This window comes from Ruegeria sp. K7, from assembly GCF_056531785.1.
Genome location: NZ_JBQFMJ010000009.1, coordinates 56,481 through 114,151, shown reverse-complemented (window position 1 = coordinate 114,151; position 57,671 = coordinate 56,481). Strand labels below are relative to the sequence as shown.

The following is a 57,671-nucleotide window of genomic DNA, read 5'->3' as shown; positions in this document are numbered from 1 at the left end:
ACAAGACGCGAGTTCTACAATGCACGATCTGGCTGGCGGACATGGCAGACTTTGCCGAGATGAACAAAGTCTGGGATGCCTGGGTGCCGGCGGGCCACGCTCCGGCCCGCGCGTGCGGCGAAGCCAAACTGGCGCGCGATGTTCTGAAGGTCGAGATGATCGTCACCGCTGCCTGCGACTGATTTATCAATCAAACCGCCTTGTCCAGACCACAAGGCATGAGGCGTTCGATTGCGTCTGCCGTTCTTCGAAAAAGTTCACCGCCTTGGTTCTGGTGAAATGCGTTGGCCGTCAACGGAATAGGCGCCGGTGGGTGAGTGGCTGTTTAATTAAAGATCAATTCGACTCGGTTCTCTGAATCCTGTATTTCGTCAAATGCGGGCAAAAACAGATCGTGGTCTTATGCAGCCAACCTTTCAAAGAATGTTGGAAAACTGAACCACTCTGCAGTGTATTTTCGTGTGTGTCGGCTAAATTACTCTGATTGACCAGTCCGGCGTGACTGAAACGCGACGCGCCATCCGAATAGGGTACCCTGAGATCATTCAGGTCGAAGTTCGTTTTGAGAATTAATTCACAAATGGCTTGGTTCCAAAATCTGAGTGACAAAAGGCAAGCATTCGAACCTCACGTTCGAGTTTAGAATGCCAAGGGAAGCGGCTGCACCGTGTCTCAAGTCGTCGATCATCCTTTGATCCGTCTCGCAAAAATTCAGTACCGGGATCCGCGTCAAACCCGGAATTTTCGGTGCAATAACTGACGCTGTGATGGCACCTGAATGCCAATGGCCTTCATTCGTTGAACCCGAGGTTCAAGCCATCGACGAAGGCGTGAAATAGCTGAGATTGAGTGCTGATCCCAAGCTTTGCATACGCATTTCGACGATGTGATTTCACGGTCGGCATCGCTATGCTCAGTGTCTTGCTGATCGAAAGACTTGAATGGCCTTTCAGGATCATCTGGACAACTTCAGCCTCTCGCGCGGTCAGAACGTCACGCCCAAAAGACTCCGGTGAAGGTGATGGACGACCCGACGCTTGCGTCTGCTCTCTGGACAGCCGTAGAAACGCCAGCCGGATCAATGGCAGGACGGATCGCAAAACTTCCAAATCCTGCTGAGGGATACCGTCAGGCGTGGCTTTGCGGGCCAGGCTTACCTCACCCATGATCCTCTGGGGCATGTCGACCAGGACTGAAACTTCCTGCAGACCGAAGGGCCAGCCGGGCGTCCTGAATTTGATCTCTTCGCTCTCATCCGAGATGACATCCGGCGTTGTCGCGACCCAGTTATCCGGTGCGAGATCGGCCATCCGGTATACCCCTGCGGCGATACCTGCCCGGATCGCATTGTGCACCGGGTTGAGCAGGTAGGTTCTGGAGACATACAGCTGAACCGCGGCCTTGGACGCTGGATTTGGGTAGCTATCCGCCAGATAAACCGGAGGCCCTGAGGGTCGGTTGAGCACTGCAAATGCCGCCTCGCACGGAAATAGGTATTCGACGGCCCGGATCAGGGCATCGCTTTTTGCATGCCCGTCGATCACTTCAGAAATGGATTGGCTGAACTCCTTTAACTGCAAATCCGGCCTTCTTCCTACCGTTGTCTCATCCCTTGGGACGATGGTTTTACCATAATGTTGCTGATACCGAACTCCGCAAAGGAGTATCAATATGCCGAACCCGCCGATTGTCCTTGATAATACAACGGTTTCAGAACACTTGGGCAAGCTGGATGTGGTCCAAGCGATACGCACGCTGTTCACCGAGCTTGGTGAACAGCGTGCGGTACAACCACCGCAGACCGTGACCGAGTTTCCGGGGGGTGGCGATTTCATAACCTATCTCGGTGCGCTCGAGGGGGCCGGTGTGTTCGGGGCCAAGTTGTCGCCTTACCTGCCGCGCGCCAATGGACCCATCATCACCGCCTGGACTGTTCTGATGTCCATCGAAGATGGTCGGCCATTGGCGTTGATCGACGCAGGCGTGCTGACCACCGAGCGCACGGCCGCCACGACCGCATTGGCGGTGGATGAGCTGGCTCCGACCGGCCGCCCGCTGACGCTGGCCATCATCGGAACAGGTCAGGTCGCACAGGCGCACATGCGCCATGTGGCCGGTCTGCGCGACTGGGCAGAGGTGCGCATCTACTCGCCCGGTTTGGGTGAAAACGCGGATATTCAGGCGACATGGAAAATGCTGTGCCCTGACGCCAAGTTGGCCACGAGTTCCAGGCAGGCTATTGCACAGGCCGATGTTGTCATGCTGTGCACGTCATCGGGTAGTCCGGTCATTTCCACGGAAGATGTAGCGGTCTATGCGCTGGTGACTTCGATCAGCACCAATGTTGCCCGCGCGCATGAAGTTGATCCGACCTTTTTGGCATCCGCGCAGGTCTATTGCGACTACCGGGAAACAACCCCTGATACAGCCGGCGAGATGCTGATTGCGGTGGAACGACACAACTGGAGCAAGACCGCGATCCTTGGCGATCTTGCGGAACTCTGTACCGGCAGATGCCAGCGACCTATTGCAGGAACTCCGGTCTTCTTCCGCTCCGTCGGGTTGGGGCTGGAGGACATCGCTGTGGCAAAAGCCTTTTTTGACCAGACTTCAGCCTGAGGAGAGCGCACATGTTCATCGAACCGTTCAAAGTCGAAATTTGGATGAATGAGTGGGAAACCCGCTGTACCTACAATCTTGCCGAAACCTGCGTGGCCAGCATCACGATCGATCAGCTGTTGCAACTGTCCGGACTTAATCAAAACGACTTGTCCGAACTGTTGCCAATGAAAATGACCTACGGTGCGATCGAAGGGTCAATCCGCCTGCGTCAGGCCATTTCAGATCTCTATGACGATCGGAACGTCGAAGATATCACCATTACCCACGGCACGATTGCGGCCAATATGCTGGTGCATAAGGCAGTGGTTTCGCGCGGGGACCGGGTGGTTTCGATTGTGCCGACCTATCAGCAACACTATTCGATCCCCGCCAGTATCGGAGCCGATGTTCAGATTCTGCCACTGCGCGCGGAAGACGCATTCCTGCCTGATCTGGACCGGTTACGTGAACTGGTGACACCGGAAACCAGACTGATTGCCCTGACAAACCCCAACAATCCGACGGGTGCGCTGATCGAACGGCCAATGTTGCAGGACATTGCCGAGATTGCCCGTTCTGTCGGCGCATATGTCCTGTGTGACGAAGTCTATCGCGGCACCGGGCAGGAGGGCGACGGCATGTCGCCTTCAATTGTTGACATCTACGAAAAGGGGATCAGCACGGCGAGTACATCGAAAGCGTTTTCGCTGGCCGGGTTGCGCGTCGGTTGGGTGGTGGCCCCGAAAGAGGTGACCGAGCAGATCCTGATCCACCGTGATTTCGATACGATCTCGGTCGGTATGATCAACGATCACTTTGCTGCCATCGCATTGGAGAACCAGCATAAGGTTCTGGCCCGCAGTCACCGGATCACGCGGGGGAATCTTGCTGTGCTGGACGCATGGATTGCCACGCAGCCGCGCGTTGATTGGGTCAAACCCCGCGCCGGGACAACCGCGATGTTGAAACTCAACATACCGATCAGCTCACGCGAATTCTGTGTCGACTTGGTGCAGACAACCGGAGTGATGCTGACCCCGGGTGACGCCTTTGACATGGAAGGCTATGTCCGTATCGGTTTTGCCAATGACCCCGATGTGCTGCGGGAGGGATTGGAAAAACTGTCAGAGTTTCTGATAAGCCGCTTCGGTCGCGCCGACGGTGGTTCCGTCGCAGACGTCTGGGAAGAATAAGGCCGGGCTTGGTGGTGCTGGTTTGACTATTTTTGTCCGGATGCAGCCTTTCGCACGATTGGTAACGCACCGGGTCAAAGCGCCGATCAGAAACGGCAGGCCGCTTTTGCGGTTTATTCCGAGTAGCGCATCTCCATCTCGTCGTAATGTGCTTTCTGAACTGCGTTCTGACGGATTTCGAAACTGGCGACGGGTCCGCTTTCGTCCATGCGGCCGTTGGCCTGAAGCATCGACAGCGCGTCGTTCATGCCCTTCAGTGCGCCCTGCAACGCGACATTGGCATATAGGACCAGGCCAAACCCCATTTCGTCCAGACCAGAGAATTCGATGATTGGAGTTTTGCCGCCTACAACCAGATTGATCAGCTGTGGCGTGCCTGCAAGCCGCTTGGGAATGCTGCGAATATCGTCAAGGCTGCGCGGTGCCTCGATAAATGTGATGTCAGCCCCGTCTTCGATGAAGGCTTCCGCGCGTTCAATGGCGGCGTCGAACCCTTGGGTCGCACAGGCATCGGTGCGCGCGACAATAAGGAAGTTTGGGTCGTGGCGGGCGTCTGCTGCGGCCTTGATACGGCTGCGCGCCTCTGTCAGATCGACCACATCCTTGCCGGAGAAATGACCGCAGCGTTTGGGATTAACCTGATCCTCAAGTTGAATGGCGCTGGCGCCGGCGCGTTCCAGCGTGCGCACGGTATGGTGGACGTTCAGGGCATTGCCGAAGCCGGTATCCGCATCAACCACAATGGGCAGTTCGGTGCTGTTGCGGATGGCCGATGTGTGCTGGGCGATCTCGGGCAGCGAGATGAAGCCCAGATCGGGCATGCCCAGATAGGTGTTGGTCAGCCCCGCACCCGAGATATAGACGGCCTCAAACCCCAACTGGTCGATCACGCGTGCCGCAAGAGCATTGGCTGCGCCGGGCATCAGAACGGCTTTGCCCGTGTTCAGGCGTTCACGGAATGCTTTGTTGATCTCATGGTTCATCATCGGCGCGCTCTCCGGTTCAATGGTCTGCCTGCCTGCCTAGCGAAGCCTGCGGTACGAGGCAAGTTGCTGTGAATTGCGTTCTGTCAGATGAAACAGTGCCGTCAGCGTGTGGTCAGACTGCGCGCAAGACTTTCCAGCAGCGGGACCGTATTTGCCCGCGCCTCGGTATCGAACCTGTTGGCCAGACCGGACACTGTCAGGGCGCCGATGAGATCGCCGTTTGCATCAAAAACAGGGGTCGCGACAGAGGAGATGTTGGGATTTGTCTGACCGACTGAACTGACCGTGCCGTTCTTGTTGAACTTGGCCAGGTCACCGACATCCTCGCCCGAGAAATGCCTCAAGACCAGCCCGGAGGCCCCAGTGGACAATTGCAGGCGCATACCTTCCTCAACATGGAATCGCAGCAGGTTGGGGGAATTTTCCCTGTATAAACAGATACGTTCATTGCCCGAGCGGACATAGAACGAGGCGGTTTCCCCAGTTGCCTCAGCCAGGATTTTTAGCGATGGCGCGACGTGTTCGCGCTTGGTGAAATCGCGCCGGAATATCAACCCCAGCCGCCAGACGCTGGGGCCGACACTGAACATGCCGTCACTATCGCGCTGAATGAAGCCATAGATCATCATCGAGTTGGTCAGCCGCAGGATCGTGCTCTTGTGCAGGCCTGTCTCTTCGGCCAACTCTGCCAGAGACATGATTGGGCGCTGTGTCGAAAAGGCACTGAGGATGGACATGGCACGTTCGACGGATTCGGTCCTGTTCGCGGGCATAGCATTCTGTCAGGTGAAATGGAGTCGGTTCGATCTTGCTGATATCCAGCCGCAATGTCTAGCTTGTCGGCAAATCAGGAGGCAACCGTGACAATCGCAACCTACAAACCTATCGCCAACACCTCTTTTCGGGCCGTGGACTATTGCGCCCTATTGGGCCCCGAATTTCGAAAGCTTCCTTATTCTCTAAGGGTTCTGGCGGAAAATGCTGCGCGTCATTCCGAAGGAGGCGCTGCGGCGCTGGATGTGCTCCGACGCTCTGGCGAGGCTGTACCGTTCCGTCCTGCACGGCTGTTGTTGCACGACATGCTGGGAATTCCGGCGCTGATCGACATCATGGCCATGCGCAACCGGCTGGAGGAGGTGGGCGGAAATCCGGACATGGTTGATATGAGCCTGCCGGTCGACCTGGTTATCGACCATTCCATGTCGATCAACCATTGGGCGGACAAGTTTGCGCTGGCCAAGAACATGGACCGAGAGTTTGAGGTCAACCGCGAGCGTTTCGCTTTTCTAAAAGCCTGTGAAGCACGGTTCCCCCGACTGCGGGTCATTCCGCCGGGGGGTGGGATTTGCCATCAGGTCAATCTGGAATATCTCGGGCAGACTGTTTTGCCATCCAACGAGACCCCCGATGTTCTGATCCCGGACTCCAGCCTTGGCACTGACAGCCACACGCCGATGATCAACGCGTTGGGGATCATGGGCTGGGGCATTGGGGGGCTAGAGGCCGAAGCGCTGCTGTTCGGTGAGACCACCCCGGTCAATGTGCCCCGCGTCATCGGGCTTGAGGTAACGGGCAACCCGTCTGATGACGTCACCGCCACCGATATTGCCCTGGTCGTCGCCGAAAAACTGCGCGCCATCGGCGTGGTCGACACCTTTGTTGAGCTGTTTGGCACCGGTTATTCCGCGCTAAGCGTCGCCGACCGAGCCACCATTGCAAACATGGCGCCGGAATATGGTTCCACTATGGTGTTCTGCCCGGTCGACGAGCGCACCATTGGGTACCTGCGCCAGACCGGCCGCAGTGAAAGCGCCACATTGGCCGAGAGCTACTGCAAGGCGCAAAACCTGTGGGTCGATGGTACGGATGCGGCCATTGAATACGAGCAGGTGATTGAATTGAACCTCGATAAGGTTGGCCGGTCCGTTTCGGGCCCGTCCCGGCCGGAACAGCGGATTGACCTGTCCGCCGCTGCTGAGCGTCTGACTTTTGAGGGCGAAACGGACCGTCGGGTTCCGGTCCCGAATGCCGATCACGACATCGGTGACGGCGATGTGATCATCGGTGCGATCACCAGCTGCACCAACACCGCCAACCCGCGCAACATGGTTCTAGCCGGGCTGGTGGCCCGAAACGCCGTGGCGCGCGGCCTGACTGTCAAGCCACATGTCAAAACTTCGCTGGCTCCGGGTTCGCGGGTCGTGGCTAAATACCTGGCGGAAAGCGGCCTGCAGGCGCCCTTGGACGCCCTCGGGTTCGAAGTTGCGGCATTTTCCTGTTCGACCTGCAACGGCATGTCGGGACCGCTGCATCCAGATCACGAAAAGGCGATCAAGGACAATGATGTCAAAGGGATCGCGGTCCTTTCCGGGAACCGGAACTTTGCCGGGCGCATTCACCCGCTGGCTTCGCGCAACATGATTGCCTCGCCGCCGCTGGTCGTGGCCTATGCGCTGATGGGTACGATCCATAAGGACATTACGACCGAGCCCCTGGGGGTGGACCGGGACGGCAAGCCGGTGATGCTGAATGATCTGTGGCCTTCGGCGGATGAGGTGGCGCGGATTGTCGAGACTTATGTCACACCTGACGAGTTTCGCGACAACTACGCTGCAATCGGAGATGTGAATTACCAGTGGAACGCGATGGAGGTTGGCACCGGAACATATGAATGGGTGCCTTCGACCTATGTCTCATTTCCACCCTTTGTGAAAGGCATTCGCCCCGAGAACGCCGGGATCGAACCGCTGCACGGCCTGCGTCCGCTGGCCATACTGGGCGACAGTGTCACGACCGACCATATATCGCCGTCTGGTATCATCACCACCGATTCTGAGGCCGGGCAGTTCCTTCAGGCAAAGGGTGTTACCCAACGCGACTTCAACTCGTTCGGGACCCGCCGTGGATGTTCGGATGTGGTCATACGTTCGACCTTTGCAAACTACCGTCTGCGCAACGAGATGACCCCGGACAAAGAAGGCTCGTGGACCCGGATCGAGCCCGAAGGTGAGGTTACATCGGTCTTCAAGGCGATTGAGACCTATCTGGACCGGGATCAGAAACTGGTGGTGATCGGCGGCAAAGAATATGGCTGCGGTTCTTCCCGGGACACGGCGGCAAAGGCCCCCTGGCTTGCCGGAATACGCGCCGTGATCTGTGAGAGCTTTGAGCGGATCCACCGCTCGAATCTTGTAAACATGGGGATTGCGCCGCTGTGTTTCCCGGAGGGCGTGAACCGCAGGACGCTGCAACTTGACGGGTCCGAGACTTTTGACATCGACTTCAGCGATGATCTGACCGAGGCCAAGCTGACCATCCACAGAAAGGATGGTCGCACGGATACCACGCCGCTGGATTTGCGTCTGTACAATGACGGTGAGCGTGCGACCTTTGCCGAGGGCGGTCTGCTGCCGCGTGCGTTCCGCGGATTTCTGGCGGGGGCGGCGTGATGGCGGAACGTTTACGGGCCGCGTTTTATCGCGGCGGTACATCCAAGGCTGTAGTGTTCAACGGTGCAGATCTGCCCAGGGACCGGGCCGCGCGCGATCGCATATTCCTGTATGTCCTGGGAAGCCCTGACCCCAACGGGCGCCAGCTGAACGGCATGGGCGGCGGGTTGTCGTCCTTGTCCAAGGTGGTCATCGTCGAGCCTTCGGATCGTGACGATGCGGACGTGGATTATACATTCGTGCAGATCGCCGTGGACGAACCGGTCGCCGATTACGGCTCGGCCTGCGGAAACATGTCCTCCTGCGTCGGCCCTTTCGCGGTTGAGGAAGGCATGGTGCAGGTTGCAGCGGATCAAAGTGAGGTGCTGGTCCGCATATTCAGCACCAATACCAATGGCGTTTATCACGCGCGCTTTCCGGTGCGGGACGGTCAGCCCGTCGAACAGGGCACGCTTGAAATTCCCGGTGTGGCGGGAACCGGGGCGAAAGTGACGATAGATTTCCTTGCACCCGGTGGGGCCGGAACCGGCAAGCTGCTGCCGACGGGCAATGCGCTGGATACGCTTCAGATCGAAGGGTTCGGAGCGCTGGAGGTCTCACTGATCGACGCGGCCAATCCGGTAGTGTTTTTCCGCGCTGCTGATCTGCACAAAACCGCCACCGAACGCCCCCAGGATCTGGATGGTGATCCGGACTTTATGGCTCTGGTCGAAGAAATTCGCGTTGTTGGTGCTGTTGCAATGGGAATGGCTCCGTCGCGCAAGGACGTAAAACGCTCCAGCCCGAAAGTGGCGATGCTCGGTGCGCCCGCTGAGTTCACGGCGCTGGATGGCAGCCTTCACAAAAAGGACAGCCATGACATCAATGTGCGGCTCGTGTCGATGGGCAACTTTCATCGCGCGATTACACTGACGGGGGCCATGTGCACCGCCGTTGCAGCCCAGATACCGGGCAGTCTGGTGCAAAGGATCGCGCAACCTGAGGGTCAGGAATTACGCATTGGAAACCCATCGGGTGACTTGCCAACCATCGCGGATGTCCGGCCAGGCCCGTCGGGACCCGAGGCAATATCGGCCGGTACTTTCCGCACACAGAGGCGAATTATGGAAGGGGCCGTCCTTTACCCATCCGAATTGATGGAGGAAGCGCATTGACCAGTTTCCAGACCAGCCGACCTACGACGGATCTGAGTGATGCCCATCCGGACAAGGTGCGCCCTGTACTGCAACGGTTCAACGATTACGGTGCAAAACGCAGCTTTTCGGGGCGTATTCATACTGCTGTGACAGCGGAAGATACCCGTCTGATTCAAGAGAAACTCTTTACTTTACAGGGAAATGGCGGTGTCATCGTAGTTGATGGCGGTGGGTCACTCCGAACAGCTATGTTGGGGGACATGATGGCGGAGAGGTTGATCGCCAACGGGTGGGCCGGGATCGTCATCAATGGTGCTGTCCGCGACAGCAAGCGTCTGGCGCAGCTCGACCTTGGCATCAAAGCGCTGGGCGTAACTCCGGTTCGGTCCGCCAAGACAGGGATCGGCGCAATAGACGTTCCGGTTGCCTTTGGCAGCGTGCTCTTCGAGCCCGGAAGTTACATCTACTGCGATGAAGACGGTATCCTGATTGCGGAGGAACCACTTTAAACAAAACAAGGAAATGCCAGCCAATGGGAGGAAATCATGGCAAAATTCAATCTAACCCGCAGGACATTTGCGGCTGCCGCCGTGGCGGCGGTTTCACTTGGCGCGCCGACACTGGCGCACGCGGAACAAGTCGTTGAAAGTATCCACTTTCTGATCCCCGGCGGTGCCGGCGGCGGCTGGGATGGTACCGCGCGTGGTACTGGCGAGGCACTGACGGAATCGGGGCTGGTCGGATCGGCCAGCTACGAGAACATGTCAGGCGGCGGCGGTGGCAAGGCCATCGGTTATCTGATCGAAAACGCCGACAGCAACCACGGCACGCTTATGGTCAACTCGACCCCAATCGTGATTCGGTCGTTAACGGGCATCTTCCCACAGAACTTCCGCGATCTGACCCTTGTGGCCGGGACCATCGGTGACTACGCGGCGCTTGTGGTCGCGGCAGACGGCCCGATTCAGGACCTGAACGGGTTGATCGAGGCCTTCAACGCCGACCCGAACGGCGTTGCCGTGGGTGGTGGTTCGGTGCCCGGCGGTATGGATCATCTGGTCGCCGCCATGGTTTTTCAGGCGGCTGGTGCTGACCCAGTGGCCATGAAATACGTCCCCTATGACGGCGGCGGTGCGACCATGGCCGGTTTGCTGTCGGGTGAGGTACAGGCCGTTTCGACGGGCTTCTCGGAAGCGGTGGAATTGGCCAAGGCCGGTGAGGTGCGCATAATCGGCGTGACCTCGGACGAGCGTGTGGACGCTTATCCCGATGCTCCGACCATGAAAGAGCAGGGCAACGACACCACGTTCGTCAACTGGCGCGGGTTCTTTGCCGCACCCGGACTGCCGGAAGACAAGCTGGCCATGTATCAGGATGCGTTGACCAAAATGTACGACACGCCGGAATGGGTGGCAGTCCGCGATCGTAACGGTTGGGTCGATATCCACAACAACGGTGATGATTTCCGTGCGTTCCTGGAGCAGCAGGAACAGGAAATCGGCGACCTGATGAAGAAGCTGGGCTTCCTCTGACGCGGTCTGCGATATCCTGAAAAACGGGTGCCCGGCTGTGTGCCGGACACCTCAAACAAAAAAAGGGGAGGGGATGGAAATGGCACTGGATCGCTGGATTGCACTTGTCATTCTTCTGATCTGTCTGGCCTATGGCTATACCGCCTATTTCACCATGGACGACCTGTTGCCGCCAATCATGCGGCGCAGCCCGATCTGGCCGTCGAGCTTTCCCAAGGTGTTGGCCATAGGTGCTATTCTGATGTCGGTGTCCATTATTCTGGGGTTGGAAAAAACACCTGAGAAACAAGATGCGGCGGACATCAATCTGGCGAAGCTGCATGAATACAAGTTGGGTCAGGCGTTTCTGCTGGTGGCCTTGATGGTCGGTTATGCGCTGCTGCTGCGTCCGCTTGGATTTCTGGTCTCGACCTTCCTCTTTCTCACGGTAGGAAGCTTCATTCTCGGCGAGCGCCGGTACGTGCTGATGGTCATTGTCAGTGCCATTGCCGCCGGGGTGGTCTGGTATCTGGTGGAAGTGATACTTGGCATTTTCCTCAGCCCGTTTCCCGGATTTCTGAACGCGATGGCAAACGGAGGCTGACATGCTTGAAGGACTCATGATGGGCCTCGCGACGGCCTTTACGTTCACAAACATTCTTATGGTGATCGGCGGCTGCCTGATCGGTACGTTCATTGGCATGCTGCCGGGTCTGGGGCCGATGTCGATCATTGCGATCATGATCCCGATCGCGATTACCATCGGCGACCCGTCGGCCGCATTGATCCTGCTGGCCGGTGTCTACTATGGCGCCGTCTTCGGAGGATCGACATCATCGATCCTGATCAACGCGCCAGGGGTGGCCTCGACAGTTGCAACCAGTTTCGACGGCTACCCGCTGGCCCGTTCGGGGCAGGCAGGCAAGGCGCTGACCGTCGCCGCAATCTCGTCCTTTGCCGGGGGCACGATCGGGGCGGTGCTGCTGATGGTCTTTGCGCCGGCTCTGGCCTCGGTGGCACTGCTGTTTCATTCCTCGGAGTATTTCGCGCTGATGGTCGTCGGTCTTTCGGCCATTGCCGCCTTTGCCGGAACGGGGCAGGTCAGCAAAGCGCTGTTGATGACCTTCCTGGGTCTGATCATGGCGACGGTGGGCGAAGGTGTGCTGTTCAACGCGCCGCGCTTCACCATGGGCATCATGGACCTGCAGTCCGGATTTGGTTTCATTACGCTGGCCATGGCAATGTTTGCTTTGCCGGAAGCGATCTACCTTGTTCTGGACCCCAACCGGTCGAAAACCGGGGGTGGCGATAGTGGTGAAATCACGAACCTGAGAATTGACCGCAGCGAGGCGAGAAAGATAGCCCCGGTCATCGGACGCCAGTCCATTCAAGGGTTCTTCATCGGCGTTTTGCCGGGGGCCGGGGCGACGATTGCCTCTTTCCTTGGCTATGCGGTGGAACGCAACATCGCGCCGAAGGAAGAACAGGAGCGCTTTGGCAAGGGCGAGATCAAAGGTATCGCCGCGCCGGAAAGCGCAAACAACGCCGCCTGTACCGGGTCGTTTGTACCGCTTCTGACGCTGGGCATTCCCGGGTCGGGTACCACTGCGATCCTTCTTGGGGCATTGATCGCGCTGAATGTCAGCCCCGGACCGCGCCTGATGATCGACGAGCCGCAGATTTTCTGGGCCGTCATCATTTCGATGTATCTTGGAAATCTGGTGCTGCTGATCCTGAACCTGCCGCTGATCCCTTATATCGCCAAGGTACTGGCCGTTCCGCGCAACTTCCTGATCCCGTTCATTTTGTTCTTCACGCTCATGGGGGCGTATATCGGGCAGAACAATGCGACCGAATTGCTGATTCTGGTCGGCTTTGGTGTTTGCGCGACGATCCTGCGCTTTGCCGATTATCCTCTGGCGCCACTGTTGATCGGGTTCATTCTTGGACCCTTGCTTGAGAACAACTTCTCGCGCGCGATGCAGCTTTATGATGGCATGAGTTTTATCTGGCAGCGGCCGATGACTTTGGGTCTTCTGGTTCTCGCCGTGCTTCTGGTGTTGCTGCCTAGCTTCCGCCGCCGCCGCGCGCGTGCCCGGGCCGAAGGGGTTGCGGATGGTGACTGAGTTTCAGGCGTTTGTTTGGCCTGCGGGCCAAACAATACGTCGTTGCTAGTTTGGATCACCGGCAGTGGACGACCGCATCTGGGTGGTTTGATTGAAGCGTTGCCGCGCCCACGTGATCAGGATCAGGCCCGTGTCAGCATCTGGACTGTAGTATTGCCACTGCGTCATCAAAGGTTTGCGGGCTTTCCTCGGCCCGCGCGGCCAGGTGGGCGCCTTCCAGCAAGGCCAATGCGGCACGCGCTTCCGCCCGAGGTTCACTAACGCCCGAGATCGACCCATCTGCCTTGCCCAAAGTAAAGACCCCTTCGATCCACGAAACCAACATGCTGCGGAATTCGCGAATTTTATCAGTGACTTCATGTGAAAGGCTTTCCCGGCTGCTGATCAACGAGACACACAGGCACAGGGTTTTCCCACCGTTCAATGCTGTGCGATAGAGCGCGATCAACGCGCTTATCCGCTCGCCCGCCGTGTCATACAGCCGCTCAATCTCGGCACAGCGGCCGGACAACTCGCTGTGGTAGCGGATCATCAACGAAATCGTCAGCGCGTCTTTGGTAGGGAAATGGTAATGGATCGAGGCTTTGCGGATGCCCACCTCTTTGGCAAGGTCGGCATAGCTGAACCCGTCAAACCCTTTGCTGCGGGCGGCACGCTCGGCAGAATTCAGCAGAGCCGTCTTTGTATCTGTTTCCATGGCGTCTAAACCCTTTCCCTACGCACCAAAGCCGCTGCGGTTTCTGCCGCTTCCAGCGCGCCTTCAAGATATCCCCCGAATTGCGCGGCTGTTTCCGTGCCGCTGAAAATGATCCGATCCCTCCAGACGCCCCGCATGGCTTGCGGCAATCCGTATCGCGGATGCGTGTACAGAGGTTGCAAGTCCAGGTCGGTAGAGGTGAAGGGGTCGAATGCCCAATCTTTGATGTAAAGCGCATTTGGATTTGCCGCCGCTGAGCCAAACAGGCGCACCAGTTGTGCAAGAACCTGCTGGCGCAACGTCTGTTCATACGCGCGCATGTGTGGTGGAACGCCAATAAAGCCAAACAGTGCATAAGTACGGCCTTCGGCGGGCGAAGCGTCGTGTATTTCCACCATCGGCCCGCGCCTGCTCATGGCGTCGCCCGACAGTCCGGCCTCGCGCCAAATGGGCGTGTCGTACACGGCAATCGCCTTTGCCTGTCCAGCCATCCAGGTCGCGACCTCGCGCATGGCGGAGCGAGCTTTCTCGGGTAAGGGTGGACTATAAGTCAGCTCAACCGCGACGCGCGGGGGCAACGCAAGCACCGCACGCCGTGCGCTGATCTGCTGACCCGATTGCGTTGTGGCCAACACTCCGTTTTCGGTTTGCGTCAGCGCGGTGATCCGGGTAGACAGGTGGATCATTCCGGCAGGCACTCGGGCTGCCAGTGCATCGATCAAGGCGGCAAGGCCGCCTTTCAGGCGAAATGACCCTTCCATCGATGAAAATCCCCGGCCGCGCTCGACACGGCCGTGCTCATCCTCGAAACTCAGCGCGCCGGTGCTGAATTGTTCGAACCGGTCCAATCCAAGCTGGTCGATCAGCGCGGCAATCCGGGGCTGACCCGGCCAGAACCAGGACGGGCCCAGGTCGAAATAGCCGTCGCCCTGCGTTTCGGTCAGGATGCGCCCGCCCAGACGGGCGCGTGCCTCGGCCACCAGAACGTCCTGCCCCTGATCCATCAGTTGTGTCGCCAGGCTGAGACCCGAAAGCCCTGCACCAATGATAAGCGTATCCGTGCGCATGCCTCAGAACGCCTCACTCAAGGGGCGCAGGTCCAGCTCATGGGTCCAGGTCGAACGCGGTTGCTGCGCCAGTTGCCAATAGGCCTGCGCAATGTCTTCAGGTTTCATCATCTTGGCCGGATCCAGGCTGTGGCGATCACGCGACCGGGCTGTATCAATGATGCCGTCCAGAAGGACATGCGCGACGTGAACACCCGCCGGATGGTATTCGCGCGCCAGCGATTGTGTCAGCCCGCGCAGGGCAAACTTGGCCGAGGCAAAGGCCGAAAAACGGGCCCCGCCGCGCCGCGAGGCGGTTGCCCCCGATACGATCAGGGCACCGCCGCCACCACGGACCATCGGCTGCATCACCGATTGCGCCAGCACGACCAGTGTTTGTACCATCGAGGTCCATGTGCGCTGAAAGTCATCCAGCGTCGTTGCTGCGAATGGCGCGACTACAAGCTCTGCGGTGTTGTGCACGACAATCTTTGGCGGCCCGTGTTCCGCGATCAGGTCTGCAATGATTGGTGCGGTCAGGTCCGGGTCGGACAGATCGACCTCGTGAAATGCGCCGACTTGGTTTTCCGGACGGCTACGGCCAAGACCAACCGCCTTCATGCCTTCAGCCTGAAAACGCGACACCAGGGATTGGCCAAGGCCAGCTCCCGCTCCGGCGACAAGCGCCAAGGGTTTTTGTTGGGTCATCGGTTACACCGCTGGTGGCCGGGCAAACGGCAAATGACCGGTCTTCATCCAGATTTTGGCGCCACTAGGCCCTGCAACGGCTGACAGGCTTTGACCCTCGGGCAGGCGCAGCCAGTCGTTCCTGACCAGTTCATCCTCGCTTTCTGTGACCGAGCCGTCGATGATCAGAACCTCGATGCCACCTGTGGCATCCGAGGTCAGCGTCGCGCCCGCATCCAGATGGCTATAGGTGACAAACTCGCGCTCGTCTTTGTGCAGGACCGCCGTGGCGACGCCGTTTTCCGGCGCGGCCAGCTCATCCGCCATTGTCTTGCGGAACTGGTTGCGGTCCTCCATGTCGAATTGCCAGAGTTTGACAAAGATGGTGCACCCGGGCTCCGACCCCGGCGTATGTTGCGTGGTCGGGGGGTTGCGAACGTAGGTGCCTTCGGGAAAGTCGCCGTGTTCGTCCTGAAACACGCCATCAAGAACGATGAACTCCTCGCCTCCTGTATGAGTGTGGGCGGAAAAATGACTGCCCGGCGCATAGCGCACGATTGTGGTGGCGCGTGCAACCTCGTCTCCGATCCGGTCCAGCATCCGGCGCTCTACACCCTTCATGGGCGAGGCTTGCCACGCAAGCTGGTCGGAGTGAACTACAACGCGATCTGAGAAGTCCGAGTTTATTTCCATTGGTCCGATTCCTTCTGCGATGTGTGATGCCGACGACCCGGGGATCAACCCGCTACAGGTGGGCGGTTCGAAAGTTTGGCGCGCCAAGACTGCAGGTTTTCAATCTTTCGGAAATGTCTACCTTTGCAAAATCGGCCAAGGCCGCGCCGATAAATTCGGTGATCGCATGGCAGTGCGAGATGTATGTGCCACCCGCCAGTTCCGGGCAGGGGACCACGGCCTCGGGGTTCCTCGCCTTGAACGCCTTCGTGCAATGCTCGCCGCCCATCATATCCACGGGGACGAATTCAACCCTGTCCTTGGCCCGTTTATCAGCAAGCGCGATACAGGCACAGGCAGGATTTGGGAAACCTTCAACGTCATAGAATTTCATGAGGCATGTCCCTTTGGGCGGATCAATCAACAAGCAACTACCTATCAGTAGGTAGAGAGAAGTCAAGGCACGACCTCACGCAGGCAGCTGTTACCGAGGAGACGGAGCAGGCTTCGAGATTAAACAAAGGGCGACCCATCGGCCGCCCTTGAGATTGAACTTTTGCGCATCAAAGCTTGATACGGAACGCTGCGAAGCCGTCGGCACCGTCGCCGGCGTCTTCAATGCTTACACCTTTGACATCGTTCATATAATCACGAGCCTTGGGCCCGGTTTCGAACAGGACGGTAGTACCCTCCAGCGGGGCAAACGACCAGTTGGCGTCCGCCTTGGGGTCGATTGTTCTCTGCTCGACGATATAGCGAACGATCACATCGCGGTTTGTATCAGGGGCCTCGAAAACAACCGTGTCCCCCAAGGCGCCCGGGAAGGATCCACCGCCCGAGGCGCGGTAGTTGTTGGTGGCGATGATGAACTCCATGTCGTCTGTCACGGGCTCGCCGTTGAACTGAAGGTTCACAATCCGAGCAGCGTCGGGATTGACCTCTTCCCCCTTGGGACCAAAGCGTGAGGGTTGAGACAGGTCGATCTGATAGGTCACGCCGTCCATGACGTCGAAGTTGTAGGACGGGAAGCTTGGGTCCAGCAGGATCGCGTCCTTGGAACCGGGCTCGATCTGATTGAACATGCCTGCCGACCGTTCCAGCCAACCGCGCACCTGCGCCCCGTTGACCCGCACGGCCCGCACGGTGTTGGGGTACAGATACAGGTCTGCCACGTTCTTGATTGCGACATCACCAACCGGGACATCGGTGTAGTAATCTGGTCCACCCCGACCCCCGGCCTTGAAAGGTGCCGCTGCCGACAGGATCGGCAGCCCTTCGTGCTCGGTCCCCTTCAACATCTGATCAATATACCATTTCTGCGCGATCGAGACGATCTGGACCGAAGGGTCATCCGCCACAAGTGCAAAATAACTGTGCAGCGGCGCTGAGGTTTTGCCCACCGCGCGGCGGACATAGGCCAGCGTCTCTTCATGTTCTACGGCAACCGAATCCAGCACTTTCTGATCGTCACCGACAAGAGCCGTGATCGAGCGGTCTTCGTTCCGCTTCGAGATCGGGCGCGCTTCGGAAGTGGTGGTGACGACACGCCATTCGGATCCGTCGCGTTCCAGCAGCAGGTCCAAAATACCCAGATGCGAACCCCAGAATCCGCCCATGACGGCTGGTTTTCCCATCAGCGTCCCTTTCTCGACATCGATACCGGGGCGATCCGCAAAGGTCGGTGACGGGAAGACCAGGTGATTGTGCCCGGTCACAAGGGCGTCGATCCCGTCAACCCCTGCAAGTGCGACCGAGGCGTTTTCCATACCGTCTATATGGTCGGCTTCGCCAATCCCCGAATGCGATAGGGCGATAATCAGATCGCAGCCCTGTTCCTGCATTTCGGGGACGTAGGCTTTGGCGGTTTCGACGATGTCGCGCGTCTCGACATTGCCATCCAGATGCTTGCGGTCCCAGTTCATGATCTGCGGCGGGGTAAAGCCGATGACGCCGATCTTGATCGGGTGTTTGGTGCCGTCGCCCATCTCAATCTCGCGGTCGAGTATGGTGTACGGCTGAACCAACGTCTTGTCCCCCAGCGGGCCGGCACCCTTTTCCTTGGCCACGTTGGCCAGAACAACCGGGAATTCCGCGCCTGCAAGTGCTTTCTCCAAAAAGCTCAGGCCGTAGTTGAATTCGTGGTTGCCTAAGGTGGCCGCGTCATAGCCGACGGTGTTGAACGCCGTTATGATCGGATGGCTGTCGCCCTCGTTCATTCCACGCTCATAAGCGATGTAGTCGCCCATGGGGTTGCCTTGGAGAAAATCGCCGTTGTCGACCAGGAGGGAGTTCGTGGCTTCTGACCGAATCTGATTGATGATCGAAGCGGTGCGCGACAGACCCACCGTGTCGCGGGGCTTATCGGCATAGTAATCATATGGGAACACGTGGACGTGAATATCCGTGGTTTCCATAATCCGCAGGTGCGCCTGATTTCCACTTGCCGCTGCCGAGTAGGGATGCAGCACGACAAGCGCTGCGCCAGCCGTGGTCGTGGCAAGAAACTGACGGCGAGAAAGGGCCGTTGCGTTTTTCATAGTCATGGGACACCTGTTGGGTTCGTGTTTCGAAGGTCTTCTGCAAGGTATTGGCGACAGTCTTGTGACAGCGGCCCGGATCAGTCGAAAATAGTCAGAGCTAAAGGCTGGAAACCTCCAGACAGCTTAATGCATAAAGTTGCGTTTGTGTGATGCAGAATCGACTGCCGCCGATCCGTGCCCAACTTTTTCTCTTCGGCAATCTGACCTGAACCCAGAAACTCCGATGCGAACGCACCATGCGACGTGTTGCCTGTTGATCTTCGTTCAGAAGGAGAACTGGCAAGTCAGCCGTGAGAACCATCCTCCGTTTCCCGAGCGAAGTCGCGCCTGAGGTTTCAAAGACGGGCGCGGTAGCAGAACTAAAATGGCCCCAATGGTTGGGCTTCTGGAGCGCATTTCTGTGTGCTACGACGATCTCGAAATTTGGTGCATGCCGTCAAAGTTCCCTGAGACAGAAAACCGGTTTCTGCTGAAAAAATTCCAACTCTTCAGTTCTGGATCGAGGAACCTTCGAATTCGACCAGATACCCTCGCGCGGTCGAGACGTGCCGGGCATCATCCCATTTGATCCCGGGCTGGTCTGAAAACTGGCGAAATCTTCCGAAATGCTCGTTTCCGTCATAATTGTCGGGCTGGTGCCAGAACCAGTTTGTAAAGGCAATGGGTTCTCGGTAACTCAGTTGGGACTTTGCCTTTCGCGGCTGATTGCACTGCACCCAGGCACTAGGCGACAGTCTTGATTGCTGCACTTCTGCAAAAGCGGAGGGAGCGCATGTTGACGGTCAGAGCATTGAAACAGTTCCGCTGCATCACGAGTTATAGCGGCGGTTTCTCTGCAAGGATGCTGACACGGGCGGAGCCACCGTTGTTTGCATAGAAACCGTCAAAGGGCCAGATGATCGCGTCGTTCACGTACAGATACAGCGGTCCGCTTCTCTCTGCCCGGATACGCGCCGTCATCGCCTTGGGTGCATCAATCGGATCGCATTTGTGTCCGTCTTCCGCGGCCATGTCATCAAAGCAAGAAATGAACGCCGTGGTTTTGTCTGTGTAGTCAAAAAGCGGTAAAATCGATTGGCCCTTCGCCCCGATTTGCGCGACCGGTTGAAACCAGTTTGCGCTCGAACGTCTTATCAGGCTGCCCAGTACATACACCCGTTTGTTGGTCTGGAACCCGGACATCGGAACGCGTGCGCCTTTGTCGGTGAATGGATCGGTTTCCTCGAGCCTGATCCAGTATGTTTGCCCTTTGACAAGATCGACACCAGTCGGCCAGCAGACAGATTGGGGCGAGAACTCATCTTGCAGAACAAAAGTGCTTCCCGGTTCGATCACGTGTCCGGGGCCAGCGTCTGGGCACAGACTGCCGCTGACGGTGGTGAACATCAGGCTAAAAACATGCACAAGCTTGAACACGCCGAGCAAGATCAACACAGCCAAGACGACCTGCACCAGCTTTGGGCCCAGAAATGCATAAGCCGCATTCAGTGTTCGGCTGGACTGCAGCAAATTGCCCGTTCGAACCAGAAACCGGTCTGCCGGTTTTTGCAGATTGGTTTTGCGATCCGAGGTCCAGGCCTGACGGGCGGTATCCTTTATCCGGTCCCGAAGCGCCGCGCCGGACAGAAACAGCGCCACAATTGCCACGATGAGAGGTATCGAAAGCACTGGATGCTTCCACAGGGACTGTATCCAGGGCTGAACGATGCCGGGTGCGACGGACGATATAGCGTCGGGCAGCACGACGCCATCTGACCCGACCGGCGGTCGACCGGGCTGCAACATGGCCCGGACGGGCTCGCCCGCCCATGGCAGGACCAATGCGAACAAAAGCAGGCTGATGAACGAGATATTTGCGATCCTGCGCCACAAGACCAGTGCCTTGACCTGCTCGGCAACTTCCGCGTTGTGGTGCAGTGAAACCTGTTGTGGTTGATCGTGCGGCTGGAAATCGTCGTTCATCATCACTGGCGCATAGCCATCGCGGCCAGTCAGGATCTTTTGGACGACCGAACTGTGCACAACAGGCTTGCCACCAAATGCCTCACCACTTTCAACGGGTCGGGGCGTGTAGCGGTAGGCCGATTTCAATCCGCTGCGTGAATCGTGAATCAACGCGTTTTTCGAGCGCCGGCTGTCAAGTTCGTGGACCTTTTCGTCAATGAAGATCAGGCCATCCTTTCTGGCTTCCTCAATCATCCAGATCAGCGGCTCAAGCGAAGCTTCATCGTCGGGATATCCGCCACCAATGTCGGCGTGGACACCGGCAAACCAAACCTCCTTGATCCTTGGCCCGTCCTTCTGATTGCCTGAGCCCTTGAGATCGAGCTGTGGAGTCTGATCAAATCGAAGCGGGTGATAGGTGCGTCTCTCATCATCCAGAGACAGGGCGTGGCAGACATGTTCTACAACCGGGCTGCAGACGCGGTTGCGAAAACTGATGGGCCATATCCAGAAATCGAACACCGCGCGCAGCTCTTCCAGCGGCACTCCATAAGCTTCGACCGTATCAAACAGGCCCAGGAACCTGATTTTGATCTGACCGGCGCAACGTTCTGGTTGCTCGGTTTGCAGAATCTCTGTCACCTGGACATGTTTCTTCTGTCTGCTGATGGTCCGTTTTGCCCATACGCAAGCATCCCGGATGAAGCGCCCGATCGAGACGGTCGGGCTCATGCGAACTTTGCCTGTGCGAGGATCGCGAAATGGTGCGGTCTGCCGTCTGTAGGCACGCCACGCGCCTTTCGAGTTGCGATGCATTTCCGCGACGGACACGGTGGTCCCGTCGACTTCCCGGGGCATCAACCCTTGGGAGCTGATAAGTCCAGCCAGCGTACGCACGGTAAAAGCGCCGCGACTGAAGCCGAACATCCAGATTTCGTCACCGGGTTCCCAGTTCCAGCACAGGAATCGATACAGCTTTTGCACGTTGCCCGGCACGCCCAGCCCAGTGGCACCGTCAAACAAGCGCACCAGTCCAATCGATGACGTTCCGACACCCGGGATATAGCGCGCCAGTTGCGGGCTGGACTTCAGGGGACTAAGCCCGCGTTTGTCGATGGCCTCATAAAGCCGCCAGATGTTCGATGCCTGACCGCCGAATGCGTTGCCTGTACCGTCAGCGAACACAATGAGCCGCTTGTTCGGTCCTGTGCGCGGTTTGCGCCCTTCAGGAAGGCCCGCTGCAGTCTTTGTGTCTTCATGGTCATCCATAACGCACCTTCGGACTAATCAATTCCCTCGCGCACCGGTGGCCGGAAGGAGGCAGTAGGCTCATCGGTGAAAAATTATCATGTCATTAAGACTTTGAAATAAAACATTAAAATCCTCTTCCGGTTTGCTGGCCAGACGACCGGAGCACACTGTCATACGGTGCCAGAAACTGGTCACCAAAACGCTTCAGCCGCAAAATTCGGCCCTTCGATCCAGGCGCAAATACCCGGCTTTCCCTTCATGGTTGCAATAAATTCGATTCGGACCAACACTGATATGACAGTACCAACTGAGAGGTTGATGCCAATTTCTAGCTGAAGATTGGAGTTTGCCTGATGTTTTGTCGCATTATTTCGCTGACTTTTCCGGTCGCATTTCTGCCCGTTGCCGCCCTGGCGCAGCTTTTTTCAGGCCCGCTTGACGAGGCAATGCTGGTCGGGCGAGACGAGACGTCTTTTCCGCCTGCGGATGAGGACTATTTCGCCGAGATTGACAACGGCATTCCGCTTGGCCCGGATGAAATCAAGGGTCGCAACATGTGGATGGTCTGGACCGGCGGCAACGATTTGCTTTGGGATCGCCTGACGCGCGACACGTTCGGTCAATTTGATCTTCTCAAGACCCTGTCTTCGCATCTTGATCTGCCAGCGCAACGCGCCAATCGGTTCGAATATCTGGGTCTGATAAACGAACCGTGTTTCGATCAGGCGACTGGCCCGGATCCCGAACGCTATGGGCTCTGGCTGGACAAACGGCGTGACGATTGCGCAGCCGACCCATTTGACAACGCCGAAAAATATCCGGGCGTTGAAATCGGTGCGCGGGGCCGCAACATGCCTGTCGGCTCATATTACGGTGAACCAACCGGCGTTCTGGGTCTTCGGTTATTCCCCAACCCGGATTTCGACGAACGCGCTGAGCGGCGTTGGGATCCCGAGCGTTTCTACAACGACCCCGATTACTATTTCGACAAGGATCTGGTCCGGCCTTATCGCGTTGGCATGTCTTGCGCCTTCTGCCATGTCGGTCCAAGCCCGATCGACCCGCCAGAGGACCCCGAAAACCCCGAGATGCGCAATCTTAACGCGACGGTGGGCGCCCAGTATTTCTGGTTCGACAGGGTGTTCGCGTGGAAGCCGGACGACCGGCAGTACATGGTTCAGTTGATTCACACGGCGCGGCCCGGATCGCTTGATACGTCGCTGGTGTCGCCTGACTACATCAACAACCCGCGGACAATGAACGCGATCTACCTGCTGGAGGAACGTCTGCGCATAGCCGAAAGGTTGGGCGAGGAACGCCTGACCGGGGGCGAGCGCGACAACATGCAGTTTCAGGATTTCGTGGATCAGGGTCCGCTGGCACAGCTTTTTGAGCCGCCCGATATCAGCTTCAGCCCGCGCGTCCTGAAGGACGGCGCGGATTCGGTTGGCGCGCTTGGGGCGCTAAACCGGGTTTATCTCAATATCGGTCTTTTCAGTGAAGAATGGACGCGGCACTTCAACCCGATTGTCGGAGGCCGCACGATCACGCCCATCGAGATTGAAACCGCGCAGAAGAATTCGGCCTATTGGCGCGCGACGGAACTGCAGTCTCCGCTGACTGCGCTCTATTTTCTCAAGGCCGGACGTCCGGACTACCTGGCTGACGCGCCGGGCGGGGCAGAGCACCTGACCGAAGATGACGAGACGGTGAACCGGGGCAAGACGCTGTTTGCCGAAAACTGCGCCCGCTGCCATTCCTCCAAGTTGCCCGAAACGGCCTTTGCGGCCATGCCAGGCGGATGTTCGGGGCCGGGATACCTGCAGTGCTGGTCGAACTACTGGGAGCTAACCAAGACGGATCAATTCAAGGCAGAGATGACCGAAATCGTCAACGCCGACGATTTTCTGGAAAACAACTATCTGTCGAATGAGATGCGGATTCCGGTCACGCTACTTGAGACAAACGCCTGCAGCCCGCTGGCGACAAACGCCATCGAGGGTAACATCTGGGACAATTTTTCGTCCTCGACCTACAAGGCGCTGCCGTCGGTCGGCGAGATCGAGGTGCACCATCCGGTGACCGGCGAACCCTACATGTACGAAATGCCTGCAGGCGGCCGTGGTTACACGCGTGTACCTTCGCTGATCAGTCTTTGGTCGACGGCGCCGTATCTGTTGAACAACACGGTGGGCTATTATGAACCCGACCCGTCGGTCGCAGCCAGGATGCGCACCTTCGACGATGGTATTCGCAAGATGCTGTGGCCAGAACGCCGGCTGCGTGACAGTGAACTGGGCGACAAGGTGCCCGGGCTAATCGATCGCACGACCGAGCAAAGCTACCTGATGATCCCGCGTGGTTTCCAGCCCGACTTCCTGGTGCGCCTGTTCGAACCCTTCCGGGACGAACTGCCCTGGCTTTTCAGCGAAAACGGCGACATCGAACTGGGCCCGATCCCTGCGGGGACACCGATCAATCTGCTTGCCAATCTCAACATACGGCTGGACAACGCCGACTTGTTGGAACGGATCGAGCATGATTTCAGGCTCGCCCGGCTTGTCATCATGATCAAGCGGAACCTGAAGGATTTGCCCGACAATGCCAGCAATACTCAGGTGCGGGCCATGTTCGCTGATCTGGTCGAACCGCTTCTCGAACTCAGCAAATGCCCCGACTTCGTCGTCAATCGTGGTCATTATTTCGGAACCCGGCTGACGGATCCGCAGAAGGAGGATCTGATCGCCTACCTCAAACGTTTCTGAGGTATGAGCGTGGACGCGCCCATTTATGACTATGTCGTCGTCGGCTCGGGCGCGGGCGGCGGCACGGTTGCGGCCCGACTGGCCGAAGCGGGAATGCGCGTGCTTCTTCTGGAGGCAGGTGGCGATCCCCGTTCCGCACAAGGCGGAGTGCGGGGATTGGGCGCGGAAAACCGGTTGCCCGATGACTATGACGTGCCGGCATTTCATCCCTTCGCCACCGAGAAGAAGCACTGCGCTGGGACTTTCATGTCAGCCACTATGACGACCCGGCCCTTCAAGTGCGCGATCCAAAAGCGGGGCCGGATGGCGTACTGTACCCACGGGCGGGTACGCTGGGTGGCTGCACGGCACATAACGCAATGATATTCGTTTACCCGCATCACGATGATTGGCGCCACATCGAGAAGCTTGCCGGCGACGCCGGTTGGTCGCCGAAGGCGATGCATCAGATTTTCCGCCGGATCGAAAACTGCCGCCATCGCCCGATGCAAAAGGTGCTGAATGCAATTGGCATCGACCGGACCGGCCACGGCTATCGCGGTTGGCTTTCTACGGAAAAGGCGATCCCGCGTGCGGCCCTGCGCGACGACGACATCATGGACATGCTGCGTGCATCCGTTCGCGAAATGCTGGGTGATGGAGACAAGGTATGGCGGCACCTGCGCTGGCAGCTCAAGAGTGCGGCAGATCCAAATGACCTTGACCGGATCGACGGCAACGCCGAGGGCCTGGTTTACACGCCGCTTACCACGCAAAACGGACGGCGTATCGGCACACGAGAGCGGGTGCTCGAAACCGCACGGCGTTATCCGGATTGTCTGACGGTCGAGCTTGACGCACTTGCGACCCGGGTTCTGTTTGATGATCAGAATCGCGCCACCGGGATCGAATACCTCAAGGGAGAGCGGCTTTATCGTGCGCATGCAACTCCAAGCGACAGTCAGGGAATTCGACGGCGCGTGCAGGCTAAACACGAAGTTATTCTTGCGGGTGGCGCCTTCAACACTCCGCAATTGCTGATGCTGTCGGGAATTGGTCCGGCCGACGAACTGGCGCGGGCGGGTATTCCGCAACGCGTAGCGCTGGACGGCGTTGGTCGCAACCTGCAGGATCGCTACGAAGTTGCCGTCGTAAACCGCATGGCGGTGGATTGCTGGGAAAGCTTGACCGACTGCGGCTATGAATCCGGCGATCCGCTATGGCGGGAATGGCAGGACACCGGTAAGGGTCTGTATTCAACCAACGGCGCGGCGCTGGGCGTTATTCGGCGTTCGAGCCCGGACAAGAAGCTGCCTGATCTGTTCTGCATGGCATTGTTAGGGCGGTTCGCCGGTTACTACCCCGGCTATGCTGCTGATCTGGCGCGCAGCCGCAACCATCTGAGCTGGGCCGTCCTGAAGGCCCATACAGCAAATGCGACGGGGCGCGTGCGGCTGGCCTCGGCTGATCCGCGCGACCGGCCCCTCATCGAGTTCAACTACTTTAAGCAAGGCGGCGACGACGACCTGCAAGCGGTTGTCGAAGGGGTGAAATTTGTTCGCAACCTGACCGAGCCGCTGCGCCGCAACGGCCAGATCGAGGCCGAGGAAATTCCCGGCCCGGATGTCAAAACGGATGCGGAAATCGCCCAGTTTGTGCGTGACGAATGCTGGGGGCATCACGCGTCGTGCAGTTGCGCCATCGGGCCGCCCGACAGCGGCGTGTTGGACAGCCGCCTGCGCGTACATGGTACAAAGGGGCTACGGGTAGCCGACGCCTCGGTCTTTCCGCGCATTCCGGGATTTTTCATCGCATCCTCTGTTTACATGGTCGGCGAAAAAGCCGCCCAAGACATTCTGGAGCATGCAAAACACGTCACTGTCTAGAAAGGGGGCCATTATGGCACATAGCATCGAGTCGCTCATGGATATGACTCAGGAAGAACTGGACGAACTGTTTTCCAGCGTACCGGCCGGGGACATTCCCGACGGCGAAGCCGAAGGAACCGCCATCGTGGCCCCGGGCACGAAATTCACACCGCTGATCTCGCGCTTTATCAACAGTTTTGCCTGGCAGGGCAAAGTCTTCGACCAGTCGAAAGGGGTGCTGCGCAATCGGATCCTGCCGTTTGGGCTTAACGCCATTCTGGCCAAGGTTTACAAGGACAAGAGCTGGCTCGATGGAAAGGAATGCATCGTGCTGGACTATTCCGACACATCGCTTCTCGCACAATGGATCCGCGACGAAATCCGGGCCATCGGTCCTGGCCTCTATCTGGGCAAGGTCTATTGGGACGACAATCGCCTGATCGACTTCGCGCTGGATTTCAATGCTGACGCGATATCGTCCTAAATCTGGTAGACTGGCCCCGCCATGACACAGCAGAGCACCTTCCTGATTTTGGCCCCCATCGCTGAGGGACGAATTGAGGATTTGCGCGCTCTGCTGTCCGAGATGGTGCTTAAACCCGGGCTTGCGGATCCCAAGAACCCGATCGTGCCCTTCGCGGATTTCGATCGTTTGCACGTCGCGCGGTTCTTTCTTCCGCAAGTCGACACATGGCGGGACATTGAAGCTTATGGCGTCGAAGCGCGCGCCTTCCCGCCGCATCTGGCGTTTCTGGGCGATATGGACGGGGACCGGGACAGCTTTCTGGTTGAGATGGCAAATCACGCGGGCGAAGGGTTGCGTCGCATCTTTTCGCATTGCGAGGACTTCCGTGAAGGTACGGACCTGCGTGATTGGATGGCCCGGCACAATGTGGTCGAGGCCGCCAATTACGTAAACCGGCGCGGTCGCACGGTGCAGCAGATTCACGAGGAAGCCGCGCTTGCGCGCGCTCTGAAATTGGAATTGCACGCGCTTATTGAGGCCCACGGGGCAAAAGATGCCATCCTGCTGCACGAGCGGTTGCAGGAATTTGTCTCGGCCGAACGGCGCGAAGGACGCCTGCGCCTGACGCCGAGGCGGTCACCTTCGTTACGGCGGGTTTTCATCGACTGGACCGAAAAATTCGGTGTGCCGTTGGTGCTCTTGGCGATATTGCCGCTCGTTCTGCTGGCCTCGCCGCTATTGATCTGGCGCCTGCGCCGACTTGAGCGTTCGGATCCCGAAATCCTGCCGCGCCCGGATGACACGCATATCGCTGCGATGGGCACTTATGAAGACCACGACGTCACCAACCCCTTTTCGGCGGTTGGCGATCTCAAGCCCGGTGGGTTCCGGCGCGCGGTGACAACGGTTGCACTGTATCTGTTGAATTACGCGGCAAGGCACATCTTCTCGCGTGGCTACCTCACCCGCGTTCAGACAATCCATTTCGCGCGTTGGGTCTATTTCGATGACAAGCGCCGCGTAATGTTCTGCAGCAATTACGATGGTGCATTGGAAAGTTACATGGACGATTTCGTCAACAAAGTCGCCTGGGGGCTCAACCTCGTGTTTTCGAACGGTGTGGGTTATCCCAGTACGCGGTTTCTGATCAAGGATGGGGCCGAGCAGGAGCACAAGTTCAAACGCTTCCTGCGGAACCGCCAGCAAGCCACACTGGTCTGGTACAAAGCCTATCCCGGCCTTACTGCGGTCGATCTCGACAGGCACTCGCATATACGCGCCGGGCTGGAACGGCGGCCGTCCGGGCTTCGCGCGCTGCGTAAATGGCTGGCCAAGATATGAGCAAAAACAAGGATATCCAGACCACACAGGTCGATTTCGCGGACATGCAAGGCTTGATCCGGTTTGGTTATGGCAAGCTGCCCGAGGCCGAGTTTCTGCTGCTGACCGTTTCGGATGCTCGGACCGCCCGGGATTGGCTGGCATCCGCACCCATAACGTCGGCCGAGTGGTTGGATACCCCGCCCGAGGTCGCGCTTCAGGTTGCGTTCACGGCTGGCGGATTGCGCGCACTTGGTTTGCCGGACGAGATTCTGGCGCGGTTTTCGCAACCATTTCTGGCCGGGATGGCAGGTGAAGACAGCCGCATCCGAAGGCTTGGCGATTCCGGTGGAAACGCGCCGGAAAACTGGATGTGGGAAGGCGGTAAAGTCCATGTGCTGCTGATGCTCTATGCACGCGAGGGCGGGCTCGGCCCTTTCAAGTCGACAATTCTTGAACACGCATTTCACGATGCATTCGACATCATCCAAGAACTGCCGACGCGCCTGAACGACGGCATCGAGCCTTTCGGTTTTGCCGATGGCATCAGCGAGCCGAAAGTGGATTGGGACTGGAAAAGCCCCCCACCCAAGCATGGTCGAGAGACGTATTCCAATCTTATCGCACCCGGCGAGGTCGTTCTGGGCCATGTCAACGAATACAAGGAAGTCTCCTCCAGTCCGCTGATCACCGCCGAAGATGGATCAACGGCGCATTCCGGCGCGGCCTCGGGGGACAACGGCTTTGGACACAATGGCAGCTATCTGGTCATGCGCCAGCTTGAACAGGACGTGCCGGGGTTCTGGCGACATCTCGACTCGGTGGCGCATGGCGACGCCGCGCACCGCGAAGCGCTGGCAACGGCGATAGTGGGTCGCGCGCGGGACGGCACACCCCTGATAAAGGGCAGGCGCGAGATCGAGGGCGGGCGTCAGGGAAACAATTTCACCTACGAGGATGACATCGATGGCGTGGTCTGCCCGGTTGGCGCCCATATCAGGCGCGCCAATCCGAGAACCGGTGATCAGCCACCCGGTGTCACCAGCCGATGGGCCTGGATCACCAGCACGCTTGGGTTCCGCCGCAGGCAGGACAAGCTGCCGGGACGGCGTGATCTGGTTGCGTCGACACGCTTTCACCGGCTTGTCCGTCGCGGGCGCGCCTACGGGCCGCCGCTGTCGCCTGAACAGGCGCTGTCAGGCGAAGGGGCCGATCAAGAGGCAAGGGGGCTGCATTTTGTCTGCCTTTGCGCCGATATCACGCGCCAGTTCGAATTTGTGCAGAACGCCTGGATGTCTTCACCTTCCTTCGATGGTTTGCACGGTGAGGCGGACCCGATTGTCGGAAGCCGCGAGCCCGTCGGCGGCGTGGCATCAGACAGTTTCAGTATCCAGCGTGCAACCGGTATCGCCGAGCGGTTGGACCACCTGCCGCAATTCGTGACCGTCAGGGGCGGCGGCTATTTCTTCCTGCCCGGCTTGCGCGCGTTACGCTTGCTCGCAGAACAGAAGGAATAGGAGATCCTCATGCGCGCTATCCTTCTTTTCATCCGCCGTTTTCTGCATTCACTACTTCAGATCGGGTTGCACTTCGAACGCAGGTTGGAGCCATTTTTCCGCCCGCAGCTAAACCGCCTGGTTCGCGCACCTGCGGCGCGCTTTCTTCAGCGTCTCAAGAACCGCAAGCGCCCGAACCTTGGGCTTGGCCTGGCCGAGGAGAAGATATTTGACTGGGAAGAGGAGGCGCTGCAGACAATCATCGACGAGATGCGCGAGCAGATGAACCTGCATTTTCAACCCGGTGCCTACGAACGCGGTGGCAATACCAAAACACACGGGCTGGTACGCGCAACCTTTACGGTGAATCCCGATTTGCCCGAACACCTGCGTAAAGGCGTATTTGCGACCGAACGAAGCTATCCGGCCTATATTCGCTTTGCCGGGCCCGGCCCGGATGTGCCTGAAGACATTCGGGATGTCGGGTTCGGGTCGATGTCAGTCAAGCTGATGGACGTGCCGGGGCCGAAGCTGATGAAGGAGGAGAAATTCACTCAGGACTGGCCCGCCGTCGTCACGCCGACATTCGTGACGCCGGACGTGCGCGAGAATGCCAAGCTGCAATACTGGAGCACTATTGACGAGCCGATCTGGTATTTCCTGAACCCAAAGGATTCACACCTGATTGACTTCCTCATGCAGGGTCTGTGGAACGAGACCCAGTACAATCCGCTGGGCCAGCGCTACTTCAGTTGCGTGCCGTACCTTTTGGGCGAAGGGCAGGCAATGCTGTACTCTTACAAACCATTGACCGATGTGCCGATGACCATCCCTGGGGTTCCGTTCGGGCGCGTGCCACCGAACTACCTACGGGACAACATGTCCCGCGCCCTGCGCGCGGGTCCGGCCGAATTTGAGATGCTGGTGCAGATCCAGTCCGACCCGCACCTGATGCCGGTCGAGGATGCTTCGGTGCTGTGGCCCGAGGACAAATCGCCCTGGATACCCGTCGCGCGTATTCATATCCCGCAGCAGGAATTTGATACTCCGGCCCAGATGTCTTTCGCGCGGAACTTGCGGATCAATCCTTGGCATTCGCTGGCCGACCACCGCCCGCTAGGCAACCAGAGCCGGGCGCGGCGGCGAATGTATCAGGAACTGGCAGTCTTTCGTCAGCAAATGAACAAGGCCGCCCACATCGAACCGGACGGATCGGAGACGTTTGAATGAAGGTCGTCTGTTAGCGGCACTGTCGATGAGCGCCTAATCGAACAAGCTTTGGCCGGGTGTTTGCCTTTGACACCAGGTTGGTTGGAACCCTGATGTCGGACGAGGAATGCGTTCTTTGCTTTCCTTACTCAGGCGGTCCGAGCAGTGACCACCTTCCGAAAGGTCATCATTTCCGCAACCTGAACATGTCGCCGCCAATTGCAGCATGATCTAGGCTGAGTTTGCCTTCTGCCGGGCGAGGTCCAGGAAGATCTTAGCAACCGCCGACAAAGGCTCGTTTTTGGACCAGAACAGGATGGCCTGAAAGCTAAGCGGCGCCGCAAAGGGCAGGGCAATGCACCCTGGCATCGTTTTCAGGTAATCTCTGGACGATCCGACAATGGATACGCCCAGGCCGCGCGCGACCAGACGGCAGATCCCGTCCGTTGTCCGGGCTTCGTATTTCATTCGTCGCGTAACAGAATTGGCCTCAAAAAACCGATCCACTTCAAAGCGAAAGCGGGACAGGCCCATGTATGAGATAAAGCTTTCGTCCTTCAGATCGCGGGCTTTGATGACTTCCTTGGCCGCAAGCGGATGACCATTGGGCAGCACGCAATAGGCATCGTCGTCATACAGCTTCAGGCTTTCAAAGGACGGGTTTGACGGCGGGCTTGTCTTGATGCCGAAATCATAGTTCTGCGACACCAGCCACTCGACAGTGTCGTCATTGGCTTCGAATTCCATGCGCGCCATCGCTTCGGGGCAGGTTTCCGAAAATTCCTTGATAAGATCGGGAGCCAGTTGTGACGCAAATGACGGGGTGGTAACCAGGCTGAGGCGCGCGTGGCCGAAATGACGGATCGCCGTCGCAGATTGCTTGATATGTTCCATGCCGCTGACGGCCTGGCGGACTTCGTTCACCAGTAGCCGCGCCTCTTCCGTCGGAACAAGCGCCCTGCCAGAGCGCTGAAAAAGGCTAAATCCAACTTCGGATTCCAGATCCGAGACAAGCCGACTGACCGCAGGCTGCGAAATTCCGAGCACCTCGGCGGCTTCGGTCACAGTTCCGGTTGAAATCACTGTCCGGAACGCATCGATTTGTTTGAACGTTATTTTCATATCCTACGTGTGCCACCATCAGATCTGTTTTCGCAAGGATATTCAAAACGATGATATCGACGTTGCGATGACGCAGGTTCCGCAATCGAACATCGCCCGCGAAACACGAGTAACGCAAACGGGATTTGTGCGGTCTGGCAAGGTTTTGATCCGCACCTATTGGTGGGGGCAGGCCTGACGCAGATTGGACAGCGGATAGTCGTTGAACATCGCCGGAGCCATCCAGGTCAGAAAAGTGTCATCGTCAATCAGATCGGCAAATGCGGCCGTCATGACGCCAAGCTGCCTGACAAAGCCCGCTTCACGCTCGGGGTTGGCCTCGCCATGGGCGAAATCGCCCGGGTTCTCGATCAACCGGTTCGCCATCGACCGGATGCGTTCCGCTGAAACCGGATGGGTGTTTTCGCGCCTTCCACGGTCACTGGCCGGGTCGTGCCACCATGCGGCCTGATAGTACCAGAATATTCCCATGGGGTTTCCACCCAACCGTGCGAAATGATCCAGTGCGAAACTGTCGGCTTCGGCTTCCTGTTGACGGCTTTCTGCGCCTTCAACACCGGCCTGATGATCCAGCAGAACATGCCCCAGTTCATGAACCAGAATGAACTGAATTGCCGAAGAATAAATTTTGCCGCTCAGGTCATAGGTGTAGTTGTCGGCAAAGAGCCGGTCACGATCCAGACCAAAAGCGACAAGCGGGGCCGGCAGATCCTCGCCCGCCCGTAGAAGTCCTGCGAGGTAGGTCTGAATGTATTCCGTCGGGCAGTCCTGGGATTCAAACCAGGCGTGAAGCGTCGCGATATCATCGAAAAACCGTAACGAGGTCAATGGCATGTAGATTTCGCCATTTGCGGGTGACGCATAGAATGACATGGGCCCCGGTCCGCGTTCCGGGAAAAACAGCTGCACGTCACTGGCGCGGTCTCGAAACTGATCAGGCAGGCGTGGCACGATGTCCTGCCACATGACGGATTGAATCGTGGGAATTGCGCCGTCGCGAACGCGCTGAAGATCGGCAGGACTGTAGACGACTTCGGCCGCAAGACTGCCGGTCATAAGGACGTAGATGAGAATAACCAGCCTCAACATCCCGTGTGCCTGCCTTCAAATACCTTAAGCGCCGCATCGGAAGGGCGAACGCCTTCTGATGGATTTTGCGCCCAGCGTTCGAATTGCACCGGATTGCCCCAATCGTCCTGCCAGACCTGTTTCATCAACGCCAGCTTGATGCCGATCAGGTCGCTCTGTGCCGAAGGGCGAACGGTTGTCGAATCCGCAAGGCAGTTCAGGGTCCAGATCTGATGGCGAGTCTGCTGGCGCGCATAGGCGTCGATCTCGGACGCCGCAACTTGATGGGACTGCTCGCTCAGAGATCCTGTGAAACTGCTGGGGGCGCTGCCTGATGCTTCGGCAACTTGTTCTTCCGCAGCGCTCTGCGGTGCCGCGTCGGAATAGGAAATGGGATGCGAAAGACTGACCCACGCGTACAGTATCACCGCCAACAGCGCGAAAACCGGTGTGGACAGGGCCATTGACCCGGCAACACCCAGCGGGCCACTGTCAGTCACCGTAATTTTTTGAACGGTTTTCCAGAATCCGACAAGAACAACCAGAGCGACGACAATGACTATTGCGGTCAGCAGCAATCGTTCGGACATTCGGAAGGCAATTATGGGGTTTAAACCTTCAAACATGTCTAAATCCTTTGTCTTATTGTGAAATCATACCACAGCTCCCGCCCTTCTCAAAAACGCTCATGTTCCCCGGCTGCTGCGAACCGCGCCGAAACACAGGTCGAACATCAGCGAACGCAGTTTCTGGCGCTAAGATCTGCAGATCGGAATGGAACCAAGCATCTTGACGACGCATGTGCGATTGCCCGCTTCTTGTGTTCGAGCACTCGAATTAGAATACTCGGGAGGTCAAGTCTCCTAACCGACTTCTCTGAATTTTGACCCGAAAACGAAAAACAATGTCGCGGAATGACATGTGTTGGTCTTAGATTCGATGAGTATGGCCAAGCGGAACGCCAGACGGCGTTCCAAACGAGAACGAGGCAAAGCATGCGATATTCCGGCTTTCGGGTCATCAAAGAGGCTCTGACCGGGCACAAGGGCTGGGAACCGGCGTGGCGCGACCCTGAACCTCAGGGCCAATACGATATTGTTGTCGTAGGCGGCGGCGGCCACGGTCTGGCCACAGCATACTATCTGGCTAAAGAGTTCGGCGAGGCGCGGATTGCGGTTCTGGAAAAGGGCTGGATCGGCGGTGGAAATGTCGGGCGGAACACGACGATCATTCGTTCGAACTACCTGCTGGACGGGAACGAGCCGTTCTACGAGTTTTCCCTGAAGCTTTGGGAAGGGCTGGAGCAGGATTTCAATTTCAACGCCATGGTCAGCCAGCGCGGCATTCTTAATCTTGTGCATACGGATGCGCAGCGCGATGCGGCACGGCGCCGGGGCAATGCGATGATCCTGAACGGCTCGGACGCTGAACTGCTGGATACAGCGGGTGTCAGGGCGATGTATCCATTTCTGAACTTCGACAACGGCCGCTTTCCGATCAAGGGCGGCCTTCTGCACCGGCGCGGCGGCACGGTGCGCCACGACGCGGTGGCCTGGGGCTATGCGCGTGGCGCGGATCAGCGTGGCGTGGACATCATCCAGAACTGCGAGGTCACTGGCTTTCGCATCGAGAACGGCAAGGTTCTGGGGGTCGAGACCTCGCGTGGGTTCATCGGGGCCAAGAAAGTTGGCGTGGCTGTGGCCGGGTCTTCAGGCCGCGTGATGGAAAAGGCGGGGATGCGCCTGCCAATCGAAAGCCATGTGTTGCAGGCGTTTGTGTCCGAAGGGCTGAAGCCGGTGATTGACGGTGTGATCACCTTTGGCGCGGGCCACTTCTATTGCAGCCAGTCCGACAAAGGTGGACTGGTCTTTGGTGGCGATATCGACATGTACAACACTTATGCCCAGCGGGGGAACCTGCCGGTGATCGAGGATGTTGTGGAAAGCGGCGTGGCGCTGATACCGGCGCTAGGCCGGGTGCGTCTGCTGCGCGCCTGGGGCGGCGTTATGGACATGTCGATGGATGGGTCTCCGTTCATCGACCGGACACATATTGATGGGCTCTATTTCAACGGCGGCTGGTGTTACGGCGGGTTCAAGGCGACCCCGGCCTCGGGCTGGTGCTTTGCGCATCTGCTGTCCACAGACCGGCCGCATGATGTCGCGACCGCCTATCGCCTGGACCGGTTCCGCACCGGCCACATGATCGATGAGAAGGGGGTGGGCGCGCAGCCCAACCTGCACTGAAGAAGACATGAGCATTTTCTGCAAAACCGGTAACCGGTTCCGCGGTTCGAAAATGCGACAGGAGCCAATGCCTTGATTATCAACCATCCGCTTCTTGGGTCCCGCGATGCGCAGGAGTTTGTCTATCTCGGCGACGCTGCCCTGATCGACCGCCCCGACTGGCAGGCCGAAAATGCTGCTGACGCCTTTCACGACTATCTCTATCTGCGCGACAACCCGGCCGGAGAGCATCGTGAGTTGTGGTATCACGAGCAAGGCGACCGGTCCTGGTTGGTGGTGACGCGCAACACCTTGACGCATGAGATCACATCCGTCGAACTGGCCCGTGATGTGGCCCGGGCAAGGGGGCGCAGCAAATGAGTGTACAGACCAACCGGTTGAATGGTGGGCTTGTCGATCAGACCCAACCCCTGAGCTTCAGCTTTGACGGTAAAAGATATCAGGGTCACCCTGGCGACACACTGGCCTCGGCCCTGCTGGCCAATGGCGTGCGGCTGATGGGTCGGTCGTTCAAGTATCACCGTCCACGCGGGCCGCTGACGTCCGGATCCGAAGAGCCCAACGCGCTGGTCGAACTCCGCTCGGGCGCGCGGCAGGAGCCCAACACCCGCGCCACCGTGGCCGAGCTTTTTGACGGGCTCGAGGCAAAATCGCAAAACCGCTGGCCGTCGCTGAAGCGGGATGTGTTGTCGGTCAATGACATGTTCAGCAACTTCCTGACCGCAGGCTTTTATTACAAGACTTTCATGTGGCCGAAGGCGTTCTGGGAAAAGCTCTATGAACCGGCGATCCGGCGCGCGGCCGGTTTGGGCAGCGTGTCCGGACAGGACGACCCTGATGTATACGACAAGGGCTTTCTGCATTGCGATCTGCTGGTGATCGGGGCCGGTCCGGCGGGCCTGATGGCCGCGCTGACAGCTGGCCGAGCAGGTGCTCGGGTCATTCTGGCGGACGAGGATTTTGTTCTGGGCGGGCGCCTTAACGCCGAAAGTTACGAGGTCGGCGGAATGGCCGGATCGGACTGGGCAGCGCAGGCCGTGGCAGAACTGTCGGCGATGGACAATGTACGCCTGCTGTCGCGCACCACTGTGATCGGGGCTTTCGATCATGGCACCTATGGCGCTGTCGAGCGGGTGGCCGATCACGTACTGACGCCCGGTGTCGGGCAGCCCCGGCAGATCATGTGGCGGATTTATTCGAAACGGGCGTTGTTATGTGCCGGCGCAACCGAGCGGCCCATCGCTTTTGCCAACAATGATCGCCCCGGCGTGATGCTGGCCGGGGCAACCCGGGCCTATGCCAATCGCTGGGCAGTGACACCGCACGAACATATGGCGGTGTTTACCAACAACGATGACGGTCATCGCACGGCTGCCGACCTGATATCCAAAGGTGTACATGTCACCGCCGTGATCGACACGCGGGCCGACGCACCCGCCATCGAAGGGACGGAACTGTTCGCCGGTGCGCAGGTGATCAACAGCAAGGGCAGACTGGGTCTGGGGTCGGTGACGGTCCGTACAGCGAAAGGGTTCACCCGCGATATCATATGCGGCGGTCTGGCTGTCTCAGGCGGTTGGAACCCCAATGTGCACCTGACCTGTCATCAGCGCGGGCGTCCGCAATGGAACGAGGGTCTTGCAGCGTTTGTTCCGGGTGACGTGTTACCGGTTGGCATGTCGGTCGCCGGGGCCGCGGCTGGCTTGATGTCGACCCACGGCGCGCTGAAAACCGGCGCAGAAGGGGCGGCGGCAGCACTGTCGGACCTCGGGATTGCGGCGAAGGTCGGGGATATGCCGCAGGCCGAGGACGCACCGGTGAACCTGCAACCCTTCTGGTATGTGAAAGAGGGCAAGGGTCGCGCCTGGATCGACCAGCAGAACGATGTGACCGTCAAGGACGTCAAACTGGCGCATCAGGAGAACTATGTCTCGGTCGAACATCTGAAACGCTATACCACGTTGGGTATGGCCACCGATCAGGGCAAGACGTCGAATATGGGTGGCCTGGCGGTAATGGCCGAGATGACGGGCAAGTCGATCCCGGAGACCGGCACCACCATTTTCCGCCCGCCCTATACGCCGGTTGCGATGGGTGCTCTGGCTGGCCGGTCGGTCGGCAAACATTTCCATCCGACCCGAGAGACGCCCAGCCACAAATGGGCAACGGAACAGGGCGCGGTGTTCACCGAAGTCGGCGATTGGCTTCGGGCACAATGGTTCCCGCAAAAGGGTGAGACGCACTGGCGGCAATCGGTGGATCGCGAGGTTCTGCAGACCCGCAAATCGGTTGGTGTCTGCGATGTTACCACCCTGGGCAAGATCGACGTGCAGGGAACGGACGCGGCTGAGTTCCTGAACAGAATCTATGCCAACGGGTTCGCGAAACTGCCGGTTGGCAAGGTGCGCTATGGCCTGATGCTGCGTGAAGACGGCATCGCCTATGACGACGGCACCGCTGCGCGACTGGCCGACGACCACTTTGTGGTCACGACAACCACCGCCAACGCTGTTCTGGTTTACCGCCAGATGGAGTTTGCGCGGCAATGTCTGTGGCCCGATCTGGACGTGCAGTTGATCTCGACCACCGAGGCCTGGGCCCAGTATGCCGTGGCCGGGCCGAATTCCCGCAAGTTGCTGGAAAAGATTGTCGATCCGGGTTTCGATCTATCGAACGAAGCGTTCCCGTTCATGGCCTGCGCCGTGATCACCGTTTGCGGCGGTTGCCGGGCGCGTTTGTTCCGTATCTCTTTCAGCGGCGAGCTGGCCTATGAAATCGCCGTGCCCACACGCTATGGCGATGCGATGATCCGCGCGCTGATGGAGGCGGGAGAGGAATTCTGTGTGGTACCCTATGGCACAGAAGCCTTGAGCGTCATGCGGATCGAAAAGGGGCATGCCACCGGCAATGAGCTGAACGGCACCACCACGGCGCTGAACCTTGGTATGGGCCGGATGGTCAGTAAAAAGAAGGACTGCATCGGCAACACCCTGAGCGAGCGCGCTGGGCTGAACGAGGAAGACGCTCTGCGTCTGGTGGGCTTCAAACCGGTGGATGCCGGCGACCCCGTGGTCGCAGGGGGCCATTTGATGACCAGTGATGGACCGGTCGACGCGTCCCACGACCAGGGCTATGTCACTTCGGCCGCCTATTCACCGGTCCTGGACAGTTCGATCGGCATCGGGTTCCTGAAAAACGGTGCAGATCGGATGGGCGAGGTTCTGCGTCTGGTCAACCCCCTGGAGGGCAGCGAAGTGAAGGTCGAGGTGGTCAGCGCCCATTTTGTCGATCCCGATGGAGGACGTCAGCGTGCATAAACTGAAACCGCTCACACCGCTTGGAGGTGCCGAGCCCCGATCAGACGGCTTTCCCGGCTTGACGATCACGGAAAACACCTCGCGGGCGCTGGCGTCACTGACCGCACGTCAAGGGCATGAGGCAGCGTGTGTCACCAAGGCAAATGAGTTGATCGGTGCGGCTCTGCCTGCGCTGGGCCAATCGGTGGCGACATCGGCCTTTTCGGCATTCTGGATTGGTCCCGACAGTTGGATGATCGATGCCGATCACGCAAGCCACGAGATGCTGGCAGTTGAGGTCAAGGCCGCTGTCGGAGACACTGCTTCGGTTGTCGAACAAACCGACGGCTGGTGCCGGTTTGACATTACTGGCCCGACCGCCTGCGATCTGTTCGAACGGCTTTGCAATGTTGATATCCGAACCATGCAATCCGGTGCCGCAACCCGATGCTCGATCCACCACATCGGTTGCTACCTGTGGTGCCACGAGACCGGAACGTCCTTCTCCGCTCTTGGCCCTCGGTCCTCGGCCAAGTCACTTCACCATGCCATTACTGAAATAGCTGAGGCCGTGTGCCGGGGCTGAGGCGATTTCGTTGTCCGTGTTGGCGCATGTCAGCACGCGCCAACCTAATACCTTTCTTAGTGTCCTTGGTGAAATAAGACAGGTTTTAGCGCGGCCCCCGGCCAATGGGGCCGCGGCTTGAGTCAGTAGAAGTGCGGCAGGTTTTTGGCCCGCGCGGCGCGCACCCAGTTCGGTACAAACGGGACGATCTTGTCCTGCGACGGAACCATGATTTCGATGAAGTTCGCTCCGGGGTTGGCGATCGCCTCAGACAGAACAGCCTCTATTTCTGACTCACTTGTGATTTTCGCAGTGCGGAAACCAAACCCCTCGGCAACCTTGCAATAATCCACACGGCCGAAGTCGGTGGACCAAGGTTCATCTATTTCGTCCAGAAGGATAGCTTCGCCCCGGATCCAGCCGAATGTATCGTTGCGGGTCAGGATGATCGTGACGTTTTTGCCGGAACGCTTGATCGACTCCATGTCGCCAATGACAAATCCGAACGACCCGTCACCGGTAAAGGAAATCACCGGGCCGTCATTGGCATAGGACGCTCCCAGACAGGCAGGCACCGAATATCCCAGCGCCCCCATGGAGTAGTTGGTGATGTAACGCCGGCCCGGCTTTTTGAACGTCAGAAGGGCAGACGGGTAGATCGCGCTGACGCCCGGCTCCGACGTGATCACGGCGTCGTCCGGCATTATTCTGTTCAGCGCTTGGCTGAGCTTGACCGGTGAGATCGTCCCTTCGGGCATCGGGATGTTCGAGTTGAACACATTGTCGAGCGCGGTTTTCTTCATCGGGTTCAGATCGATCCTTTCGCGCTTCAGGTTCGGATGCTCGGCCCTGATGATCTCGACCATGTATTCAATGCTGGCCCGCGCGTCGCCGACCATGCCCACTTTGACGGGAAAGTTGTTGCCGACATGCGCCTCGGCAATATCCAGATGCAGAAAGGTCTTGGATTTTGGGTCCCCGTACAGCTTCCAGTGGTCGGTCGCAGCGCTGTCGGTGTTTGACCCGACAAAGAAGATCGTGTCAGCTTCGAACACGTACTGGTTGGAATATTCCATTCCGCCGCGCCCCCCGATGACGCGCAGCGCCAGTGGGTGATCTTCTGGAATAGTGCCTTTGCCGGGCGTTGTTGTGCCGACGGGGATTTGCAGAAGTTCCGCCAGTTCCTGAATTGCGTCGGAGGCCTTTGAGATCAGCCCGCCCTGACCGCAGACAATGGCCGGTTTTTTGGCAGCCAGAAGAATCTCGATTGCAGCGCGGATTTTGCTGTGGTCGGCAACTGGGCGGTGCGCCGGGTATTGGCTGTATTCCGCCTCGGCATAGAGATCGTCAACCTCCGCCTCTTCTCCGAAGATGTTGATCGGCACTCGGATATGCACCGGTGCAGGGCGACCGGAGGTTGCGACACGAAAGGCCCGGCGCAGCAGGAACGGGATTTCCCTTGCGTTCGTCAGCACAAAGCTTTCCTTGCAGATACTGTCGTAGAGTTTGGTCTGATCGACCCCGGTCAGACCGTGTTTTTTGTCCTGATTGATCGGAATGTCCGAACTGAAAAAGATCACCGGAACCGAGCTGAGGAATGCTTCGGTGATGCCGGGCGAACAATGAGTGACGCCGGGGCTGGGCGCTTCGAGAACGCATGGGCGCCCGGTGATCTTCGCATAGGCCTCGGCGGCGTAGGATGCGGTGCGTTCATCGCGGGTCAGGACGAACTCGATATTGCTGTGTTCACGCCATTCCTTGTACCAGCCGATGGTGGTTTCCCCCGGCAGGCCGAAAACATGGCGGACGCCGTGCAATTCGAGCATCTTCAGGATGATCTGGGCGCCGTTCATGCGCTTTGTGTCTTGGTGTTCCATGGGTAGGTTCCCTTTCCCGATCAACCACCGCACACAGTGCTGTATGCAGCCGATCCGAAGTTTTTGAGATTACGTCAAAGGTTCTGCGACAGCGTATTTTGTCAGCATGTCAGGATTGACCTGAACGCCCAGGCCCGGCCCGGTCGGAACGTGTACCTGCCCGTGTTTGACAGGGAAGGGTTCGGTCAGAATGTCTTCGGCGGCGTAGTAGGTCGCCATGTAGAATTCGCATTGCAGGACCAGGTCCGGTACGGCGGCCATCAGATGGGCACCGGCGGCATGGGCCAGACCCGTTTCGAACATGCAGCCGCCATAGATTTCGATTCCGGCAGCTCGGGCGATTGCCGCCACCTCCAGCGCCCGCCGAATACCACCGGATTTCATGATCTTGAGCGAGAAAATGTCCGCGATCCGGATCTGCGCTCCGTAAAGCGCGCCTTTGGGGTCAAACACGCTTTCGTCTGCCATGATCGGGGTATCGATTACATGCGAAATGTGGGCCAGGGCTTCACGTTCGTGCATCTTGACGGGCTGTTCGACAAATGTCGGGCGAAACGCCTCGAGATCCCGGATGCAGCGCACGGCTTCATAGGCCAGAAGGCCCTGATTGTAGTCGATGCGGATGTCCGCCTCGTCGCCATAGATATCACGCAGTTTTTCACAGCGCATAAGGTCGAACCGATGGTCGGCAAAACCGGTCTTGAACTTGAAGATGCGCACGCCGTCTTCCCACATCGCGGCGATGTCATCGAGGTCCGCGTCGAAATCTGGGTTGGCGACCGAAAAGCTCATCCCCATGCTGTCACGCATTTTACCGCCGACCAGTTCGCAGACCGAAAGGCCGGTGATCTGGCCGGTGATGTCCAGCAGCGCCATTTCCAGCGCGGCCTTGGCCTCGGGGTGGCCGATCAGCACCTTGTCCGCCATGTTCATGTGCTTTTCGACCTGGACCGGGTTCTGACCGATCAGATGCGGGCGCAGGTGCACGTGCAGGGCGGCGGCGTTCGCCTCGGCGGTTCCGGTAAAGACAGGCCAGGGTGAGGCTTCGCCCCAGCCTGTAAGGCCGGTATCCGTTACCATTTCCAATATCGCAACGTTAATACCTGCTACGTCGCCGCTGCCATGCGAATGGACAGCTTTGGCAGGGATCGAAATGCGATGAACGCGCAGAGTTTCGATTTTATGGTCGCTCACGTATGTCTCCGAAAGTGAGAGTTGGCAGATGGTCAGTTCGGCCGCACGACCAGCACGCTGCAACGGGCGTATCGCGACACCCGGGCAGCGTTTGGTCCGATCAGTAAATCCCGGACCGATGGTTTGCTGGCACCGATCACGACGAAACTTGCTGACTGATCGTCGGCGTAGTTGATCAATTGCTCGTAAACGACACCGCGCAGCACCCTGGTTTTGTGTGCGATGCCGTGCCAATTGAAGTCGGCACAATACGCGGCCAGATCATTCTCTGCCTCGATCAGTACCTGCTGGTGCATTTCTGCCGGGATGTAACCCTGAACATAGCTGAGTTCCTGATCCGGTATGACAAAGATCACCTCGACCGTGCTGTCATGGGATCGGGCCAGCGAAATTGCTTCGTGAACGACGTGGGCGTCGCTGTCTTTGTGCACAAGGTCAACGGCTGCGAGTATTTTGGATCGGGTCATGACGTGGGTCCCCCCCTGCTGTGACAGGCGAATATCAAGTGTGGAAGGGGCCGGCCGGTTACCGGCCAGCCGAGTTCCGCATATTGTCAGGCAGCCAGGTGGCCAGTTCCGGGAAAGCGATCATCACGAAGACCATCACCACCATGATCAGGAACAGCGGCAGGGCGGTCTTGGCGATATATCCCATCTCGTGCCGGGTGATCCCCTGCATGACAAACAGGTTGAAACCGATCGGGGGTGTAATCTGCGCCATTTCCACAACCACCACGATGAAGATTCCGAACCAGATCAGATCGATGCCCGCGCCCTCGACCATCGGCTGCACAATCGCCATGGTCAGAACGACCGACGAGATGCCGTCAAGAAACATGCCGAGAATGATATAGAACAGCATCAGCGCCAGCAGCAGAGAGAAGCGCGACAGTTGCAACCCTTCGATATATTCCGCCAGCGCGCGCGGCAGTCCGGTAAAGCCCATCGCCAGTGTCAGGGCAATGGCACCCATGAGGATAAAGGCGATCATGGCCGAGGTTCGGGTGGCACCCAATAGGCTTTCTATGAAGGCCTCCTTGGTCAGCGATCCCTGCATGGCCGCCAGAATGAACGATCCGATAACCCCAATAGCGGCAGCCTCGGTTGCCGTGGCAAAGCCGCCATACATCGAGCCGATGACCACCAGGATCAGCAGGATGATCGGGATGAGAAACCGGCTTTCGTTCATTTTCTGCCCAAAGGTCATACGGTCGGAGATTTCCGGTACTTCATCACGGCGCAGAAAGGACCAGCCAGCGACATAGGCCATGAACATGCTGGCCAGCACGATACCGGGCAGGATGCCTGCCATGAACAGTTTCGAAATCGATTGCTCGACAGCGACCCCGTACACAATCAGGGTCAGAGATGGCGGAATCATCAGGCCCAGCGTCGCCGCGCCGGTCAGGGTCCCGATGATCATATATTCAGGGTATTCCCGTTTGCGCAGTTCCGGGATCGACATTTTGCCGACGGTGGTGAGCGTGGCCGCTGAAGAACCGGACACGGCAGCAAATATGGTGCAGCCGACGATATTCACGTGAACCAGGCCACCGGGCAAACGCTGCATCCACGGGCTCAGACCCCGAAACATGTCCTGCGATAATCGACTTCGGAACAGGATTTCCCCCATCCAGATGAACAGCGGCAGCGCCGTCAGTGTCCAGCTTGAGGATCCGGTCCAGATACGGGTCAGCATCGCGTCGCCAGCCGGGCGCGAGGTGAACATCTCAAGTCCAAGGTAAGCCACGCCAAACAGCGCGAGAGCGACCCAGACGCCTGTGCCCAAAAGCACAAACAGTGCGAACAGAAAGATGGAGACGAGGTAGAATTGTTCCACTGGGCTTACTCCGCGTGCACATCGACCCCGGCGGATCGAATGTTGTCCTTACCCGTGAACAGGGTGCTGATCAGGTTGTCGAAGGCGCAGATCGCCAGCAGGACCGTGCCGATGACCATCGACATCTGCGGGATCCAGATGGGCCATGCGTCCTGCCCCTGGCTGATGTCGTTGAAGCGATAGCTTTCATAGGTCAGCTTGATGGCGTAGCGCGCGAACAGATATGTCAGATAACTGGCAATCGCCCAGCACCAGATTTCCCCAAATCGCCGGAACCGGCCAAGCGCGTTCAGAAGCAGGTTCACCCGAATATGGCTGCCGCTGTTCAGCGCATAAGGCAGCGCCAGGAACGACGCGGCGGCCATGCAATAGCCGGTGAAATCTGGTCCGCCCACGACAACCTCACCCACCCAGCGTGAGATCATCTGCATCGAGACGAAACACAGGATCAGGATCAGAAAGACAGCGGCGACATATCCGGCCCAACGGTACAGAGCATCCAGAACAACGCGCAACAGACTGAACAGCGCCACGGCAATTCTCCTCTTATGCGCCCCGACGCCGGACCGGCATCGGGACATGTTTCAGTCAAGGATTATTGGGCAGCCTTGAAGGCATCGACGATTTGCTGACCTTGTTCGCCGGCAGCTTCCAGCCATTCGGCGGTCATGGTTTCGCCGATGGCGCGCAGTTCAGCGGCCAGTTCATCGCTTGCGGGGCCGGTGGTCATGCCGTTCTTGCCCAGCTCGTTCACGGTGAACTCGGTGTACTGGATCGAACGCCAGTCGCCTGCATATTCCGCGGCAAGGGCGCAGCCGTTCACAACGTTCTTGGTCGCGTCATCCAGGCCGTTCCAGGCATCCATGTTCACCAGAACATAATTGCGCGGCATCCAGGCATCCACGCCGTAGTAATGCGACAGGCTTTCCCAGACTTTGCGGTCGTAACCGGTGGACCCGGACGAGACCATGCCCTGTGCAACACCCGTCGCAAATGCCTGGCTGATTTCTGCGGCTTCGATCTGCACCGGCAGCATCCCGGCAAGCTCGGCCATGCGGGCCGAGGCAGAGTTATAGGCGCGGAACTTCAGACCTTCGGCATCGGCCAGTTTATTGACCTCGCGGTCGAAATACAGACCCTGACCCGGCCACGGCACCGAATAGAGCAGATGAAGGTTCTGTTCCGCCAGCAGTTCGGACAGCGGGCCCTTGGCCACATCCCACAGCTTTTCGGAATCCTCGAACGAGGTCGCAAGGAATGGAACAGAGTCAAAGCCGAACAGCGCGTTTTCGTTCTGGTGACCGGACAACAGACGCTCACCGATGTTGACCTGCCCAGTCTGGATTGCGCGTTTTATTTCCGCGCCCGCATACAGCGAACCGCCCGGATGGGTTTGAATGGTCAACTCACCCGCCGTTCCCGTGGTCACGCATTCAGCAAACATCGCACCGGTGGCCGAGTGGAAGTTGGTGGCCGAATAGGCCATCGGCATATCCCAGGTTTCAGCATTGGCCGATACCGCTGATACGGTGGCTACCGCGACACCAGCGGCAATTTTGGTGATTGTATTTGGCATTTCAAACTCCCTTGTTGCCTATTTTCGACCCCTGATTTTCCGGGGCGTTTATGGTCGTTTCTTCAGAACCGCTGCGGATCGTAGACGGTCAGATCAATGTTGCTGCGCTCTCCGGTCACCAGCCCGGCCAGAATGCGTCCGGTTTTGGGCCCGGCGGTCAGGCCAACATGATGATGCCCGAACCCCGCCAGAACTCCGCTATGGCCAATCTCTCCGATCAACGGCAGGCTGTCGGTCGGGGCAGGGCGATGGCCCAGCCAGCTGTTCATGTTTTCGAACCTGAGGTGCGGAAAGCTTTCCTCGACCTTGCGCCTGAGCAAATCAAGCGGCGCCTTTGAAGGCCCGGCTTTCAGCCCGCCAAATTCGACGACACCGGCACAGCGTAGCCCATTTGCCATCGGGGTGGCGACAAATTTGCCGGTGGTGATCATCAACGGGGTCGATGGCCCGTTTTCCGCCTCCGCGAATTCAATGTGGTAACCACGCTCGGATTCGAGCGGCACGGACAGTCCAAGCTTTTTCGCCAACGGTCCGGACCAGACACCGGTCGCCAGAACAATATTGGAGCAGGGCAACGTGCCGCTATCCGTTATCACGGCCGTTGCCTTACCGTCAGTGAACTCGAAATCTGTTACCTCGGCCCGACGGATCGAAGCCCCCAGTTTTTCGGCTTCGGTTGCCAGCGCGGCCACGTATGATCCGGGACTGCGTGTAAATCCGTGATCGTGCATCACGGCCAGAAGTTTCAGATTTTCCGTTAGGTTCGGCTCGAACTCGCGAACGGCGTCCCCTTCCAAAACCTCGGGTTCAAAGCCTGCGGTATGACGCAACATCCACGTATAGCTGTCCGCTTCGAAAGCGGCGCGGTCGGGATAGGCAAAACTGTAGTCCGAGGTTTGGACCCACTGCGCGGCATCTGTTCCCTTGGTCAGGGCAAAGTGCTGCTCGACCGAGTCCGAGGTCAGCGGAGCCAACCCGGCAGCAATTCTCCGGGTGTCCTTGTCGTTGGCATGTGACAGGTATTTTGTCAGCCATGGCACAAGCTGTGGCAAATAGGACCAGCGCAGAAACAGCGGGAAGTTCGGGTCCAAGGCCATTCGGGGACCTTTGAGAACCAGTCCCGGCGCCGTGACAGGGGCGACTGAGCATGCCGCCAGCACCCCGGCATTGCCATATGACGTCGCCCTGTCATCCCCTGGCGCGTTGCGGTCCACAATGGTGACGTCGACGCCCTTGCGACGCAACCAGATAGCGGTCGAGACACCGACGATTCCGGCGCCAATTACGACGACTTGTTGAGCCTCAGACGTCATATCATCCCATTGTGGCGAGAATCATCGCCCCTTGCATCGTATTCCAGCCTGTATACAGTACTGTCGCAATCTGTGAAGACAAATGTTTCTTTTCCCGTGCGCTTTGATAGAACGGGCAAAATCCGAACTGTTGGGTATGAGATGTCCAAATCCGAAGGAAGCGTAGAACGCGCCTACGAGGCGTTACGCAAGAAGGCGATCAGTTTCGAGTTCATGCCCGGTGAGCGCCTGAACGAGACCGCGTTGACAAAAACCCTTGATGTCAGCCGCACCCCGCTGCGCGAGGCATTGAACCGGCTTGCCGCCGAAGGGTTCCTGACTTTCGAACTTGGCAAAGGGTTTTTTTGCCGCCCACTCAGCCCCGACAAGATTCTGGAACTTTACCAGCTACGATGCGCGCTTGAGACCGAGGCGCTGATCCGTACCATTGAAGGAGCGGATGACAACGCAATAGCCGAGGTTGTCGCCTATCTGGATGAGGCCGAGAAATCCTATTCTGTTTGCAGCGATCTGAATGTTCTTTTGCGCATGGACGAAGAGTTTCATGTCAAGCTTGCGACTCTGTCGGGCAACAATGAACTGGTCCGGCTGCTGTACAACGTGAACGAACGCATCCGGTATGTAAGGATGATAAACTTGCGGCTGCTGCGTGATCGTCGGGATACGCCTGACTATGATCACTCTTCCTTGTCACAGCATCGCATCATCCTGAATGCGGTGAAGGCACGGGACAAAGACGCCGCGATCGCAGCTTTACGGCGTCACATTGAACGCCGCAGTGAACAGACGGTCGAATTGGTGCGCGTGGCGTTTTCCCAACTCTACGTTCCGGGGAACTTATAGACCCACAGTCCTGCCCAACTGTATCATGCAGCTGGGTCAGGATGTGCGATGTCTACGCCAATCCCAGCAGTGGATCATCCAGTTCCGGGGAAAAGCGACCCGGTACAAGCGATTCATGAAACCATTTCAGGAAGGTGTAGATCGAGAACACTGGCAGCCCGGTCAGTTTGCGGACATCCGCCGCGTAAGGCGTCATATTGGTGCATTCCAGCAAGATTGCGCCGACGTCCGGATGTTCTGTCACCAGTTGCCGCGCCGCATCAAGCATATCCAGTCGGCAGGCCGCAAAATCGATTTTGGGGGCATCTCCCAGGATATCACGGGTAAACGCCCGACCACCCTCGGTGCCCACGACCGGAGTATCAGCCGGCACATTCGCGGCAGCCAGATGGGCCGGCGTCAGCGTTTCTTTCGAGATCGTCAGAATGCCTACTCGTTTTTCGGGGGGAAGCATTGCTTGAATCATGGGGGCCTGCATCAGAGAGGATGTGGCAACAGGAACCCGTACCGCCTCGGCCAGCCTGTCCTGAACAATAGACAGAAAACCGCAATTTGTCGTGATACCGTCGCAGCCTGAGGCAACCAGGTCTTTTGCGGCTTCGATGAACAGGTCCACCAGTTTCCGTGCATCATTGCGCACCACCAGCTCGGGCGTGGCGCTGCGCACGACGCGGTACTGTACCGGGAAAGGCCAGGTCAGCGCATTTCCGATGTCGCCGGGAATGCGCGGAAACTGCGTTTCAAGCATAAGAATGCCAAGATTGGCTCCGTATACCGTTTTTCCACCGTAACAGGTCTGCATTGCGTGGCCTCACTGGATGCAATTGTACGCATAGCTGTATACAATTTTTGGAAAGTCAATCCCGATCTTGCCCGTTCGATGGGATTCAGGCGGAATGGAACCGGGGTTCTCTCTTTTCCAGAAACGCATTCATGCCTTCCTGTTGCGCCGGCAATCCATAAAGGGCGTGGTACATCTGCCGCTCATAGCGAAGACCGGAGTCCAGCGTGCTATGTTCGGCCATGTTTACACAGGCACGAGCCATTTCTGCGATGTCAGGTGCATAGCCCGAAATGGTTCGTCCTACATCCTGTGCGGTTCGTTCAAGTTCTTCGGACGGTACTACGCGGCTGATCAGACCCATCTGAAGCGCCTCCTGCGCATCCACCATTCGACCGGTCAGGATCATGTCCATCGCCCTGGCGCGTCCAACCAGCCGGGTAAGGCGCTGCGTGCCGCCGATACCGGGAATACAGCCGATCTTGATTTCAGGCTGGCCAAATTTTGCGGTGTCCGACGCCAGGATGACGTCGCACATCAGGGCAACCTCACACCCGCCGCCCAACGCGTAGCCGCCAACAGCTGCAATCTTTGGCAGTTTCAGTGCGGCGAACCGGTCCCAGCCGCCAAAGAAGTCGCTGGCCTGCATGCTGGCATAGGTCTGAACCGCCAACTCGCCGATGTCAGCCCCGGCCGCAAAGGCGCGCTCGTTTCCGGTCAGGATCAGGCAGCCGATTGCCGGATCTTCCTCGAAGATGGTGGCCGCGTCCAGCACTTCATGCATGACCTGCGAATTCAGGGCGTTCAGCCGATCCGTCCGGTTGAAGCGGATTGTGGCGACACGCCCGTGAGTTTCCGTCTGAATTGTCTCATACATGATCAACTGTCCCAGATTGCTCCATAGGCGGGGATGCCGAGGCTTTCCAAGTCGTGCACGACTTTGCGCGTAAGCTTCTGGTTCGAAATCACGATGACAGCCTCGGCGTCGCTGTCACGCACGGCCTGCAAAGCCAATGCGGAAAGGTTCGGTTTACCCCGTTTATCAGTGTCCCAGATCAGAGGGGTGTCAGTATGCGCTTCGATCTCGTCAACCAACGCGTTCCCATAGGTCTTTCGGGGGCTTCGGGTAGACCAAATCAGCCTGTTCGGCACATCACCGGCCAGAAGATGAGGCAGGATCGGACCAATTCCGGACCCGGTGCCGACATAAACGACCTTTTTGAACAAAACCTCAATGCGGGCCACGCCAGATGTCGTGATGCCTTTGACCCAGACCCTGTCAGGCGGGTTGTCGATGAATCGTCCTGTCCAGTCTCCGGCCCGGCTGATTGCCAGCCGGTAGCCTTTCTGGTTCGGGGCCGGGATATTGGCGAATGAGTGATACTCTCCAAACGGTGTGTGACTGATGGCGTTGGAACTGCCGGGGAACGGCGTGTCGCCGTATTCGAACCGGGCAATCACCGCATGGTTTGACGGTTTGACAATATCAACCTTCACCTGTTTCAGCGTCAGCCACGGAGACAGGATCGACAGTGTGATCAGGCAAAGCATCCAGAACGCTGTGCTGTGCAACAATGCATCGCCCGTGTCAGAACTTATTGACACCGTCTGTGCCCAGAACAGCGCCAGGACGGTCCATCCGATGAAGCGATGTATTTTCTCGAACATATTATGGAATCGGGCTCGGATCGGTCCCAACGCTGAAACCACCATGACGGTCATCAACACGACCATGGCGGCGCTTAGCGTCAGTGTCAGGCCCGAGGGCGAATCCGCCCCTGCACCCCTGTTCGCGATCATTCCAAACAGCAAGAACCCGAACCAGATCGTGCCCGCAACGGTACATCCTGAATGCAGTCCGCCAAAATGAAAGACCTTGCCGGCACCCCAGCGAATCCACAAAGGCCAGGATGTCGGAACCCGGGTCGCCAGCCAGAACAATGCGTTGACCGCCCTTTGCTGCCGGATCAGGATACCGATGCTCAGGTTGATCAACGCCATGTCCGCGATGAGGTTCAGCGCGTACTCACCATCATGAAACCACCTGCCCTGGTGCAGCCCCATCACGAAAACACCCAGATTGACGACGGCAACCAGCGCCGCCAGTCGCCGATATTCCATCAGCGCCGGGTGCCGTGTGACCCGCCGCCAGTTCAGGCCCCGGGATTGCAGATTTGTGGTTTGAGTTGTCATCACTTCAGCTCCGTCCCGGTTTGCGCGATGTGGTCACGGGCGAGTTGCTTCAGCAGGCGCTTGTCCAGTTTGCCGCGTGTTGTCCGTGGCAGGGCGTCCATCGGCATCACCACAGCCGGACAGCAATAATAGGGCAGACGGTCCGCAACCGATCGCGCCGCACGCTTGGGGCAAGCGGAAGCAGGCGAGATGAAACTTACCAGATTTCGGCTGTCGTATTGCAGCGTCACGGCCTGTTGGCAGCAGGGCGACTGTTCGAGCGCGCCTGAGACGCTGTCCAGTTCCACCCGAAAGCCGCGTATCTTGACCAGATCATCAACGCGGCCGAAATGTTCAAGCTCTCCATCGTCGGTCCAGCGGCCCAGATCGCGGGTGCGAAACATCATATGGCCAGGGCGAAACGGATCGGGGCGGTAACGCTCATCCGTCAGCTCAGGGTTGGCGAGGTATCCGGTTGTCACGCAATCCCCACCGGCCCACATCTCACCCTTCTGGCCAATTGGCAGGGCGCGCAGGTTTTCGTCCAGAATGTAGACCGTGTTGTTGGGTGTCGGACGACCTATGGACAGGATCTGTTTGCCGGGGTGATGCGGCTCGGCCGTGTTGATGATTGTCGTCTCTGTCGGACCACAGGAATTGTAGAATGTGCAAAAGGCCGACCACCTGTCGGCAAGAGGGCGTGGGCAGGGTTCTCCGGCAACGGCGGCGACTTTGACCTGTTGGCATCGTGTATGATCCAGCGCGTTCAGGATCGACGGCGTGGCGATCAGAACGTCCACCTGTTCCGCCGTATCCTGAATGGACTTGCCACGAATAACCAGCGTTGCCCCGTTTGACAGCGCCCCCAGGGTTTCCCAGGCGGCCATGTCGAAAGCGATGGATAGAACCTGTCCAACCTTCATGCCCGGGCGCATTCCCAGATCACCGGGCGCGGTCAGCAGGATATTCGCCAGATTGGCATGGCTGACCTGAACGCCATTGGGCACACCTGTCGTACCTGATGTAAACAGGATCATCGCAAGATCTTTGGGTCGCGCCCGGTATCGGGTATCCGGGGCTGGGGCATCCAGGAGCGGGTCGAACATGACCGTGTCGATGGTGATCAATGTTTGGTTTGCCGATACGGGCACCTGATCCGCCAGTTCACTGAGACTGAGCAGAACGCGCGCGTGCGTTACTTCGGCCACATGCCGGAGCGTTTCGGGAGGCGCAACGCCGACATGCTGCGGTACATACGCAGCACCCAGTTTGATGGCGGCCACAATGCCAACCACCATTTCGATCGAGCGGTGCAAAAACAGGCAGACTGCATCGCCGCGTTTCACACCATGGGCGCGCAATACGGCGGCCAGACGGTTGGATGCCTGGTCCAACGTACGGTAGTTTATCTCGTGCCCACCGCAGTCGATGGCGACCGCGTTTGGGTTCCGCTGCATTTGATGCTGCAAGGCTTCGGCAATTGTGGCGTGGCGTGGTTCCGCCTTGGGGCCCCAGCCGAAATTTCGGAAGCGGACCTGATCCATAGGGCTGAGATGGCAGAGGACATCTGGGTGTTGTCGAAGGGGCAATTCTGAGGAGCTAAGAGGGGTAAAATTGCTTGAAGCTGAGATGTTGATTTCTTGCATGACAATTTCCTATCGGTTCAGGGGTCACGCAATATTGATAATGGGAAAATTTCCCATTATGACTCACGATTGATCACGAAATAGTCACGAAAGCGTTGAATGTGTTAATGCGTGACAGATGTTATCCGCCAAAGGCCTTTAATGAGTAGCGCAATGTCGACGACCCCCAAGACACCTCTTGAATCCGCGTTGCCAGCCTTGCTGGAGCCTTTGGCACAGGCGATGGTCGCACATGGCGTCACTGTTGGCAGCGCGACCGAGGCGCTGAAAAAGGCGTTGCTGAAAGCGGTTGAAGACAGTTCAGACACACCTCTGAGCGACAGCCGCGCCAGCCTTTTGACGGGGCTGCATCGCAAGGATGTAAAACGCCTGCGCAATCTTGATGATGAAGCGCCGGAAAAGCGCAGTTGCAGTGCGGCCGCGTTGGTGATCAGCCATTGGGCGACATCGCCCGAGTTTCAGGACAACTCCGGTGAGCCGCGCAAACTGCGGCGAAAGGGCAGCGAGGGTGGGCCAGGATTTGACGATCTGGTTCGGCTTGCACGTATCGACATGGCCCCGGGTACCGTTCTGAAAACCCTGCTTGACCAGAATATCGTCGAACAAGGACAGGATGGGGATTTGCGTCTTTTGACCCACGCCTTTCTGCCATCGGGCGGCGGGGCGGAACAGGTCGCAGCGTACCAGGCAACATTGTCCGCACATCTGTTGGCCGCCACGCAGAACCTGCTGGCAGAGCCGGGCGCCCGGCGGAATTTCGACCGCGCTGTCCGGTATTCACATCTCTCAGAGGCCTCGATCGAAGAGTTGCGCAAGGTATCCGATGAAAAGGCACAGGCGTTGTTGCAGGAAATTAACGCGCTGGCCCGATCCCTGCAGGACAAGGATCAGGGCAAGGGCCACTCGGGCCGATTTGCGACGGGCGCTTATGTGATGCCCTTGCCGGACAAAGGCAGGGATAAGAGTGAGTGACCATGTTCCTGTTTCACCGTGCCTTGTCCGCAATCCTGACAATCCTGATACTGGCCTCCCCCGCCGGCGCAGAGGGTAGCGAAGAGCGGGAAGGCGGGATAATTGGTACCGGTATCGCCGGAACGATTACGCATCTCGGCAGTATCCATGTGAACGGGTTACGCATTCAGATTGACGATCAGGCATCCGTGGCAGGTTCGGTTCCGGCAATAGCCGCCGGGTCACTTCAACCGGGCCACACGGTCGCGATCACAGCCGAGCGTAGGGGCGATGGTTGGCACGCAAGGCAAATCCGGCAGGTTCTGCCGGTCGTCGGCCCAGTGTCTGATGTCAAAGGCGGAACACTGACCGTGCTTGGGACCCGGATTGAAGTCGCAGATCAGAAACCGGACGTGCAAGTGGGAGACTGGGTCGCGATCAGCGGTTTGTGGCAAGCGGAGCGCCTGCTTGCCTCTCGGGTCGAACGGTTAAACGGCATGGATCATCAGGCCCGGTTGAGCGGAACCTATCTGGGTCCGGACCCAAATGGCGATATCGTCATAGGAGGCAGCAAGATCACCGGGATCAGACCAATGCACCTGGAACCCGGCGATGTGATCCGAGTGTTCGGTATGCCGACGTCGGACGGGATCGAGGCCAAAAGGATCGAAACCGGCTTGTTTGATGGTCCTCTCGGGATTGTGCAGGTTCAGGGGTATTTTTCCGTTCCGAAACCAAGTGGTCTTTACACGGTTCTCGGCAGCGGGCTTGTTTCGTACACCGACAGGCCCGAGATGATTGATCCCAACAGCCAGGTCATCCAGTGCGGGCAGGCGGGGCAACTCGGTGTGGACAGCACAAATACAAGCCGTCAATCGGACCAGATCCGGGCCGATCTTGGCTGCTGATCCATTCGTGATTTCAGCAGTATTTTGTGGTAATAGGGCGCGTCGCCAATTCCGGGTGACATCCAAAGGATCAGGAGACCAAATTAACCCAAGGAGCTACTTCATGTTGGATAATCAGACTATTGTTCGCGCGCCAGATGGCAGGCTGATCTCAATCGGTCGGACAGGTGTAAAAGTGGAAACACCGGTCAAGGCATCGACCGGAATTTCAAGATCACCGGAAATCAACGGTAGTAAGCCCCGTTCCAGTCCTGCTCAGGTTGGCGCCAAGATCGATCCAATGCAACTTGGTGCGAGAATTGATCCGGCGCAGCACGGCGCAAAGATTGACCCCACCCAATTTGGTGCAAGAATCGACCCAACCCAGCATGGTGCGAAAATCGATCCGACCCAGTGCGGAGCCAAGATCGACCCGTCACAACACGGCGCCAAGATTGATCCGGCAGCCTAGGGCTAACAGCTGGATCAGAACGCCAACCTCGGCGTTCTGGTAACGGGCCCGGGAATAAAACCTGGATCAGATCCCGGGCCCTGTCCTTTCCGGCAGAGATTGGTTTTGAAGCAGTATTTCGAAGGCACACACAGGGTCCGCCCGCCGGGCCAGACCGTTGACCTGATGCGCGATCTGTTCCCCGTTTTCGGGATAACGCGCATCGCGGATGTCACCGGGCTCGACCGGGTTGGGTTGCCGACAATCGTCGTGTGTCGGCCAAATTCCCGCTCGATGGCTGTATCGCAGGGAAAAGGGGCCACTTATGATGCCGCCGTCGCCTCGGCGGTGATGGAGTCCATAGAGATATTTCATGCAGAGCGTATCGTCTTTCCGGTAATTCACGCCTGTTATGAGGACATCCGGTATACGCACAATGTCGTTGAGCCGGATCTTCTGCCGCAATGCAGGGGAAGACAGTTCGATCCCTTCCAGCCGATATTGTGGCTGGAGATGAAAGCGCTTGGGGGCAATTCCGGGGGCTGGGCGCCATATGAACTGATACACACAAATTACACACGGCCTTTGCCGCCTGGCAGTGGGTTCTTCCTTTCAAGCTCCAACGGCTTGGCGTCAGGAAACACCTTTGCCGAAGCCGCCTGCCACGCCTTGTGCGAAGTCATTGAACGCGACGCCATAGCGCTATGGTCGCAATTGCCCTGGACAGATCGTGACGCGCGACGCATCGACCAAGATACGATTTGCGGCGGCTCACTTCTTGCGATTCTGAAAAAATTCCAAGACGCGGATATTGATGTGGCGATCTGGGACGTCACTTCCGACATTGGTGTGCCTGCATATCTGGTCTGGACATGCGAGAAAGGAAACCTGCCGGTTTTGCTGCCGCGGCCCTCGGTCGGTGCGGGGTGTCACCCTTGCCGCGAAATCGCATTGTCCCGCGCGCTGACAGAAGCCGCACAGGAACGGCTGACGCTGATCACCGGTTCCCGCGATGACTTGTCCAGGGAGTTCTATCGCGAAATGGAATTTCACGAGACAATCGCAAGGCCCGGAAAGCTTGAGTTCGGGTCAAGAAAATCGCAAGACACAGCAACCCCGGATGGTGATCTGGATCAGATATTAGCGGGCTTGCAGAATGCTGGACTTCACGACGCATACATCATCGACATAACCGCGGACTATGTGGCCAAATATATTTCGGTGGTCCGTGTGCTTGTTCCGGGACTGGAAGGTCCAAGCGACGACCCGCGCTACGCAATGGGGGTGCGGGCGCAAAGACAGCTGGAACCGGCCCAATGACCATATTCGTATTTTGCGGCCCCACGATCCGGAAAAGTGAAGCATTGAGTATTCTTGACGCTGAATACCTGCCACCTGCTGCACAGGGGGATGTGATGGCCGTGATAGCGCGCAACCCCCATGCCATCGGTATCATTGACGGGTACTTTCAGCTGACACCTTCGGTCTTACACAAGGAAATACTTTGGGCGCTTGACCAAGGCGTTCACGTTTTCGGCAGCGCCAGCATGGGAGCGCTAAGAGCCGCCGAGCTTTGCGATTTCGGCATGAAGGGGATCGGGCGCGTTTTCGAGGATTACCGCACTGGCCGGATTACACGGGACGACGAAGTCGCCCTGAACCACGGACCCGCCGAACTGGGTTATCCCGCATTGTCTGAACCATTGTTGAACATCAAGGCCACGCTGGCGGCTGCGTTGGAAAACGGGGTTATTTCACAAGAAACCGCAGCAGCTTTTGAAGCGCATATGAGCCGGACATATTTCTCACACCGTTCCTATTGCAACATGATCGAATACGGTCGTCAAAAAGGGTTTGATCTAAAGGAACTCGCCCGTTTTGAAGACTGGCTAGACCATGGGAAAGTTGATGTAAAGAAAGCTGATGCGGTCGAAATGCTAACCTTCATGAAGGACTTCCTGAAGCAGAATCCGGGCAGGTTTTCGTCGCAGTTTTATCTGGAACGCACTTCGGTTTTCGACCGGGTCGGCCAATGAGCGCCATGCTTCGTCAGTTTCAAGGGAGCGCGCGCGGGATAATCTTGTTTGCGCTGGGCGTGTTTTTCATGTCCGCGCTGGATGCGGTCGCAAAAATGCTGGCCCAGACATATTCTGAGCTTCAGGTCATATTCTTCGAAAGCGTGTTCGGGCTGCTGTTTTTCTTCGGGATCATCGCCCCGTCGACCTGGCGTTCGATGGTATCGCCACGGTGGCCGCTGATGATTGGCCGAGGCTTGCTGACCTTGGGAACGATGTATTTTTTCATTGCAGGTCTGAAGGTACTGCCTCTGGCTGAGGTGACGATCATCTTCATGGTTTCCCCGATCATTTCAATGTGTCTGTCTTCCCTGTTCTTTCGGGAACACGCGAGCGTCCTGCAGGTCTTAGCGGTGGTTGCCGGAGCTTTGGGTGCATGTCTCATTATTCGCCCGCCGGGCGTCGGCATGAACATGGCCGCTTTGCTGCCGCTGGCCGCGGCTTTTTGCAGTGCTTTCGGTCTTGCGGCGGCGCGCGCCCTGTCCCGCCGCGACACGCCAGAAGCAATCACGGGCTATGAATATCTGACGATTTTTCTGGTCGCTGTCCTTCTGGTTCCGGCTGGGGACCACCTGCCCGAGACGCCGGATTTGTGGCTTGTTGTTCTACTCGGGCTGTTCGGCGCCTTATGCGTGTATTGTCGAACGAAAGCGTGCTCGGTTTCGCCGCTCAGCTTGATGGCACCGGTAGAGTACTCCGGGATGATCTGGGCCATCATCTTTGGCTATGCGATCTGGAACAACCTGCCGGATTTCTGGGGATGGGTCGGGGCAGGGCTGATCGCAATTGGCGGCTTGCTGCCAGCGCTTCCAATTGGTCAGTCCGCC

Annotated in this window: 53 protein-coding genes (2 of these 53 cut by a window edge); 28 read left to right on the top strand and 25 right to left on the bottom strand. The window is 58.1% G+C overall.

All coding sequences use genetic code 11. From position 1 onward, the window contains the following. Nucleotides 1–182: the 3' portion of a RidA family protein gene (locus ACR0FE_RS15240; protein WP_480492165.1), read on the top strand. The gene continues 163 nt to the left of window position 1, outside the view; 182 of the gene's 345 nt are visible here — the last part of the coding sequence; the start codon falls outside the window, past its left edge; its stop codon occupies nt 180–182. Between the two features lie 609 nt (nt 183–791). On the opposite strand, the gene ACR0FE_RS15235 is transcribed toward ACR0FE_RS15240, so the two are convergent. Next, a complete protein-coding gene (locus ACR0FE_RS15235) occupies nt 792–1,580 on the bottom strand; it encodes a helix-turn-helix transcriptional regulator (RefSeq protein WP_480913662.1) in 789 nt (262 codons plus the stop codon). Between the two features lie 91 nt (nt 1,581–1,671). Between ACR0FE_RS15235 and ACR0FE_RS15230 the strand changes: the two genes are divergently transcribed. Next, nucleotides 1,672–2,619: an ornithine cyclodeaminase family protein gene (locus ACR0FE_RS15230; protein ID WP_480913661.1), complete on the top strand. Its 948-nt coding sequence runs from the start codon at nt 1,672–1,674 to the stop codon at nt 2,617–2,619. An 11-nt stretch (nt 2,620–2,630) separates the two neighbouring features. Continuing rightward, nucleotides 2,631–3,794, top strand: a complete 1,164-nt coding sequence (locus tag ACR0FE_RS15225; RefSeq protein WP_480913659.1) for an aminotransferase — start codon at nt 2,631–2,633, stop codon at nt 3,792–3,794. Nucleotides 3,795–3,907: 113 nt separating this feature from the next. Here the strand turns inward: ACR0FE_RS15225 and ACR0FE_RS15220 are convergent, their stop codons facing one another. Next, on the bottom strand, nt 3,908–4,780 hold the full coding sequence (locus tag ACR0FE_RS15220) for an isocitrate lyase/phosphoenolpyruvate mutase family protein (RefSeq protein ID WP_170611610.1): 873 nt from the start codon (nt 4,778–4,780) through the stop codon (nt 3,908–3,910). A 101-nt stretch (nt 4,781–4,881) separates the two neighbouring features. Then, nucleotides 4,882–5,553 (bottom strand): IclR family transcriptional regulator, encoded by a 672-nt coding sequence (locus ACR0FE_RS15215; RefSeq protein ID WP_170611612.1) that lies wholly within the window; start codon nt 5,551–5,553, stop codon nt 4,882–4,884. A gap of 87 nt (nt 5,554–5,640) precedes the next feature. Here ACR0FE_RS15215 and acnA point away from each other — a divergent pair, with 87 nt between their 5' ends. From acnA to ACR0FE_RS15185, 6 genes are all read left to right on the top strand, one after another. After that, nucleotides 5,641–8,229: an aconitate hydratase AcnA gene (gene acnA / locus ACR0FE_RS15210; protein WP_480913656.1), complete on the top strand. Its 2,589-nt coding sequence runs from the start codon at nt 5,641–5,643 to the stop codon at nt 8,227–8,229. Next, nucleotides 8,229–9,383: a PrpF domain-containing protein gene (locus ACR0FE_RS15205; RefSeq protein ID WP_480913654.1), complete on the top strand. Its 1,155-nt coding sequence runs from the start codon at nt 8,229–8,231 to the stop codon at nt 9,381–9,383. The genes acnA and ACR0FE_RS15205 overlap by 1 nt, the downstream gene beginning before the upstream one ends. Further along, nucleotides 9,380–9,874 carry a ribonuclease E activity regulator RraA gene (gene rraA, locus ACR0FE_RS15200; RefSeq protein WP_170806777.1) on the top strand — a complete coding sequence of 165 codons (495 nt, stop codon included), beginning with the start codon at nt 9,380–9,382 and terminating at the stop codon, nt 9,872–9,874. Before ACR0FE_RS15205 ends, rraA begins: the two co-directional genes overlap by 4 nt. Before the next feature lie 36 nt (nt 9,875–9,910). Continuing rightward, complete coding sequence (locus ACR0FE_RS15195; protein WP_480913652.1) at nt 9,911–10,897, top strand: tripartite tricarboxylate transporter substrate binding protein; 987 nt, start codon at nt 9,911–9,913, stop codon at nt 10,895–10,897. A gap of 79 nt (nt 10,898–10,976) precedes the next feature. Further along, nucleotides 10,977–11,480 carry a tripartite tricarboxylate transporter TctB family protein gene (locus tag ACR0FE_RS15190; RefSeq protein WP_480913651.1) on the top strand — a complete coding sequence of 168 codons (504 nt, stop codon included), beginning with the start codon at nt 10,977–10,979 and terminating at the stop codon, nt 11,478–11,480. Between the two features lies 1 nt (nt 11,481). Continuing rightward, complete coding sequence (locus ACR0FE_RS15185) at nt 11,482–13,002, top strand: tripartite tricarboxylate transporter permease (protein WP_170611625.1); 1,521 nt, start codon at nt 11,482–11,484, stop codon at nt 13,000–13,002. Between the two features lie 133 nt (nt 13,003–13,135). On the opposite strand, the gene ACR0FE_RS15180 is transcribed toward ACR0FE_RS15185, so the two are convergent. The 8 genes from ACR0FE_RS15180 to ACR0FE_RS15145 all read right to left on the bottom strand — a co-directional run bounded on the left by ACR0FE_RS15180 (nt 13,136) and on the right by ACR0FE_RS15145 (nt 21,857). Then, nucleotides 13,136–13,699 carry a TetR/AcrR family transcriptional regulator gene (locus ACR0FE_RS15180; RefSeq protein WP_170611627.1) on the bottom strand — a complete coding sequence of 188 codons (564 nt, stop codon included), beginning with the start codon at nt 13,697–13,699 and terminating at the stop codon, nt 13,136–13,138. Between the two features lie 5 nt (nt 13,700–13,704). Then, nucleotides 13,705–14,766 (bottom strand): flavin monoamine oxidase family protein, encoded by a 1,062-nt coding sequence (locus ACR0FE_RS15175; RefSeq protein WP_480913649.1) that lies wholly within the window; start codon nt 14,764–14,766, stop codon nt 13,705–13,707. Between the two features lie 3 nt (nt 14,767–14,769). After that, nucleotides 14,770–15,453, bottom strand: coding sequence for an SDR family NAD(P)-dependent oxidoreductase (locus ACR0FE_RS15170; protein WP_480913647.1), 684 nt, complete (start codon nt 15,451–15,453; stop codon nt 14,770–14,772). Between the two features lie 3 nt (nt 15,454–15,456). Beyond that, complete coding sequence (locus tag ACR0FE_RS15165; RefSeq protein ID WP_480913645.1) at nt 15,457–16,125, bottom strand: cupin domain-containing protein; 669 nt, start codon at nt 16,123–16,125, stop codon at nt 15,457–15,459. Nucleotides 16,126–16,177: 52 nt separating this feature from the next. After that, a complete protein-coding gene (locus ACR0FE_RS15160; RefSeq protein WP_480913644.1) occupies nt 16,178–16,498 on the bottom strand; it encodes a thioredoxin domain-containing protein in 321 nt (106 codons plus the stop codon). A gap of 169 nt (nt 16,499–16,667) precedes the next feature. Beyond that, the gene (locus ACR0FE_RS15155; protein WP_480913642.1) at nt 16,668–18,647 is read right to left on the bottom strand and encodes a bifunctional 2',3'-cyclic-nucleotide 2'-phosphodiesterase/3'-nucleotidase; all 1,980 of its coding nucleotides are present in this window, start codon (nt 18,645–18,647) and stop codon (nt 16,668–16,670) included. 485 nt (nt 18,648–19,132) lie between these two features. Beyond that, entirely contained in the window at nt 19,133–19,393 is a 261-nt protein-coding gene (locus ACR0FE_RS15150; RefSeq protein WP_480913640.1) for a C-type lectin-like domain-containing protein, read from the bottom strand. 67 nt (nt 19,394–19,460) lie between these two features. Beyond that, complete coding sequence (locus tag ACR0FE_RS15145) at nt 19,461–21,857, bottom strand: DUF2235 domain-containing protein (RefSeq protein ID WP_480913638.1); 2,397 nt, start codon at nt 21,855–21,857, stop codon at nt 19,461–19,463. Between the two features lie 335 nt (nt 21,858–22,192). Between ACR0FE_RS15145 and ACR0FE_RS15140 the strand changes: the two genes are divergently transcribed. Genes ACR0FE_RS15140 through ACR0FE_RS15110 form a run of 7 tightly spaced genes read left to right on the top strand, consistent with a single transcriptional unit; the run spans nt 22,193 to nt 30,963 of the window. Further along, entirely contained in the window at nt 22,193–24,604 is a 2,412-nt protein-coding gene (locus ACR0FE_RS15140; RefSeq protein ID WP_480913636.1) for a c-type cytochrome, read from the top strand. A gap of 9 nt (nt 24,605–24,613) precedes the next feature. Further along, nucleotides 24,614–24,967, top strand: a complete 354-nt coding sequence (locus ACR0FE_RS15135) for an FAD-binding protein (RefSeq protein ID WP_480913634.1) — start codon at nt 24,614–24,616, stop codon at nt 24,965–24,967. After that, on the top strand, nt 24,883–26,469 hold the full coding sequence (locus tag ACR0FE_RS15130) for a GMC family oxidoreductase (RefSeq protein ID WP_480913632.1): 1,587 nt from the start codon (nt 24,883–24,885) through the stop codon (nt 26,467–26,469). Before ACR0FE_RS15135 ends, ACR0FE_RS15130 begins: the two co-directional genes overlap by 85 nt. 13 nt (nt 26,470–26,482) lie before the next feature. Beyond that, a complete protein-coding gene (locus ACR0FE_RS15125; protein ID WP_480913631.1) occupies nt 26,483–26,935 on the top strand; it encodes a hypothetical protein in 453 nt (150 codons plus the stop codon). 21 nt (nt 26,936–26,956) lie between these two features. Further along, a complete protein-coding gene (locus ACR0FE_RS15120; protein WP_480913630.1) occupies nt 26,957–28,258 on the top strand; it encodes a hypothetical protein in 1,302 nt (433 codons plus the stop codon). Beyond that, complete coding sequence (locus ACR0FE_RS15115; protein ID WP_480913628.1) at nt 28,255–29,754, top strand: Dyp-type peroxidase; 1,500 nt, start codon at nt 28,255–28,257, stop codon at nt 29,752–29,754. The genes ACR0FE_RS15120 and ACR0FE_RS15115 overlap by 4 nt, the downstream gene beginning before the upstream one ends. 9 nt (nt 29,755–29,763) lie before the next feature. Continuing rightward, nucleotides 29,764–30,963 (top strand): catalase family protein, encoded by a 1,200-nt coding sequence (locus ACR0FE_RS15110; protein WP_480913626.1) that lies wholly within the window; start codon nt 29,764–29,766, stop codon nt 30,961–30,963. 210 nt (nt 30,964–31,173) lie between these two features. On the opposite strand, the gene ACR0FE_RS15105 is transcribed toward ACR0FE_RS15110, so the two are convergent. Beyond that, the gene (locus ACR0FE_RS15105) at nt 31,174–32,064 is read right to left on the bottom strand and encodes a LysR substrate-binding domain-containing protein (protein WP_480913624.1); all 891 of its coding nucleotides are present in this window, start codon (nt 32,062–32,064) and stop codon (nt 31,174–31,176) included. Here ACR0FE_RS15105 and ACR0FE_RS15100 point away from each other — a divergent pair. Beyond that, entirely contained in the window at nt 32,048–32,242 is a 195-nt protein-coding gene (locus ACR0FE_RS15100; RefSeq protein WP_480913623.1) for a hypothetical protein, read from the top strand. The two genes, ACR0FE_RS15105 and ACR0FE_RS15100, sit on opposite strands and share 17 nt — an antisense overlap. Here ACR0FE_RS15100 and ACR0FE_RS15095 read toward each other — a convergent pair. Together ACR0FE_RS15095 and ACR0FE_RS15090 are read right to left on the bottom strand one after the other, a co-directional pair. Continuing rightward, the gene (locus ACR0FE_RS15095; RefSeq protein ID WP_480913621.1) at nt 32,221–33,153 is read right to left on the bottom strand and encodes a M48 family metalloprotease; all 933 of its coding nucleotides are present in this window, start codon (nt 33,151–33,153) and stop codon (nt 32,221–32,223) included. The genes ACR0FE_RS15100 and ACR0FE_RS15095 overlap by 22 nt on opposite strands. Beyond that, on the bottom strand, nt 33,147–33,758 hold the full coding sequence (locus tag ACR0FE_RS15090; protein WP_480913619.1) for a hypothetical protein: 612 nt from the start codon (nt 33,756–33,758) through the stop codon (nt 33,147–33,149). Before ACR0FE_RS15090 ends, ACR0FE_RS15095 begins: the two co-directional genes overlap by 7 nt. A 369-nt stretch (nt 33,759–34,127) precedes the next feature. Between ACR0FE_RS15090 and ACR0FE_RS15085 the strand changes: the two genes are divergently transcribed. From ACR0FE_RS15085 to ACR0FE_RS15070, 4 genes are all read left to right on the top strand, one after another. Further along, complete coding sequence (locus tag ACR0FE_RS15085) at nt 34,128–35,378, top strand: sarcosine oxidase subunit beta family protein (protein WP_170611663.1); 1,251 nt, start codon at nt 34,128–34,130, stop codon at nt 35,376–35,378. Between the two features lie 72 nt (nt 35,379–35,450). Then, entirely contained in the window at nt 35,451–35,738 is a 288-nt protein-coding gene (locus tag ACR0FE_RS15080; RefSeq protein WP_480913618.1) for a sarcosine oxidase subunit delta, read from the top strand. Continuing rightward, nucleotides 35,735–38,695 (top strand): sarcosine oxidase subunit alpha family protein, encoded by a 2,961-nt coding sequence (locus tag ACR0FE_RS15075; RefSeq protein WP_480913616.1) that lies wholly within the window; start codon nt 35,735–35,737, stop codon nt 38,693–38,695. Before ACR0FE_RS15080 ends, ACR0FE_RS15075 begins: the two co-directional genes overlap by 4 nt. Continuing rightward, nucleotides 38,688–39,260, top strand: coding sequence for an aminomethyltransferase family protein (locus tag ACR0FE_RS15070; RefSeq protein WP_170611669.1), 573 nt, complete (start codon nt 38,688–38,690; stop codon nt 39,258–39,260). Before ACR0FE_RS15075 ends, ACR0FE_RS15070 begins: the two co-directional genes overlap by 8 nt. Nucleotides 39,261–39,382: 122 nt before the next feature. Here the strand turns inward: ACR0FE_RS15070 and ACR0FE_RS15065 are convergent, their stop codons facing one another. From ACR0FE_RS15065 to ACR0FE_RS15035, 7 genes are all read right to left on the bottom strand, one after another. After that, nucleotides 39,383–41,116 (bottom strand): thiamine pyrophosphate-binding protein, encoded by a 1,734-nt coding sequence (locus tag ACR0FE_RS15065; protein WP_480913614.1) that lies wholly within the window; start codon nt 41,114–41,116, stop codon nt 39,383–39,385. A gap of 69 nt (nt 41,117–41,185) precedes the next feature. Then, nucleotides 41,186–42,310: an enolase C-terminal domain-like protein gene (locus tag ACR0FE_RS15060; protein WP_480913612.1), complete on the bottom strand. Its 1,125-nt coding sequence runs from the start codon at nt 42,308–42,310 to the stop codon at nt 41,186–41,188. A gap of 32 nt (nt 42,311–42,342) precedes the next feature. Continuing rightward, nucleotides 42,343–42,777: a universal stress protein gene (locus ACR0FE_RS15055; RefSeq protein WP_480913610.1), complete on the bottom strand. Its 435-nt coding sequence runs from the start codon at nt 42,775–42,777 to the stop codon at nt 42,343–42,345. A 58-nt stretch (nt 42,778–42,835) separates the two neighbouring features. Next, the gene (locus ACR0FE_RS15050; protein ID WP_480913608.1) at nt 42,836–44,149 is read right to left on the bottom strand and encodes a TRAP transporter large permease; all 1,314 of its coding nucleotides are present in this window, start codon (nt 44,147–44,149) and stop codon (nt 42,836–42,838) included. A gap of 5 nt (nt 44,150–44,154) precedes the next feature. Beyond that, complete coding sequence (locus ACR0FE_RS15045; protein WP_480913606.1) at nt 44,155–44,682, bottom strand: TRAP transporter small permease; 528 nt, start codon at nt 44,680–44,682, stop codon at nt 44,155–44,157. Between the two features lie 62 nt (nt 44,683–44,744). Further along, on the bottom strand, nt 44,745–45,725 hold the full coding sequence (locus tag ACR0FE_RS15040; protein WP_170611680.1) for a TRAP transporter substrate-binding protein: 981 nt from the start codon (nt 45,723–45,725) through the stop codon (nt 44,745–44,747). A gap of 62 nt (nt 45,726–45,787) precedes the next feature. Then, nucleotides 45,788–47,038 carry an NAD(P)/FAD-dependent oxidoreductase gene (locus tag ACR0FE_RS15035; RefSeq protein WP_480913603.1) on the bottom strand — a complete coding sequence of 417 codons (1,251 nt, stop codon included), beginning with the start codon at nt 47,036–47,038 and terminating at the stop codon, nt 45,788–45,790. A gap of 96 nt (nt 47,039–47,134) precedes the next feature. On the opposite strand from ACR0FE_RS15035, the gene ACR0FE_RS15030 reads away from it, so the two are divergent. Continuing rightward, nucleotides 47,135–47,881, top strand: coding sequence for a GntR family transcriptional regulator (locus tag ACR0FE_RS15030; RefSeq protein WP_480913601.1), 747 nt, complete (start codon nt 47,135–47,137; stop codon nt 47,879–47,881). Nucleotides 47,882–47,933: 52 nt separating this feature from the next. Here the strand turns inward: ACR0FE_RS15030 and ACR0FE_RS15025 are convergent, their stop codons facing one another. The 4 genes from ACR0FE_RS15025 to ACR0FE_RS15010 all read right to left on the bottom strand — a co-directional run bounded on the left by ACR0FE_RS15025 (nt 47,934) and on the right by ACR0FE_RS15010 (nt 52,291). Next, nucleotides 47,934–48,683: an aspartate/glutamate racemase family protein gene (locus tag ACR0FE_RS15025; protein WP_480913600.1), complete on the bottom strand. Its 750-nt coding sequence runs from the start codon at nt 48,681–48,683 to the stop codon at nt 47,934–47,936. Nucleotides 48,684–48,768: 85 nt separating this feature from the next. Next, nucleotides 48,769–49,539, bottom strand: coding sequence for an enoyl-CoA hydratase-related protein (locus ACR0FE_RS15020; RefSeq protein ID WP_480913598.1), 771 nt, complete (start codon nt 49,537–49,539; stop codon nt 48,769–48,771). A 2-nt stretch (nt 49,540–49,541) separates the two neighbouring features. Then, nucleotides 49,542–50,855: a hypothetical protein gene (locus tag ACR0FE_RS15015; RefSeq protein WP_480913596.1), complete on the bottom strand. Its 1,314-nt coding sequence runs from the start codon at nt 50,853–50,855 to the stop codon at nt 49,542–49,544. Next, on the bottom strand, nt 50,855–52,291 hold the full coding sequence (locus ACR0FE_RS15010; RefSeq protein WP_480812823.1) for an amino acid adenylation domain-containing protein: 1,437 nt from the start codon (nt 52,289–52,291) through the stop codon (nt 50,855–50,857). Before ACR0FE_RS15010 ends, ACR0FE_RS15015 begins: the two co-directional genes overlap by 1 nt. Before the next feature lie 342 nt (nt 52,292–52,633). Here ACR0FE_RS15010 and ACR0FE_RS15005 point away from each other — a divergent pair, with 342 nt between their 5' ends. The 6 genes from ACR0FE_RS15005 to ACR0FE_RS14980 all read left to right on the top strand — a co-directional run. Then, nucleotides 52,634–53,452, top strand: a complete 819-nt coding sequence (locus ACR0FE_RS15005; protein ID WP_480812824.1) for a DUF6502 family protein — start codon at nt 52,634–52,636, stop codon at nt 53,450–53,452. A 2-nt stretch (nt 53,453–53,454) separates the two neighbouring features. After that, on the top strand, nt 53,455–54,339 hold the full coding sequence (locus ACR0FE_RS15000) for a DUF5666 domain-containing protein (RefSeq protein ID WP_480913594.1): 885 nt from the start codon (nt 53,455–53,457) through the stop codon (nt 54,337–54,339). Then, nucleotides 54,329–54,790, top strand: a complete 462-nt coding sequence (locus ACR0FE_RS14995; protein WP_480913592.1) for a hypothetical protein — start codon at nt 54,329–54,331, stop codon at nt 54,788–54,790. Before ACR0FE_RS15000 ends, ACR0FE_RS14995 begins: the two co-directional genes overlap by 11 nt. Before the next feature lie 105 nt (nt 54,791–54,895). Further along, nucleotides 54,896–56,089 (top strand): YcaO-like family protein, encoded by a 1,194-nt coding sequence (locus tag ACR0FE_RS14990; RefSeq protein ID WP_480492194.1) that lies wholly within the window; start codon nt 54,896–54,898, stop codon nt 56,087–56,089. Next, nucleotides 56,086–56,805, top strand: coding sequence for a TfuA-like protein (locus ACR0FE_RS14985; RefSeq protein ID WP_480913590.1), 720 nt, complete (start codon nt 56,086–56,088; stop codon nt 56,803–56,805). The genes ACR0FE_RS14990 and ACR0FE_RS14985 overlap by 4 nt, the downstream gene beginning before the upstream one ends. Then, nucleotides 56,802–57,671 carry the 5' portion of a DMT family transporter gene (locus ACR0FE_RS14980; protein WP_170611700.1) on the top strand. 21 nt of this gene lie beyond the right edge of the window, so the window shows 870 of its 891 coding nt (coding positions 1–870); it begins with the start codon at nt 56,802–56,804; its stop codon lies off the right edge, out of view. Before ACR0FE_RS14985 ends, ACR0FE_RS14980 begins: the two co-directional genes overlap by 4 nt.

Bases quoted from the DNA above. Each gene is read 5' to 3' on its own strand.
- ACR0FE_RS15230 (WP_480913661.1), top strand. From the start codon at position 1,672: ATGCCGAACCCGCCGATTGTCCTTGATAATACAACGGTTTCAGAACAC.
- ACR0FE_RS15225 (WP_480913659.1), top strand. From the start codon at position 2,631: ATGTTCATCGAACCGTTCAAAGTCGAAATTTGGATGAATGAGTGGGAA.
- ACR0FE_RS15220 (WP_170611610.1), bottom strand. From the start codon at position 4,780: ATGATGAACCATGAGATCAACAAAGCATTCCGTGAACGCCTGAACACG.
- ACR0FE_RS15215 (WP_170611612.1), bottom strand. From the start codon at position 5,553: ATGCCCGCGAACAGGACCGAATCCGTCGAACGTGCCATGTCCATCCTC.
- ACR0FE_RS15205 (WP_480913654.1), top strand. From the start codon at position 8,229: ATGGCGGAACGTTTACGGGCCGCGTTTTATCGCGGCGGTACATCCAAG.
- ACR0FE_RS15195 (WP_480913652.1), top strand. From the start codon at position 9,911: ATGGCAAAATTCAATCTAACCCGCAGGACATTTGCGGCTGCCGCCGTG.
- ACR0FE_RS15190 (WP_480913651.1), top strand. From the start codon at position 10,977: ATGGCACTGGATCGCTGGATTGCACTTGTCATTCTTCTGATCTGTCTG.
- ACR0FE_RS15185 (WP_170611625.1), top strand. From the start codon at position 11,482: ATGCTTGAAGGACTCATGATGGGCCTCGCGACGGCCTTTACGTTCACA.
- ACR0FE_RS15180 (WP_170611627.1), bottom strand. From the start codon at position 13,699: ATGGAAACAGATACAAAGACGGCTCTGCTGAATTCTGCCGAGCGTGCC.
- ACR0FE_RS15175 (WP_480913649.1), bottom strand. From the start codon at position 14,766: ATGCGCACGGATACGCTTATCATTGGTGCAGGGCTTTCGGGTCTCAGC.
- ACR0FE_RS15170 (WP_480913647.1), bottom strand. From the start codon at position 15,453: ATGACCCAACAAAAACCCTTGGCGCTTGTCGCCGGAGCGGGAGCTGGC.
- ACR0FE_RS15165 (WP_480913645.1), bottom strand. From the start codon at position 16,125: ATGGAAATAAACTCGGACTTCTCAGATCGCGTTGTAGTTCACTCCGAC.
- ACR0FE_RS15160 (WP_480913644.1), bottom strand. From the start codon at position 16,498: ATGAAATTCTATGACGTTGAAGGTTTCCCAAATCCTGCCTGTGCCTGT.
- ACR0FE_RS15155 (WP_480913642.1), bottom strand. From the start codon at position 18,647: ATGACTATGAAAAACGCAACGGCCCTTTCTCGCCGTCAGTTTCTTGCC.
- ACR0FE_RS15145 (WP_480913638.1), bottom strand. From the start codon at position 21,857: ATGGATGACCATGAAGACACAAAGACTGCAGCGGGCCTTCCTGAAGGG.
- ACR0FE_RS15140 (WP_480913636.1), top strand. From the start codon at position 22,193: ATGTTTTGTCGCATTATTTCGCTGACTTTTCCGGTCGCATTTCTGCCC.
- ACR0FE_RS15125 (WP_480913631.1), top strand. From the start codon at position 26,483: ATGGCACATAGCATCGAGTCGCTCATGGATATGACTCAGGAAGAACTG.
- ACR0FE_RS15120 (WP_480913630.1), top strand. From the start codon at position 26,957: ATGACACAGCAGAGCACCTTCCTGATTTTGGCCCCCATCGCTGAGGGA.
- ACR0FE_RS15115 (WP_480913628.1), top strand. From the start codon at position 28,255: ATGAGCAAAAACAAGGATATCCAGACCACACAGGTCGATTTCGCGGAC.
- ACR0FE_RS15110 (WP_480913626.1), top strand. From the start codon at position 29,764: ATGCGCGCTATCCTTCTTTTCATCCGCCGTTTTCTGCATTCACTACTT.
- ACR0FE_RS15105 (WP_480913624.1), bottom strand. From the start codon at position 32,064: ATGAAAATAACGTTCAAACAAATCGATGCGTTCCGGACAGTGATTTCA.
- ACR0FE_RS15095 (WP_480913621.1), bottom strand. From the start codon at position 33,153: ATGTTGAGGCTGGTTATTCTCATCTACGTCCTTATGACCGGCAGTCTT.
- ACR0FE_RS15090 (WP_480913619.1), bottom strand. From the start codon at position 33,758: ATGTTTGAAGGTTTAAACCCCATAATTGCCTTCCGAATGTCCGAACGA.
- ACR0FE_RS15085 (WP_170611663.1), top strand. From the start codon at position 34,128: ATGCGATATTCCGGCTTTCGGGTCATCAAAGAGGCTCTGACCGGGCAC.
- ACR0FE_RS15075 (WP_480913616.1), top strand. From the start codon at position 35,735: ATGAGTGTACAGACCAACCGGTTGAATGGTGGGCTTGTCGATCAGACC.
- ACR0FE_RS15065 (WP_480913614.1), bottom strand. From the start codon at position 41,116: ATGGAACACCAAGACACAAAGCGCATGAACGGCGCCCAGATCATCCTG.
- ACR0FE_RS15055 (WP_480913610.1), bottom strand. From the start codon at position 42,777: ATGACCCGATCCAAAATACTCGCAGCCGTTGACCTTGTGCACAAAGAC.
- ACR0FE_RS15040 (WP_170611680.1), bottom strand. From the start codon at position 45,725: ATGCCAAATACAATCACCAAAATTGCCGCTGGTGTCGCGGTAGCCACC.
- ACR0FE_RS15035 (WP_480913603.1), bottom strand. From the start codon at position 47,038: ATGACGTCTGAGGCTCAACAAGTCGTCGTAATTGGCGCCGGAATCGTC.
- ACR0FE_RS15025 (WP_480913600.1), bottom strand. From the start codon at position 48,683: ATGCAGACCTGTTACGGTGGAAAAACGGTATACGGAGCCAATCTTGGC.
- ACR0FE_RS15020 (WP_480913598.1), bottom strand. From the start codon at position 49,539: ATGTATGAGACAATTCAGACGGAAACTCACGGGCGTGTCGCCACAATC.
- ACR0FE_RS15015 (WP_480913596.1), bottom strand. From the start codon at position 50,855: ATGACAACTCAAACCACAAATCTGCAATCCCGGGGCCTGAACTGGCGG.
- ACR0FE_RS15010 (WP_480812823.1), bottom strand. From the start codon at position 52,291: ATGCAGCGGAACCCAAACGCGGTCGCCATCGACTGCGGTGGGCACGAG.
- ACR0FE_RS15005 (WP_480812824.1), top strand. From the start codon at position 52,634: ATGTCGACGACCCCCAAGACACCTCTTGAATCCGCGTTGCCAGCCTTG.
- ACR0FE_RS15000 (WP_480913594.1), top strand. From the start codon at position 53,455: ATGTTCCTGTTTCACCGTGCCTTGTCCGCAATCCTGACAATCCTGATA.
- ACR0FE_RS14985 (WP_480913590.1), top strand. From the start codon at position 56,086: ATGACCATATTCGTATTTTGCGGCCCCACGATCCGGAAAAGTGAAGCA.